This is a genomic window from Cellulomonas soli (assembly GCF_052036975.1).
Taxonomy (GTDB): Bacteria; Actinomycetota; Actinomycetes; order Actinomycetales; family Cellulomonadaceae; genus Cellulomonas; species Cellulomonas soli_A.
In genome coordinates, this window is the sequence record NZ_JBQIAR010000011.1 from 1 (window position 1) to 57,182 (window position 57,182).

Genomic DNA, 57,182 nt, shown 5'->3' on the forward strand with positions numbered 1-57,182 from the left:
ACGCGGTGATGACCGCCACGGACGACGGGCCCGCGGGCATCGTCGGTGACCCGACGGAAGGTGCCCTCGTGGTGCTGGCGGCCAAGGCGGGCCTCGACGTCGACGCGCTCCGGGCTGAGCACCCCCGGATCGCCGAGGTGCCCTTCGACGCGGCCCACAAGTACATGGCGACGGCCCACGCCGAGGGTGTGCGCGCCCGGGTGCACCTCAAGGGCGCTCCCGACGTCCTGCTGGCGCGCAGCGGCTTCGTCGTGACGGCCGACGGCATCGCCCCCATGGACGAGGACCGGCTGGCCGCCGTCCAGGCCGACATCGGCCGACTGGCCTCCGAGGGCCTGCGCGTGATCGGCGTGGCGACCACCCTCCTCGACGAGGTGGGCGACCCCGCCACGCTCGGCGACAGGCTGACCGGTCTCACCTTCCTGGGCCTGGTGGGCATCGCCGACCCGCCTCGGGCCGAGGCCCGCGACGCCATCGCGCTCTGCCACCGTGCCGGCGTCGCCGTGAAGATGATCACCGGCGACCATCGCGACACGGCTGCCGCGATCGCCCGGGAGCTCGGCATCCCGGGCGAGGTGGTCACCGGGGCCGAGCTCGACCGCATGAGCCCGCAGGAGCTGGGGTCGCGCATCGAGGGCATCGGCGTGTTCGCGCGCGTGGCACCCGAGCACAAGGTCGCCATCGTGCGGGCCTTGACGGAGCGCGGCCACATCGTGGCGATGACGGGCGACGGTGTCAACGACGCCGCGGCCCTGCGCAGCGCCCACATCGGCGTCGCCATGGGGATCACCGGCACCGAGGTCACCAAGGAAGCCGGCGCGATGATCCTCACGGACGACAACTTCGCCACCATCGTCAAGGCCGTGCGCGAGGGCCGCGCCATCTTCGACAACGTGGTGAAGTTCGTGCGCTTCCAGCTCTCCACCAACATCGGCGCGATCCTGTCGTTCCTCGGCGCCACCGTCGCCGGCCTGCCCGCACCGCTGACCGCCATCCAGGTCCTCTGGGTGAACATCATCATGGACGGCCCGCCCGCCATGGCCCTGGGAGTCGACGCCGCCCGGCCCGGCCTGATGGACGAGCCGCCGCGCTCCCGCACCGCCCGCATCCTCGGCCGGACCCGACTGGTACGGATGATCCGGTCGGGCGCCGTGATGGCCACCGGCACGCTCGCCGTTCTCGCGCTGGCCGGCGACAGGTTCGGCGCCGCGACAGGGGCGACCATGGCGTTCACCACGTTCGTCCTGTTCCAGTTCTTCAACGCCCTCAACGCCCGGGCCGAGCACGAGAGCGTCTTCACCCGGCACCTGTTCACCAACCGCTGGCTGTGGCTGTCGTTCGGCGCCGTCGTCGTCCTGCAGGTCCTCGTCGTGCAGCTGCCCGGCCTGAACCCGGTCTTCGACACCGTCCCCCTGGACGCGACCCAGTGGACCGTCAGCGCCGCCGTCGCCACGACCGTGCTGGCGGTCGAGGAGCTCATCAAGCTCGGCCGTCGGCTCACCGGGAGGACCCGCTGACACCCGAGCGCACCTGCACTGCAATACGTGATCTGCACAGCGTCCTAGGCTGGCGTTCATGACCGTCGAACCGACGCACGAGGGCACCCCCAGCTGGACGTTCCTGTCCAACCACGGCCACGTGCTCGTCTGCCTCGCCCTCGACCCCCAGTCGAGGCTGCGCGACATCGCCGCGCGGGTCGGCATCACCGAACGCGCCACGCAGGCCATCATCCGCACGCTGGAGGACGCGGGGTACGTGCGCACGGAACGCGTGGGCCGTCGCAACAGGTACCAGGTCAGGGGCGACCTGCCCTTCCGTCACCCGCTCGAGGCGGGCGTCCCCGTGGGCGAGCTCCTGAGGCTGGTCACGGACGGCGCCCGCGCGCGCTGACGGCCGACCGGTCGACGGCGCCCCGGGGGCACTCTCCGAGGAGCGGGTCCTACTGCGCCTCCGCGGCCGCCTCGAGGGGGTACCGGCGGCGCAGCACCAGTCGCTGCGCGAACGTCCACCAAGCCGTCACCAGCAGGTAGGGGCCCGCAGCCAACGGCACGAAGCACGCGACCACCGCCGTGATGGACTGCAGGACGCCGAGAGCGCGCTGCACCCCCGCCCCCACCAACGGGTTCACCGCTCCACCCGACGACCCAGCGGCTGTGACAGGCGACGGCGCCACCGCGGCGGCGAGCCGCCCGCCCGGCGATGAGGCCCGCCTGGTCAGCTCGCCGACCAACGCGATCCCCAGCACGACCACGCCGACCACGATCGGCGTCGCGGCGCCCAGCAGGACGAGCGTGGTCGTCAAGTCGCGTGAGGCGTCTGGCTGACGCGGTCGTTCACTCCTCGATCGCGGCGTCGATCGAGCGCAGGTGCTGGCGGAAGGTCACGCCGTCACGCGCGCGGGCGGCGACGTACTCGGCGAAACGAGTCTGCTGGCGCAGCGACGTGCCGAGCCGCATGCGGGCGGCCTGACGGAGCTCGGTGTCGCGGATGCGGGTCGCGACTGCGGCGATCTCCGCAGCTCGGTCCGCCGGGAGGAACACGACGCCGTCATCGTCGGCCAGCACGAGGTCGTCGCCCGTGATCGTGTGCGTCCCGCACGCGGCCCAGTCGAGCGCATCGGCGGGCTGGGGGTCGAGCCGTTCGGGTCCGTTCGGGTAGGCGCCCAGGCTCAGGACCGGGACGTTGATCGCACGCAGCTGTGGGGTGTCGCGGTGCAGGCCCCACAGGACGATCCCCGCCAGGCCGGCCTGCGCCACCTCAAGGGCGACGAGGTCACCCACACAGGCCTCGTCGGTGCGCCCGCCGTTGTCGACGACCAGGACCTCTCCCGGCGTGGAGCGTTCGAGTGCCTCGAGGAACACGTCGACGCTGCCGCTGTGTCGTGCCGGGCGTGCGGGTCCGGCGAGGTGGATGCCGGACCACAGCGGACGGAGGGATGCGGGGGCGCAGCGCACCGGGACGCCGATCCGCAGGCATGCGTCCGCGACGTGAGGTGTGGTCAGTTCCGAGAACGTGGTGTGCAGGGTCAGGGCATCCATCGGTGTTTCCTTGGTGTCGGGGCGGGGGTGGTGGAGGTCGAGCACTAGACGAGCAGCTGCTCGACGACGAGTGCGGCGCCGAGCGCGGCCATGACGACCGCGGACACCCGCGAGACGAGCTTCGCGGCCGCCGGGCGCGCGGCCAGCACCCGTTGGGCCGTCACGGCGACGGCGAGGTACACGACGGCGCACGTGGCGACGTGGAGCAGCCCGAGGGCCGCACTCTGGGCCCACACAGGCCACGCGGCCGCGCGGGACGTGAACTGCGGAAGCAGGGCGAGGAACAGCAACATGACCTTCGGGTTCAGACCGCTCACGCCGATCCCCTTCCACAGCCACCGCGCCCGAGAGTTCCCGGCAACCGACTGCGCGCTCTCGTGCGGTGCAGCCGGTCGGGTGAACGTCATGATCCCGAGCCAGAGCAGGTAGGTACCGCCCGCGATCCTGAGTACCCCGAGGAGGTCAGGCGCGCTCGCGAGGAGGGCACCCACCCCGGCAGCCACGAGCATCGTCGCGATCAGGTGACCGAAGAGCATCCCGCCCACGGCCGGCAAGATCACGCGCCCCCGGATACCGGCACTGATCGCATAGGCCCAGTCGGCGCCCGGTGCGAGCACGAACACGATCGAGACTGCCCAGAAGCCCAGCACGTCCGCGCCGTCCACCGATCCGTCCCCCCGCTCGGCACCCCGATCTGGGATGACGGTGGAAGGCTACGAGGGAACTCGGCGAATGTGGTTCCAACATCTCGTCGCGAGCGGATGCACCATGGAAGAATCTGACGCATGGACGCCACTGACCGCGCAATTCTTGCGGAACTCCAGAGGGACGGGCGACAGACCCTCACCGAGCTCGCCGAGCGCGTCCAGCTCAGCATCTCCCCGTGCCACCGACGGCTGCGCGCGCTCGAGCGCGCAGGCGCCATCACCGGCTACCACGCACGTCTGGACGCGAAGGCCCTCGGGCTGACCTTCGAGGCCCTGATCTTCGTCACCATGCGGGAGGCCACTCTCACCACGATCAGCGCGTTCGAGGCCGCGGTCGCCGATCTGCCCAACGTCCTGCAGGCCCAGCGCCTCTTCGGCGACCCCGACTACCTCCTGCGCGTCATCGCTCGCGACCTGGCTGACTACCAACGCCTCTACGACAAGGACCTCTCCGCCCTGCCCGGCGTCCAGCGGCTCAACTCGACGCTCGTCATGCGATCAGTGGTCCAGGACCGCGCACTCCCGCTCTAGTCGCAACCACGAGTGGCCGACGTGAACACACGGACGCTGGGACGCGGACGCTCGTCACCAGAGCGACAGATCCGCCCAGATCCCTGCCGATCGGCTCGCAACCGCCGATGAGGACTGCCCACATCACGCCCCGGCAACGCCAGAGGCCCTCCCTCCCCGAAGGGAGAAAGGGCCTCTGGACTGCTACTTCACAAGTAGCGGGGGCAGGATTTGAACCTGCGACCTCTGGGTTATGAGCCCAGCGAGCTACCGAGCTGCTCCACCCCGCGTCGGTGTCTCAACCATACGTCAGGCGCGGACCTGGTCCAAATCGCCCCCGGTGGAGGCCTGCGCGACCGAGGCCGACGCCTCTGCCACGGCAGCCGGAGCCGCCTCGACCACGTGCGTGCGCGAACGTCCGAGCACCCGCTGGGCGACCAGGATCCCCAGCACCACGAGCAGCCCCCCGACGGGTTCGTTCCACTGAAGTCGTTCGTCGAGCACGAGCACCCCGAGCAGCACCCCGACCACCGGGGTCAGGTACGTGACGGTGGAGGAGCGTTGCGCCCCCCACCGTTCGATGACGCGCGTGTTCCACACGTACGCCAGGCCGGTGCCGAGCGCACCGAGCGCGACGGTCGAGGCGATCACCGGCCCGGTCAGGTCCGCCGACCCGAAGCCGCCGAGGAACGGCGCGAGCAGCACCATGACCACGGCGGCCAGGCTGACCTGGGAGGCGGCGACGGTGACGGAGTCGTGGCCGCGCCCCTGCACGAACCGACGCATCCAGGTGATGCCCAGGCCGTAGCAGGCGGTCGCACCGAGGCAGGCGAGCTGCGCGGGCAGGGAGCCGTCGAGGGCGGCGTCGCCCAGGTAGGACCACGGGCCGACGATGACGACCACGCCGAGCGCGCCGACCCCGATGCCGAGGCGCTGGCGGCCGTCGAGTCGCTCGCCGGGCAGCAGGGCGCCGGCGGCGATCGCGGTCATGATCGGGGTGGAGGCGTTGTAGATGCTGGACAGCCCGGACGGCAGGTACTGGCCGGCCCACGAGAACAGCAGGAACGGTACGACGCACAGCACGAGGGCCACGACGAGCAGGTGCCCCCAGACGGCCAGCCCTCGGGGCCAGCGGCGTCGGGTGACGAGCATGGTGACGACCAACGTGAGCGCACCGCAGACCAGGCGTCCGAGCACCAGCTGGGCGGGGGCGAGCCCGTCGAGGGCGACCTTGATGAGCAGGAAGCTCGACCCCCACACCGCGGCGAGGGTCACGTACATGGCGGCGGTGCGCCGGTCCTGCTGGGTGTCCACGGGCCCTCCTTCGTGTGGGCTCATCGTCGCGGCGGGCAGTGACATGAAGCAAGTGCATCTGGCTCATGGCTTGATAGATTCCCCTCATGCCGACGCTCGCTCAGCTGCGTGTGCTCGTCGCCGTGGTCGACACCGGGTCGTTCACCCAGGCCGCCACCGCGCTGGGCATCAGCCAGTCCGCCGTCTCGCACGCACTGGCCGCACTCGAGCGCGAAGGCCCCGGACCGCTCGTCGACCGCAGCGGCGGGGCCACCCCGACCGCGCTGGCGCACCGGCTGCTCCCCCACGCCCGCTCCGCACTGGCCTCCGCCGACGCGTTCGCTGCCGAACAGGCCGCGTTCGCCGGCCGCGCCGACGGCACCGTGCGCCTGGCCGCCGTGCCCACCGTCTGCCAGGGCCTGCTGCCGCGGCTGCTGCGCGACTGGTCCACGCGGCTGCCCGACGTGCGCGTGCAGGTGTTCGAGGGCGACGACGACGAGATGCCCCGCTGGCTCGAGGTCGGCACCGTCGACGCGGCGATCCTCGTCGACCCGCGGCCGGTGCCCGACGGCGGGCGGGTCGTCGCCCGCGACGACTACCGGGCCATCGTGCGCCGCGACCACCCGTACGCCGAGGAACAGGTCATCGACCTGGCCGAGCTCGGGCAGGACGGGCTGCTCGTCTCCCAGGGCGGCTGCGAGGCGCAGGTGCGGCGGCTGCACGCCGACGCGGACCTCTCGTTCCGGCCCGCCCAGCACGTGCGCGAGCTCGCCACGCTGGTCCGCATGGTCGCCGAGGGCATCGGGGTGTCGATCATGCCGAGCCTCGGCGGGGCGATGCTGCCTCCCGAGCTGGTCATGGTGCCGCTCGCACCGACCCGTGCGCGCGAGCTGGTGCTCACCGGTCCCTCGCAGCGGCCGTGGCACCCGCTGGTGCGCACCCTGGTCGAGGCCACCGACCCCGCAGACACCACCGGCGCGCACCCCCTGTGAGGGATACGCGCCGGTGACGGTGCGACGAGCGGGACCGGCTACTGGTCCAGCTCGGCCTCGGCCGCGATGGCATCCGCGAGCGCCTGGTCGAGACGGTCCTGCGCCTCGCCGTACGCGGCGAAGTCACCGTCGGCCAGCGCCGCCTGCCCGTCCTGGATCGCCTGGTTGGCCTCCCCCAGGGCCGCCTGCAGCCGAGCGCGTGCGTCGGTGGCCGCAGGGGTGTCCGTCGGGGTCGGCGCGGGCGTCGCGGTGCCGGGGTCCGTCCCGGTGTCGGTGCCCGGATCGGTCCCGGTGTCGGTGCCCGCGTCGGGGTCGGTGCCCGCGTCGCCGGCATCGGTGCCCGAGTCGCCGCCGAACACCTGGTCGAGCGCCTCGTCCAGCGTCGGGGCGAACCCGATGCTGTCACCGAAGCCCACCAGCACCCGCTGCAGCAGCGGGAACTTGGTGCCGCTCGAGGACTGCAGGTACACCGGCTGCACGTACAGCAGGCCGCCGCCGACGGGCAGGGTCAGCAGGTTGCCGCGCACCACGGACGAGTCGCCGCGGCCCAGGATGTTCAGCTCGGTGGACACCGTGGGGTCGGTGGTGAAGTTGTTGTTCTGCTGGCCCGGTCCGGGCACCGTCGAGTCGCGTGGCAGCTCGAGCAGGCGCATCTGGCCGTACCCCTCGGCGATCTCGCCGGCTGTCGACCCGGCAGCCGCGTCCACCGCCAGGTACCCGGTGAGCACGTTGCGGGCGTTGCCACCGGCCGGGATGAACGTCGACATCAGCGAGAAGCTCGCCGCGTCCTGCCCGGGCATCTGCAACGTCAGGTAGTACGGCGGCTGCGCGACCGACGTCGTGGTGACCGTCGGGTCGTCCGGCGTCGTCCAGAAGTCGTTGCCGGAGAAGAACTGCGCCGGCTCGGTCACGTGGTAGCGGCCGAGCAGGGTGCGCTGCACCTTGAACAGGTCCTCCGGGTACCGGATGTGGCTCATCAGGTCGCCGCTGATCTCCGAGATCGGCTTCAACGAGGTCGGGAAGACCTCCTGCCACGCCTGCAGGATCGGGTCCTCGGCGTCCCACGCGTACAGCGTGACCGAGCCGTCGTACGCGTCGACCGTGGCCTTCACCGAGTTGCGGATGTAGTTGACCGTCTCGGGCTGCAGCGCCTCGACCGAGGCCGACTGCACCGTCAGGGAGTCCGTGGTGGCGTCCTCGAGCGAACGGGATGCCGAGTACGGGTACTGGTCGGAGGTGGTGTAGCCGTCGATCATCCACACGACGCGACCGTCCACGACCGCCGGGTACACGCGGCCGTCGAGCGTCAGGTACGGCGCGACCTTCTCGACGCGGGTGGCCGGGTCACGGTCGTACAGGATCTGCGACTCGCTGTTCACGCGGTCGGAGAACAGCAGCTGCTCGTCACCGAGCTTGACCGCGTACAGCAGCTTGTTCCAGAACGAGCCGATCGACGGGCCCGCGGAGACGTCCTGCGTGGGGAACGTCGTGTTGATCGCACCGCCCGAGGCGTCGTCCGGGTAGTCCAGCTCCCAGTCGCCCGAGCCCTCCGGGGCACCCACGATCGAGTACGCCGGCGACTGCTGGCCGAAGTAGATGCGCGGCTCGTACTCGCCGATGCCACCCGTCGAGGGGATGCCGCTCTCCCAGAACTCGGGAGCGCCACGGGCACCGGTCGTGTTGCCGTACGCCGCGACGACGCCGTACCCGTGGGTGTACACGGTCGTGTCGTTGGTCCAGTTGCGCTGCTCGCCGGACAACCCGTCCAGGTCCAGCTCGCGCACCGCGATCACCGTGTCGCGCGACTCGCCGTCCACCTCGTAGCGGTCCACCGACAGCGTGTCGGGGAAGTTGTAGAACGCGCGGATCTGCTCGAGCTGCTTGAACGACGGGCTGACGATCTGCGGGTCGAGCAACCGGATCGAGGCGGCCGTCTCGGCGTCCGCCCGCAACGCACCCGGCTCGGCGGTGACCTTCGCGTCGTAGCTCGTGGTCGTCACCGACTCCGGGTCGATGTCGTAGGCGTCGAGCGTCGCGTCGATGTTGCGCTGGATGTACGGCGCCTCGGCGTCCTGCTGGTTCGGGGCCACCTGGAACCGCTGCACGATCGCCGGGTAGATGCCGCCGACCGCGATCGCCGCGACGACCATGAGCCCCACACCGATCAGCGGGAGCCGCCAGTTGCCGCGGATCGCCGTGATGATGAACGTGACGGCCACGAACACCGCGATGCCCGCCAGGATCGCCTTGGCCGGGATGACCGCGTGCACGTCGGTGAACGCCGCACCCTCGAACTTCGCGCCGGCCTTGGTCAGGATCGAGTACCGGTCCAGCCAGTAGCTGGCGGCGATGAGCACCATGAGCAGCGCACCCACCACCGACAGGTGCACCCGCGCCGCCCGCGTGGTGCGCGGGGTCGCCGAGCCGCCGCCGATGCGAAGCCCGCCGTACAGGTAGTGCGTGGCCAGGGCGCCGATGCCCGACAGGATCGTGACGGCCATGAGGAACGAGACGGCGAACCGCAACGTCGGCAACGTGAACAGGTAGAAGCCCAGGTCGATCCCGTACTGCGGGTCGACCTGACCCACCGAGCTGCCGTGCAGCGCCAGCTGGATGCTCGACCACTGCTGCGAGGCCGCCGCACCGGCGAACAGGCCCAGCACCACCGGCCCGACGATCATCACCAACCGCCGCAGGGGCTCGATGGCCTCGCGGTACTGGTCGAGGTTCGCCTGCTCCTGCGTGGACGGCGCGTACACCGGGCGCGACCGGTAGGCGTAGCTCAGGCTGCCCGCCACGGCCCCGGCCATGATCAGGAACCCGAGCACGAACAGCACCGCGCGCGTGCCCCACTCGGTCCACAACACCTCGGCGAAGCCCAGCTGCTGGTACCACAGCACCTCGGTCCACACCTGTGCGAGCAGCAGGACGAGCACGACCAGACCGACCAGGACGGCGATCGTGGCCCCGAGCGGGCTGCGACGGCGCCCGGGCACGGGCCGGGGCTTCGGAGGCGGGCTGGCGAAGGTCACGTGCGGTCCTCATCCTCGATGCCGACCCCGTTGCCGGGCGCCGACGGTGGATCGTTGCTGCCGAGGACAACGCCCCGTGAGGTTCACAGGTTCCCACAGGCGGATGGGACGATGGCCGGGTGAGCGACACCTCCTCCGCACCCGCTGCGCCCTCCACCCCCGCGACGACACCCGCCTCGCCGCGCTCCCCGCAGCAGAGCGCCCTCGCCGACGCCGTGCGCGAGATCGAGCACCACGTCGCCGCGGCCGGCTGGGACGCCCCCGTGCGGGTGTTCGCCCTCGTGCGCACGCAGGCCGCGCTCGAGGCCTCGCCCGGCCTGGCCGACCAGCTCGACGCGCAGGTGCTGGCCGCGGCCCGCGTCGAACCGTGGCACCTGACGTCGGTCGAGCAGGAGGGCCTGCCCGACGCCGACGACCTGGAGAGCCTGCTCGCGGCGCTGTCCTGGCCGGCGACCGTCGACGGGATGGCCGTGACGGTCGAACGTGTCGTGCTGCCCCCGCAGGCCGAGGCCGCCATGCCGGACGACCCCGACGAGGCACTGCGGTACCTGATGGCCCACCCCGAGCGCACCGACGTGCGGATCGCGGTCGGTGCGCTGCGCGACGGCACCGCGTGGTGCGCGCTGCGTGCCCGCACGCACGACACCGACGACCAGGTCGGGCACGGCCCGGACCTGGTCCCAGGGCTCGTGCAGGCCGTCCGGGCCACGCTGGCCTGACGCGGCGGGGCCCCGACGACGTGCCCGACGGCAGGTAGCGCAGGGCCGTCGCGTCAGCCGGCGGCGGGCACGTCCTGCGCGGTGCAGGTCGGCAGGTCGTCGGCCGTCCCTGCACCGATCGCGGTCATGGCCTCGCGCGCCTCGTGCAAGGTCTCGACCTTCACCACGCGCAGACCGTCCGGCACATGGTCGACGACCTCGTCGCAGTTGGACGCCGGTGCCAGGAACCACGCCGCACCGTCGCGCAGCGCACCGGCCATCTTCTGCCGGATGCCACCGATCGGACCGACCTCACCCGTGACGTCCATGGTGCCGGTGCCTGCGATGACCTGGCCGTTCGCCTCGTCCTGCGGGGTGAGCTTGTCGATGATCCCCAGCGCGAACATGGTCCCCGCGCTCGACCCGCCGATGTCGTCGATCTTGATCGACACGTCGACCGGCAGGTCGAACTCCGGGTCGATGAACACGCCGATCTGCGCGCGGCCGTCGGCGCTGGTACCCGTGACGATCGGCACGTCGACCTCCTCGCCCCCGCGCGACACCGTCAGCGTGATGGTGTCCCCCGGCGTCACGTCGCCCAGCAGGTCGATCAGCTGGGTGTACGTGGTCAACGTGGTGCCGTCCACCGCGAGGATCACGTCGTCCTGCTCGAGCTTGCCTGCCGCATCCGTGCCTTCCACCGTGCCCGCCACCGTGAGCACCGCGGGCACCTCGTGCCCGAGCTCGGTCAGGGCGGCGACCGTGGCGTTCTCCTGCGAGGAGACCATCGCGGCGGTGTTCTCCTGGCTGATCTCGTCCTGCGAGACCTCGGGCGGGAACACCAGCTCGACGGGCTGCACCACGGTCGAGGGGTCGAACCAGCCGCGCAGCACCCGCGACACCGCCGAGGGGTACCCCGGACCGCCCGTCGAGGACACCGTCACCAGCCGCAGCTCACCGCTGGAGTCGTAGGTCTGCGCACCGTCGATCGTGATGAGCGCGACGCCGGCCACGTCGCCCAGCACGTCCCGCGTGGGGCCGGGGCTGCTGACCGCGTACGGAGCCGGCAACGCCACCAGCACCGCGAGCAGCACCGCCGTGAGCAGCATGCCGATCGACAACGTCAGCGCACGCGGGCTGGTGCGCGGTGCCGGTCCGACCAGGTCGGACTCGTCCTGCTCGTCGCCGGCACCCGGGACGTCGGGGGCGTCGGGCTGGTCGTGCTCGTCAGGGACAGCGGCAGGGGTGTGCTGGTCGGCCACGCCCCGATCATCCCCTACGTCGGGCCCGGGCCTGGCGCCACACCGCCGCCGTGCCGATCAGCGCCACCGCCGCACCGGCCGCCCCCAGCGCCGCCGCGTCCCGCGTGCCCAACCGACGCCCACCCACACCCAGGCGCCCCCGCACGCCGTCGAGCAGCACCTGCAGGCACTCCTCGCCCGACCACTGCGGCTGCCACCCGGCCGCGCGCAACCCGTGCGACGTGACCGTCCACGGGTAGACCACGTACGCCAGCTCCGACGACGGCGCCGGCAACGCCCCCACCCGGTGCAGCCGCTCCGCCGTGCCGAACGCCGTCACCGCCGCCAGCTCGATGCGGCGCATGCCCGAGACCTCCTGGACCCGCTCGGGGCTGAGCACGTCGTCCGCGCCCAGCGTGAACGTGCCGCCGAGCCGCTGGTCGATCACCAGGCGGACCGCACGGGCCAGGTCCTCCACGTGCAAGAACTGCCACTCGCGCGCCGCGCCGCGCACCGTCAGCAGCCGCGGCGCCTCGAAGTGGCGCGTGATCATCGTGTCGACCCCCGGGCCGACCAGGGCCGCCGGGCGCAGCACCGTCAGCAGCGGCGTGCGCCGCCGCCCGCGCGCCAGCTCGACCTCCACGGCCTGCAGGTCGCCCACCAGACCGTCCTGGGACTCCTCCGGTGGCAGCACCTGGTCCTCGTCGCGGATCGGCGGCCGGTCGGCCCACGCACCGTGCACGGTCGCCGAGGAGACGACCACCACGTGCGGCACCCCGGCGGCGCGGGCGCCGTCCAGCGTCCGACGCACCCGGGCCACCGCGGCGGCACGCCGCTCACGCACCGGTACGCCGGCCACCCCGGCGAGGGCCGTCAGGTCGCCGCCGTGCGCCACGAGCACCACCGCCTCGGCACCCTCGAACGCAGCCCGCGCGTCCTCGGGCACGTCGTCCAGCACGCGCCACGCAGGCCCGTCACCGGCCGCGAGCGCCGCGACCACGGGCCCCTGGCCGACGACGACCACGCCGCTGCGCCCTGAGCGAACCACCGCGTCCACCCTCCCTCGACCCGGATACCCGTGGTTACCGTGGACGCACTCCGGCGCCCCCCGTCGGTCTCATCGTCGCAGGAGGCACCCATGAGCCCCGACAGCCCCGCCGCACCAGGATCGGGCGGATCCGAGGAGTCCGCCTGGGAGCAGATGCTGCGCTCGGTGCTCGGACCGGCCGCCGACGAGGCCATCGCGGAGATGCGCGCCCGCGGCCTGGACCCCTCCGCGCTGGCGGCGCAGTCCGGTCTGCCGGACGACCCCCAGGCCCTGCGGGCCGTGTTCGCGCAGATGCAGCAGTTGCTGTCCTCCGGCGGCGACGAGCCCGTCAACTGGCAGGTCGCCCACGACCTGGCCCGGCAGCAGGCCTCCGTCGGGGGCGACCCGTCGCTGACCCCCGCGCAGTCGCAGGCCACTCTCGAGGCCCTGTCGGTCGCCGAGCTGTGGCTCGACGCCGCCACCGACCTGCCGCCCTCGACCGGCACCGCACGGGCCTGGAGCCGCGCCGAGTGGGTCGAGGCGACCCTGCCCACCTGGCGCACGCTCAGCGAACCCGTCGCCTCCTCGCTGTCGGTCGCACTCGCCCAGACGCTCGGCGGGGCGCTCGCCGAGGGGCTCGACGTCGGACAGCTGCCCGGCGGCATCGCCCCCGACCCCTCCGCCATGCTGCGCCGGCTCGGCTCCGCCGTCTTCGGCATGCAGGTCGGTCAGGCCGCGGGCACCCTGGCCCGCGAGACGTTCGGCACCACCGACATCGGCCTGCCCCTGCTCGACCGCCCGGCCCCGGCACTGGTGCCCAGCAACGTCGACGCCTTCGCCGAGGGGCTCGACGCCCCGCGCGAGGAGGTCCGCCTGTTCCTCGCCCTGCGCGAAGCCGCCGCCACGCGCCTGTTCACGCACGTGCCGTGGCTGCGCGCGCACCTGCTCGGCATCGTCGAGACGTACGCCCGGGGCATCACCATCGACGTCGACCAGCTCGAGGAGGCCGTGCGCTCCATCGATCCCTCGGACGCCGACGCCCTGCGCGAGGCCCTGTCCGGCGGCGTGTTCGCCCCGCACACCACCCCCACGCAGCAGGCCGCGCTCGAGCGGCTCGAGACGGCCCTAGCCCTCGTGGAGGGCTGGGTCGACGAGGTCGCTGCCTCGGCCGCGATGCCGCACCTGCCGCACACCGTGGCGCTGCGCGAGATGATCCGCCGTCGCCGGGCCGCCGGTGGACCGGCGGAGCAGACGTTCGCCACCCTCGTCGGGCTCGAGCTGCGTCCTCGACGCCTGCGGGAGGCCTCGGCCCTGTGGGCGCAGATCGGGCGTGACGGTGGCACGAGCGCCCGCGACGCCGTGTGGGACCACCCCGACCTGCTGCCGACCGTCGAGGATCTCGACGACCCCAGTGGCTACACGGCCCGCCGGGTGGCAGCGGTCGACGAGTCGGCAGACCTGGACCGCGCGCTCGCCGAGATCCTCGGCGGGGGTCCGGACGAGGGGCCGGACGGAGAACGGAACCCCGGGCCGGACGGCGGGCAGCAGGGCACGCCGTAGCGCGGGCCGCCTGGGCCGCCGGTCAGTGCGCGGTCTGCGCGTCGTCCACGGCCAGCTCGACCTCGTCGTGCGGGTCGTCGTGCTCGTGCGGGTCGTCGTGCTCGTCGCGCGCTGCGCCACCCGTCGGCCGCTCCCCGGCGTACGTGTAGCCCTCCAAGAACCCCCGGGCCCGCGCCGTGCGCGGGTACCGGTCCAGCTCGGCCCAGAACTCCGGCCCGTGACCGGCGTGCAGCAGGTGCGTCAGCTCGTGCAGCAGCACGTAGTCCAGCACCCACCGCGGCATGCCCCGCACGCGGTCGGAGATGCGGATCGTGCCGTCCGAGGGTGTGCACGACCCCCAGCGCCGCTCCTGGTTCGTCGACCACGTCACGCTCGTCGGCACGGCACGCCCACCCAGGTACCGCGCCGACAGCTCGGCGGCCCGGTCGGCCAGCTCGCCGTCCGACGGCTTGCGTCGACGCTCCTGCGCGGCCAGCCGCACCAGCATGCGCCGCACCCACTCGTGCTCCTGGGCGCGCGTGAACCGCGCGGGGATGGCCACGATGGTGCGCTCACCCTCGCGCCAGGCGGTGACGGTCCGCGCGCGACGTCGCGAGCGGCGGACCTCGACCTGCGCCAGGTCGTGCGTGGGGTGCACCAGCCGAACGCTAGTCCCTGGCACCCCCACCGTCACGGAAACGCAGGCCGCGGGCCTCGGCGAGTCACCCGCGAAGTCGTCCCCCGCCGGCGTCCGTGCGGTCTACTGTGGGCCGCGCGCGGGCGCCCCTGCACGAGCCCAGCGCCGCCGGCCGGTGGTCCCCGACCGGTGCAAGGACACCGAAGGAGACCCAGGATGGCCGAGACGTACGCCGGTGAGTTCTACTGCGTGAAGTGCAAGGAGAAGCGCGAGGCGGAGGGCGACGTGGTGATCTCCGAGTCGGGTCGCCGGATGGCCAAGGCCACCTGCCCCGTGTGCAGCACCAAGCTCAACCGCATCCTCGGCAAGGCCTGAGTCACCGGCTGCCGACCCGTTCGTCCTGGAGGGGCGCTCACCCGTCACGGGTGGCGCCCCTCCGGCGTGTCCACCCCTGTGGACGACCCCGGACGTCGTGCCGGGACCGCGTGAGAGTGTTCCGCCCGTCGACGACGAGGGGAGCACCGATGACCGTCCGCCTGCGCCCAGGGCTGCGCGTCCTGCGCCGCACCAGCACCGAGGTCCAGGTCGGCACGGACCCACGGTGGGCAGTCCTGCTCGGCGACCTGCACCCCGCCGAGGTCGACGCGCTCACCGACACCGACGCCCTGACCGACCTGCGGACGCTCACCCGGCGACGCGGCATCTCCCCCGAACGCATGCAGACGCTCGTGACCGCGCTGCACGACGCCGGCCTGACCACCGAGACCGACCAGGAGCGCACCCTGCCCGGCCCGGCAGCTGTCGAGGCCGCCGGTGCGAGCCTGGCCCGTGGCACGGTCGACGCCGGCACGCTGCTGCGTGCACGTGAGCAGTGCACCGTCGGTGTGGTCGGGCTCGGCCCCACCGGGCTGGGCCTCGCCGTGACGCTGGCCGCCTCGGGCGTCGGCACGCTCGTCATCGACGACGACCGTCTCGTCCGTTCGGCCGACGTCGGCCCCGCCGGCTACCGGTGGAGCGACGCCGGGTCGGTGCGCGCCACCGCGGCCGCGCGGATCCTGCGCGACGTGTCCCCCGGGATCCAGCTCGGCGCCACGAGCTCGCCCGACGTCCTGGTGGTGGTCGAGCACGGCGCCGCCGCACCCGAACGGGCGCAGGTGCTGCTCCTGTCGGGCGTCCCCCACCTGTCCGTGGTGGTCCGTGAGGCCGATGTCATGGTCGGACCGTTCGTGCAGCCCGAGGCGGACGCACCCGGTGCGTGCCTGCGCTGCCTCGACCTGCACCGGGTCGACCTCGACCCGGCCTGGCCCGTCGTCGCCGCCCAGCTCGCCGGACCTGGTCGCGGCGCCGCGGCGCGCAGTGGTGCTGCCCAGCTCGGTGAACCGACCGTCGTCAGCTCCATGGCGGCGGCCGTGGCCGCAGCCGACGTGCTGGCCGTGCTCGACGGCTGCACCCCACGTACGCGTTCAGCGACGATCGAGATCGCCGTGCCCGACGCGCTCCCCCGGACGCGCAGCTGGGCGGTGCACCCCACCTGCGGGTGCACCGCCCTGCCGGGGACCGACCTGCCCCGAGCCGACCTGCTCGGCGGCGAACGCCCCGGCCCTGCCGGTCATGCGGCCTCGGACGCGTCCTTGCGCGGGCGGCCGCGGCCTCGCTTGGTCGCCACGACCGCGCCGGCCACGAAGACCTGACCGCCCCAGACGCCCCACGGCTCCTCCCGCTCGAGGGCGCCCGCCAGGCACCCGTCGATCAGGGGGCACTCGCGGCAGAGCGCCTTGGCGCGCTCGACCTCGGCCGTGCGCTCGGCGAACCACAGCTCGGAGTCGTTGACCCGGCACGGGATGAGGCCCGCGACGAGGCGGTTGAACTGCCGACGGTCGTCGACGGTGGAACGTTCGGCCGTCGGTGCGGGAACCGCGGTCGACGTGTCGGTGGTGAGGGTCGATGGCCATGGGCCGGAGCCGACCCGGTCGGTGTCGAGCAGCGTCGTGAGCCGCACGATGTCCTCCTGGTGTCCTTGCTGATGAGCTGGTGCGTCGGGGCGGACCGGCGGACCTGTGCTCATCCCGAGGAGACGGGAGAAACAACAAGGCCGCGGATCCGGTACGGAGTCCGCGGCCTGGGCTGACCTGTGTCAGGTCAGAGCAGTGGAGCTCCGTGCGAGTCGAAGGGATCGGCCGTGACACCGAAGGGGTAGCCACGCAGGCGTCCAGTCGTGCCGGCAAGGCCGGTGACTGACAGAGAACGCCCCTGGAACCGGGCGCCGATGGGCGCGAGAGGACGCGGGACGAACGCGACCGGCGTGGTCGACGACGTGATCACCGTGAACTTCTTCATGACTGCACCCACCCCCTCTCCGGTTCGGACCCGGCGCGCTCAGCGCGCTGGCCTGCTCAACAAGGACGTGGAACACCCTAGGACGGTGCCACGACGCAGGACAACCGATTATTCGCAGCAGTTTTCGCGGATCATGACGCGGTCGCCTCACGGACCACGTCGAGCAGCTCCGCGCCGTAGGAACCCAAGGTCCTGGCACCGATGCCGGGCACCTCTCCCAGCTCGGCGAGCGAGGCCGGTCGGCGGCTCGCCACCGCCGTCAGCGCCGCGTCCGACAGGACGCTCGTGGTGGTCCGCCCGAGCTCCTCGGCCGTGCGTCGGCGCCAGCGGGTCAGCCCGTCGACGACCCCGGGGTGCGGGACGGCACGCTGCTGCAGGTCGACCGCAGCGGCACGCTGCCCCGCGCGGCCCGCACGGCCACGTGCCACGGGTGCGTCGCCCTGCGGCCACAACCCGTCGAGGAACCTGCTGCGGCGGCGCACCGCGCGCATGCCGGGTGACCGCGCACCCGCGAACGACAGCTCCAGCCGCGACCGGGCCCGGGTGACCCCGACGTACAGCAGCCGGCGCTCCTCGGCCAGCTCCGCCTCGGTGCCGGCCAACGCGAACGGCACCAGCCCCTCGGACAGGCCGATCAGGAACACCGCGTCCCACTCCAGGCCCTTGGCTGCGTGCAGAGACGCCAACGTGACCCCGTCGACCGTCGGGGCGTGCTGCGTGGCGGCGCGCTCCTCGAGCTCGGCGACCAGGTCGGCGACCGTCGCGGTGCGGCCGTCCTGCGCGCGGGCCTGGGCCAGCTCGTCAGCCAGGGTCACCAGGGCCTGCATGGCGTCCCACCGCTCGCGCGCCGCACCGCGCGCCTCGGGTGCGCGTTCCGCCCAGCCACGGGTGCGCAGCACGTCACGCACCACCTCGGTCATCGCCTGGTCGGGGTCCGCGGCCCGCGCCGTGCCACGCAGCAGCACGATCGCCTCACGCACGTCACGGCGGGCGAAGAACCGCTCACCGCCACGCACCTGGGCGGCGATCCCGCTCGCCGCGAACGCCTGCTCGAACGCCTCGGACTGCGCGTTCGTCCGGTACAGCACCGCGATCTCCCGGGCAGCGATGCCCTCGGCGATCAGCCGCGCCACGCGGTGCGCGACACCCTGCGCCTCGGCCTCGTCGTCCGGGTACGCCGTGAAGCGCACGTCCGGGCCGTCGGGACGCTGGGCGATCAGCTGCAACGGCTGCGGTCCGCCGGCCCGGCGCGTGGGCGCCAGCAGCCGGTTCGCCAGACCCACCACCTGCGGGGTCGAACGGTAGTCACGGACCAGGCGGATCACCGTGGCCCGCGGGTGCTGCTGCGCGAAGGTCTGCAGGTGGTACGGGCTGGCCCCGGCGAACGAGTAGATGGTCTGGCTCGGGTCGCCCACCACGCACAGCTCGTGACGACCCCCCAACCACTGGTCCAGCAGGAACTGCTGCAGCGGGCTGACGTCCTGGTACTCGTCGACCACGAAGTGCCGGTACTGGGCCCGGACCTCCTCGGCGATCTCCCCGCGCTGCACGAGCATGCCGGCCAGGTCGAGCAGCACGTCCTCGAAGTCGATGACGCCACGCTCGGACTTCGTCTCCTCGTAGGCGGTCAGCAGCCGGGCGACGGCCTGCGCGTCGTACCCGGCCGGTACCGGACGGCCGATGGCCTCGACGGCCTTCTCGTACTCGTCGGGAACGACCAGGGACACCTTGGCCCACTCGATCTCGGCCGCCAGGTCGCGCATGCCGATGCGGTCGACCGCCAGGCCCAGGCGACGGGCGGCGTCGGCCACCAGCGGCGCCTTCTGCTCCACCAGCCGCGGCGGGGCGCCGCCGACGACCTTCGGCCAGAAGAACCCGAGCTGGCGCAACGCCGCGGCGTGGAACGTGCGGGCCTGCACCCCGACGACGCCCAGGTCGCGCAGGCGCACGCGCATCTCACCGGCCGCCTTCGCCGTGAACGTCACCGCCAGCACGCTGCCCGGGCGGTACACGCCCGTGCGGACCCCGTAGGCGATGCGGTGCGTGATGGCGCGCGTCTTGCCCGTGCCGGCGCCCGCCAGGACGCAGACGGGTCCCCGCAACGCCAGCGCGACCTCCCGCTGGTCGGGGTCGAGGGCATCGAGCAGGGCGTCGGCGGACATCGCGCCCAGTGTCTCAGCCGGAACCGACAGCGACGGCCGCCGCCGCAGGCCCGGGGAAGCATCCGCGGCCTGCGGGGGTTGTGGCAGGGTGCCGGTGCGCGACCACGGACCGGAGGGCGGCTTGCGCCCACGGAACCGAGGGCCGAACCGGCGCCCCGACGACAGCAGACCCGACGCAGACGAGGACCGATGACGACGCAGACCCTGCCCCCGGCCGGCACCGTGACCATGTACTCGACCACGTGGTGCGGGTACTGCCGCCGGCTCAAGACGCAGCTCGACTCGGCCGGCATCGGCTACGTCGAGGTCGACATCGAGAACCTGCCGGAGGCCGCCGCGTACGTCGAGTCGGTCAACGGCGGCAACCAGACGGTGCCCACCGTCGTGTTCCCCGACGGCACGGCGCTGACGAACCCCTCACTGGTGGACGTGCGCCACCGCCTGGCCAACTGAGCCGTCCGTTCACCTGAGCCGCCGGGCTTCCTGGACCGTCTGGGCGCCCGGCGGCCGTGGCGCGGGGTCAGGCCGTCCAGGAGTCCGTCGGCAGCCGCGCGCCGAACCACTCCTCGATGAGGGCCCGGGCGATCGACGACCGCCCCGGCGGGACGACCCGCCCGGCCCGCACCTCCGCAGCGAGCTCGGCGCGCGTGAACCAGCGCGCATCGCCCATCTCCTCACCGTCAGGGGTCACCTCGACGGTCAGCGCACGCGCGCGGAACCCGAGCATGAGCGAGGCCGGGAACGGCCACGGCTGACTGCCGCGGTACTCGACCTCACCCACCACCACCTGCGTCTCCTCGAGCACCTCACGGCGCACCGCGTGCTCCAAGGACTCCCCCGACTCCACGAAACCCGCCAGGGTCGAGTACCGACCCTCCGGCCACGCCACGGCGTGACCCAGCAGCAGCCGGTCGTCGGCGTCGACGACCGCCATGATCACCGCCGGGTCGGTGCGCGGGTAGTGCTCGGACCCGTCGCGCGTGCAGGTGCGTGACCACCCGGCCTGGGTGGCCCGCGTCGGTGCACCGCACCGCGGGCAGTGCCGGTGCGTGGCGTGCCACGCCGCGAGAGCCACCGCCGTCGTGGCCAGGCCGGCGTCCCGTGCCGACAGCAGCGCCCCCAGCTCCCGCAGCGACGCGAACCGCAGACCGCCCGCACCGTCGGCGAGCACCGACCCCTCGACCGTCGGGGCGTCCGGGGCCGGAGTCTCGACGGACCCGGCCGACTCGACCGGCCGATGGGTGCGGTGGGCGAGGTAGTGGACACCCGCGTCGTCGCGCCCCAGGTACATCCAGCCGTCCGGCTCGCCTGCGGACGCCTGCGGCACGGTCAGGCCGAGGTCCCACACCTGCTCGGGAGCCAGCAGGGCGAGGGCGTCCCCGGACTCCTCGACGGCCGCCAGACCGTCGCGCAGCACCAGCACCCGGGTGCGCTCGTCGGCCAGCACCTCGACGACCAGATCCGCCCGTCCGCGCAGGTGGGCCGCCCGGTCGACGGCGGAACGGGACAAGGGGAGCTCGTCGACAACCACCCGCCCACGGTACGCACCCCACGGGACCACAGCCGCACCGGCGGCCACCGAAGCCACCGGACCGGACGAAACGGTCAGGACACGCCGCCCAGGCACCACGGCCCCCACCGTGAGGCGACCTAGGCTGACCCCGTGGCACGCTCCCCTCTCGCCCTCGCCGCCCTCGCGACCGTCGCGGTCCCCGGGCTCGACGCGTACGACGTGCGCCCCACCGACCGTGCCGGCAGCGACACCGACGTGGCCGTGGTCATCGACGCGACCCGCACCCGCTGGGTCGTGCGGGCACCGCGTACGGCCGCCGCCGGGGCTGCTCTGGAGGCCGAGGCCGCCCTGCTCGGCTCGCTCGCGCCGTTCGTCGACGCCGGTCGCCTGCCGTTCGCCGTGCCCCGCCCCGCCGGGTTCGCGCACCTGCCCGAAGGTGGACGTGCGTGCGTGCACCGGGAGATCGCCGGTCGACCCCTGCAGCTGGAGACCCTGACCCCGGGGCCCGGGCTGGCTGCCTCCCTCGGGCGCGCCCTCGCCGCCCTGCACGAGCTGCCCACCTCGCTCGTCGAGGACGCCGGGCTGCCCGTGTACGACGCCTCCGCGTACCGCGCACGACGCCAGGCCGAGGTCGACGAGGCCGCCCGCACCGGCAAGGTCCCGCCCACGCTGCTGCGCCGCTGGGAGGAGATGCTCGAGGACGTCGCCCTGTGGCGGTTCCGACCCACCGTCGTGCACGGCGACCTGACCAGCGAGGACGTCCTGGTCCGCGACGGTGTCGTCGCCGGGGTCCTCGACTGGAACGAGGCGAAGGTCGCCGATCCCGCCGACGACCTGGCCTGGGTGCTGGTGGCCGCCCCGCAGGACGCCGCCGAGGCGGTCATGGAGGCCTACCAGCTGCGCCGCACCGAGCTCACCGACCCGCACCTGACCGACCGGGCGTTGCTCGCCGGCGAGCTCGCGCTGGCCCGGTGGCTGCTGCACGGCGTGCGCGTGCACGACGAGGCGATCATCGCCGACGCCGTCGAGATGCTCACCGACCTCGACGAGCACACCCGCACCGACGAGGACGCCGTCAGCTCGGTCGGCTGAGCGACCCTGCGACGCCCGCCGGGGTGAGCACCCCGGCACTCGGGGACGAGCGCGGCGCCCCGGCCGTCGCGGGCTCGCGGGGTGCCGTCGAACCACGCAGCAAGGCCGTGATCTCGTCCTCGTCGAGCAGGCGCTCGGGTCGCACGGTCACACCGGCGCCGACGTAGCAGAACGCCGCCTGCACCCGCTCGATCGGCGTACCCGTCCAGCGCGACCACGCCAACCGGTACACGGCCAGCTGCAGCTCGCGCGAGGCGCGGGCCGCCGGGTCCGTGGGCGGCGCACCGGTCTTCCAGTCGACGACCACCACCGCATCGACCTCCGGTGCGCCCCGCCGCTCGGCGTCGACCACGGCTGGCGCGTCGGGATCAGGGAACACCGCGTCGATGCGCGAGCGGATCACGTACCCGTCGACCGGTGTCTCGATGTCGACCTCGACGGCCACCGGCCGGCGCTGCGCCCACGGGGTGGCCAGGAACGCCGCACGCAGCGCAGCCTGGTCGGCGTCCACCGGGAGCGAGTCGTCGTCCGCGCCCGGCAGGTCGTCCAGGTCCACGAGCGAGGCAGCCCCGAACCATCCCTCCACCCAGGCGTGGAACGCCGTGCCGCGCCTGGCCTGCGGGGACGGCTCGAGCGGCACGGGTCGACGCAGCGCCCGAGCGAACTCCTCGGCGTCGGAGTCCAGCCGCACCAGGGCGGACGCGGACAGGTGCGCGGGCAGCACCACCTCCGACGAGGGCCGGGACGTGCGGTCACGCTCGGCCAGGAGCCGGTCGGCGAGCAGGTCGAGCGCGTCGGCGTCATCGGACCCCTCCGCCGCGGACCGGCGGTCCGCCCCGGGCAGGTCACCCACGGCGACATCAGGCTCACCCCGACCGGTCGCGCGGGCGATCGCCGCGAGCACACCCTCGGCGGCCGCACGCACCGCGTCACCACGGGAGTGCTCGGCCCCGGGACCGGCGAACGGGTCCCCCGGCCACAAGGCGCTGTGCTCGGCGACCTCACGCGGGTTCGCGGTGCCGTCCTGCGGTGCAGGCGCCCACCCCTCGGTGCCGACCAGACCGGCCTCGGCCAGCTCGGTGAGGAACAGCGAGACCTTGCGCGCACCCTTGGCCGGACCCCACCACGCCGCCGTGAGCAGCAGGTCGGAGCGGGCGCGGGTCAGCGCGACGTACGCCAGGCGGCGTTCCTCGGCGACCTCGTGGTCCCCGGCATCGAGCAGGAACCGCTTGCGGCGGCCCTCGAGATCCTTCGGGTCGGACGCCCCGGCGTACGCCAGCTCGGGCAGGTCGTGCCGGTCACCGCGCAACGGGTAGGGCAACGTGCCCAGCCCCGTCAGCCACGCGGAGTCCTTCGGTCCGTCCTTGCCCTGCGTGGCCGTGGCGGGCAGGCCCCCGTCGACCATGCCGGCGACAGCAACGACATCCCACTCCAGGCCCTTGGCGGCGTGGATGGTGATGAGCTGCACCGCGTCGGGGTCAGGTTCGGCCACCGGCAGGTCGAGGCCGTCCTCGCGCGCCTCGGCGGCCTCGAGCCAGGCCAGGAACGCCCCGAGGGTCGGGTGGTCGGCCGACTGGGAGAAGTCCACGGCCACGTCACGGAACGCATCCAGATGCGCGCGCGCCCGACCGGGCGAGACCCCCGCCCGTGCCGCCACCTCGATGTCCAGGCCCAGCAGCCGTTCCGCCTCACCGACGAGCTCAGGCAGCGAGAGATAGGTGTGGGCACGCAGCGCGCGCAGCAGACCCGCCAGGTCCGCCAGTCGCGACTGCGCGGTCGCCGTCAGCGTCCGGCCCGTGCGGCTGCACCACTGCGCCGGCGGCAGGTCGTCCAGCGCGTCGACGATGCTGCGTTCGTCCACGACGTCGGCCTCGACACCGTCGGCAGCACGGCCACGGCCCGCGCCGCCGTGCCGCGCCGACAGCTCGCTCGCCCATGCCGACAGTGCGTGCAGGTCGGCGGCACCCAGACGGGTGCGCGCACCCGTGAGCAGCCGCACCAGCGCGTCACCGCGCGACGGGTCGTGCGCGGCCTGCAGCGCGGACACCAGGTCGACCACCTCAGGTGTGGACAGCAGCCCACCCAGGCCCACGACCTCCACCGGCAGCCCCGCCTCACGCAACGCCTGCCGCAGCACCGGGAACTGCGCGCGCTTGCGGCACAGCACCGCGGCGGACACGCGCGGCACCTCGGGGGTGCCCGCACGCCACCGCTCAGCGACGAACTGCGCGACGGCGCGTGCCTCGTCCTCCACCGTGTCGGCCATCACGGCCTGCACATGGCCGAGACCCGCGCCGGGGCGAGCCTGCAGCACCGGCAGCGGCACCCGGGCGCCCGCACGCAGCGGACCGGCCACGAGGTTCGCCGCGTCGAGGATCGTCAGCTCGTTGCGCCAGGAGGTCGACAGGGTGTGCACGTCGGCCCGGCGGGGGGTGCCGTCGGGGTCGAACGCACGGAACTGCTCGGGGAACCGCTCCAGGCCACCGGCGCTGGCCCCGCGCCACCCGTAGATGGACTGGTGCGGGTCGCCCACGGCGGTCACCGGGTGCCCGTCACCGAACAGCGAGGACAGCAACGTCAGCTGGGCGTACGAGGTGTCCTGGTACTCGTCGAGCAGCACCACGCGGAACCGCGCACGCTCGGCGGCACCGACCTCCGGGACGTCGCGCGCCAGCCGCGCCGCGAGCGCCACCTGGTCACCGAAGTCGAGCACGTCCTGCGCGCGCTTGCGGGCCCGGTAGTCGGCCACGAGGTCCAGCACCCGTGACCGTTCGCGCAGCGAGCCGACCAGCCGCTTCACCTCGGCGTAGGGCGCCCGCGGAGGCGTGCCCGGAGGGGTCGCCTCGATGGCCTCGACGATCTGCTCGATGCCGTGCTGGGCCTGCGCGGGCTCGAGCAGGTGCTCGTCGAGCGCGCCGGACAGCAGCAGGATCGCCTCGACGACCGTGGAGGTCGCGGCCTCGGTGTCCAGGTCACCCGTCCACGACTCGACGACCTCGCTGGCCAGCTGCCACTGGGCGGCCTCACCGAGCAGGCGGGCGGACGGTTCGAGCCCCAGCCGCAGCGCGTGGTCGCCCACCAGGGATGCGGCGTACGAGTGGTACGTGGAGATGGTGGGTCGGACGAGGTCGCCGAGCACGTCGTCGGCGCGCGTCCCCTCCGGGCGCAGCGCGGCCTGCCCGGCCAGCGCGACCCCCGCGCGGGCGGCCGCACGGCTCAGGTGGCGCAGCCGCAGCCGCACCCGGTCACCCAGCTCGCCGGCGGCCTTGCGGGTGAACGTCAGCCCGAGCACCTGCTCCGGGGTCACGTGGCCGTTCGCGAGCAGCCACACCACCCGCCCGGCCATGGTCTCGGTCTTGCCCGACCCGGCACCGGCGATCACCAGCGTCGGCACGAGGGGTGCCTCGATGATGCGCTGCTGCTCGGCGGTCGGCGGGTGCTGGCCGAGCAGCTCGGAGATCTGCACCGCGGACAGGGCGCTCACTCGACCACCTGCCCGCCCTCGGCACGCGCCGGGCAGGCCCTGCGCACCGGGCACCGGTCGCACTGGTCGTTGACGGTCGCCGCGAACACCGAGGCGGCCATGCGGTCCGCGACACCGTCCACCAGCGTGCGGGCCCAGCTGGGGCCCTCGTCCTCGGGGCCGAGCGGGTCCTGCGAGCGCAGCGTGGCGGACGCGCCCGTGCCGAGGTACACCAGCTGTGCACCTGCGCTGGTGGCCCCCTCCGGCAGCTCGTCGAAGGCGCCTGCGTCCACGGCGAGCTGGTAGGCGCCCAGCTGGGGGTTCTGCGCCGCCAGCTCCTTGGCGGGCGGGTGCGCGCCGGTCTTGAGGTCGGCGATCAGCACGTGGTCGTCGTCCACGCGCTCGACGCGGTCGACGGACCCGCGCACCACGGCCCGGTCGGTCTCGAGCCGGAAGGCGCCCTCGACCAGGAGCGGCGCACCGGCACCGCGCAGGTACCCGGCGAGCCGACGCACCATGGCCTCGGCCTTGCGGCGGGTGGCCAGCGCCGTCCAGCCGTCCCCCAGGCCGAGCTGCGACCAGCGGGCGTCCAGCGCGGCCAGCAGCTCGGGTTCGGTGCCTGTCGGCAGGTCCTGCGCGATGCCGTGCACCAGCGTGCCCAACGTCTGCCCGCCGCTGTCGGCCGCGGTGCCCCCGGCGGACTCGAAGGCCCAGCGCAACGCGCAGCGTTGAGCGGTCTCCAGCTTCGAGGGCGAGACGGGGACCTTCTCGTCCGCGGTCCACAGCGGGGCGTCGCTGGAGGGTGCTGCCAGGCCGTGCCACTGGTCGGGGTGGGCGCCGGGGACCCCGTGCGCCGCGAGCCGGGCCAGCGTCGCGGCGGCCGCGGGGTCGCTCGTGCCGCTCAGCGCCGCGGTCTCCAGGCGGCCTCGCAGCCGCGCGACCAGGCCACGCAGGTCGAGCGGCGAGGGTGCCGAGGTGCGCCGCGGGTCGGCCTCCGTCTCGCACGGCTGCACCAGGTCGCAGAACGGCGAGGGCTGCGTGTCGGTGTCCGCGACGGCCGTCACGAGCAGCTGCCGGCGCGCCCGCGAGCACGCGACCGCGAAGGAGCGCAGCTCGTCGGCCAGGACGGCCTGCCGCGCACCGGCCACGTCGATCGTGCCGTCGGATCGCCCGGCGAGGATCTCGACCAGGGTCTGCGCCCCCAGCAGCGAGTCCCGCAGCCGCAGGTCCGGCCAGGTGCCCTCCTGCACGCCGGCCACCACCACCAGGTCCCACTCACGACCGGCCGCACCGGCGGGGGTCAGCACCTGCACCGACTCGCGTGAGGCGCGCGCGGCGATCGTGTCCGAGGGCAGGTCCTGCGCCTGCAGCCAGTCGGCGAACGCGCCGGGCGGGCTCTGCGGCATGCGGTCCACGAACGTCTCCGCGGCACGGAAGAGCGCGAGCACGGCGTCCAGGTCGCGGTCCGCGCGGGCACCAGCGGCCCCGCCGGTCAGCGCGGAACGGCGCCACGGCTCGGCCAGCCCGGCGGCGTCCCACACGGCCCAGAGGACCGTCTGCGCGTCGGCTCCCGCCCGTGCCACGGCCTCACGTCCCGCCTGCAGCACGCCGGCCAGGTGCTCGACGGGGCGCCGCACACCCGCCGGGAGGGTCGCCGCACGACCCGGCGCCTCGAGCGCCTCCACGAGCAGCGCGTCCGAGGACCTGCCGCCACCCCCGGCGAGCTCCTCCGCACGCAGGGCCCGCCGCACCCGCCGCAGACCCACCGGGTCCAGACCGCCCAGCGGGGAGCAGGCCAGCCGCGCGGCGACCTCGGGTGTCAGCGGTGCGGTGCCCACGACCACACGCACGGCGTCGAGCAGCGGGCGGACGGCCGGCTCCTCGCGCAGCGGGACGTCGCTGCCGAGCACGCTGACCGGCACGGATGCGGCCGACAGGGCACGACGCAACGCCGTGACGTGCACGCCCGAGCGGGTGACGACCGCCATGTCCTGCCAGGGCACAGCACGTTCCAGGTGGGCACGACGCAGCGTGTGGGCGATGTACGCGGCCTCCTGCGCGGCGCTCGGCAGGATCGCGACCTGCGCGTCGCCGTCCGCCGCCCCGGCAGGCACAGCCTTGCGATGGGCGACCGCCCCGGAGGCCCCCACCCGCTCGGTGACCCGCGTGACGACGTCGCGCAGCGGTGCCCCGTGCCGCCACACCGCGCCGAGCACCAGGGTGGCGGCGTCGAGCTCGCCGGGACCGCGACCGGGGGCCGACGCCCGGGCCACGAGCTCCGGCGAGGCACCGCGGAAGGTCTGCACGGCCATGTCCGGGTCGCCGACCAGCAGGACCCGGGCGCCGTCGTCGGCCAGCACGCGCAGCAGACGCGCGGTGGCCGCGGTGCTCTCCTGGTGGTCGTCCACGACCACCAGGCGCCACCGCGGACGTGCCGCGCCGGGGACCTCGTCGTCCCAGGCGAGCAGCGCACGGGCGGCCTCGTCGACCACGACCGCCGGGTCGAACCGGGCGCCCACGTCCGGGGTGCTCGCGCGCAGCTCGTTGACGTCGAGGTACTCCTCGTACAGCCGGGCCGCGCTCACCCAGGCCGGCCGGTCGTGCGCGACGCCCAGGTCGGCCAGGTCCGCCGGCGTCAGCCCGCGCTCGGCCGCACGCATGAGCAGGTCGCGCAGCTCGTCACGGAACGCCCGCAGGGTCCAGGCGTCCACCGGGACGTGGGCGGGCCAGCCGAGGTCCACGCCGTCGCCCTCGGCGTGACCGGCCAGCAGCTCGGCCAGCAGCAGGTCCTGCTCGGCGCCCGAGACGAGCGTCGGTACGGGCTCGCCGAGCGCGGAGGCCCGGGCGCGCAGCACCGCGAACGCCGCCGCGGGCGCGGTCTGCACCAGGGCGCGACCCGAGGTCCGGCGCAGCCGGGCGGAGACCCGGTCACGCAGGTCGGCCGCGGCCCGGCGACCGGCGGCGAGCACGAGCACGTCCTCCGGCGCCAGACCGGCCTCGATCGCGGCGACCACCGACTCCAGCACCACGGTGGTCCGCCCGCTGCCCGGCGCACCGAGCACCAGCAGCGCGGGGTCCGCACCGGCGGCGACCCGCGCGACGACCTCCGCCTGCGACGGGTCGAGGTCGACCGGCGCCCCGGGACCGCGCAGCGGCACGTCCGCGAGCGCCGGACGCACGAGGCGCAGGGTCGCGGCTGAGGTCGTCACGGGGTGATCCCATCACAGCCCACCGACACGGTGTGTGCGTCCTCGCCCGCCTCGCTCGTCCGCCCGGCCGCGACCCGTCGACCTGGCTACCATCACCAGATGGACGACCAGGTGGACGCCGGCGAGGCCGGTGCGACGCCCCGGGCCCGCGGCCCGCGGATGGCGCGGGACGAGCGGCGCGCCCAGGTGCTGCAGATCGCCCAGGAGCTGTTCTCCTCCGAGGGCTTCCACCACGTCTCGATGGACGACATCGCCGACCGTGCCGAGGTGAGCAAGCCGGTGCTCTACCGGCACTTCCCGTCCAAGCTGGACCTGTACCTGGCCGTGGTCGACCAGCGCGGTGCGGAGCTGCTGGCCGCCGTCGACGCAGCCGTCGAGCCGCTCGTGCACGGACCGGTGCACCCGGGCGACGGGCGCCCGATCGTCGTCGCGGTCGTGCAGGCCTACTTCACCTTCGTGGACGCCGCCGGGCAGTCCTCGGCGCTGCTGTTCGAGTCGGACGTCTCGCACGACGAGGACGTGCGCACCCGGGTGGAGAGCGCGTCGTCGCAGGTGGCCGACAAGATCGCCGTGGCGCTGGTGTCGTCGACCGGTCTGAGCAAGGAGCAGGCCGTGCTGCTCGCCACCGCGTTGACGGCGATGGCCCGCGGGGCCGCGACCCACCGGTACCGCTCCGGCGGTGCGCTGGGGCTCGAGGAGTCGGTCGACCTGGTGGCGCGGCTCTGCTGGGGTGGCGTCGCAGGCCTGGCCCGCGACCGGGCCACCGAGACCACCGCCTAGGATCGTCTCGTGCCGTACCGGGCTGTGCCCGGTAGTACGGCCGACCGACGCGCACGCGCCGCTGTGGCGGGTGCACGATCCCTGACGAGGAGACGATCACGGTGGACATCACGATCGGTGTGCGCAACCAGGCCCGTGAGCTCGTGCTGGAGTCCGACCAGAGCGCGGACGAGATCAGCGCCGCCGTCACCGCAGCCCTGACCGGCAAGGTCGCGCTCGAGCTGACCGACGCCAAGGGCCGCCGGGTCATCGTCCCGACCGAGGCCCTGGGCTTCGTGGAGCTCGGGACGGAGACGCGCGGGCGGGTGGGCTTCGGCACCATCTGAGCGCCTGGACGCACGAGGGCGGCGCCCCGGGGAACCGGGTGCGCCGCCCTCGTCGTCTCGTGGAGCGGGAGCCGCAGCCGACCGTCAGGCTGTCAGGCCCAGCCTGGTCATCCGGCGGGTGTGCTGAGCCGTCAGCTCGCCGAACAGCTTGCTCGACGCCTGGTTCGCGGGGGCCTGCGTCCGCTCGCCCACCGCACTCTGTCCCGCAGCACCGGGGGCCGCCGTGTCCTGACCCGCCACGGTGGTGCTCTCGCCCGTGGGCCGGGCGTCGAGCAGGCGCACCAGGCCGGGCCGCTGCACCACGAGCCGCTGCACGACCCCGAGGGCCTCCCCCACCAGACGTCGGCCCCACAGGGCCAGGCGCGCGGACACTGCGGTGTCGGTGCCCGCGGCGTCGAGCTCGGCCACGGCCAGGTCGGCGTGCTCGGCGTCGTCGAGGACCTCGACGACCAGGGCGCGTGAGGTCTCGTCGAGCCCCGCGGCGGCCAGCCGGCAGAAGTCGTCGGCCACGCCGTAGCCCACGTACACCGTGAGCAGGCGCTCCCACCAGGTGTTCGGCTCGGTCCGGGCGTCGAAGTCGTCGAGCACGCCGTCGTAGAGGGCCATCGCGGCGAGCGGGTCGGCGCCCAGCTCGGCCACCCGGTCCAGCACACGGTCGCGCCGCGCCACGGCCGCGGCCGCGAACCGGCTCAACTCGATGCGGTGCTCGGCGGTCGGTGCCACGGCGGCGTCGGCGGCCAGCCGGGCGAACGCCAGGTGCTCGAGCTGGGCGACCAGCCCCAGCAGCTCGACGGCATCGGCGGTCTCGGCAGGGGTCGCGGTCATCCTTCGATCGTATCGCCGGGCCCGGCGGTGGGCCTGCGTCCGACGGCGCCCGCGGGCGGCAGGTCCGTGCACACGTAGCGGGTCGCACCCGTGCGCCGGAGCGGCGTCGGCTACCATGTGCGCGTACATCGGTTGCCCGGTCGTCTCGATCCTCAGGTCCACGACCACCTCGCGCAGCCCCGGACGGTCTCGTCCGCGGGTGCGCGTCGCACTTCACGATCGGCTGCCGGCCAACCTGCGTGGTGATGCCCTGCTGTCGCCCGGGACGGCCCGACGCGTGTCGGCCGTCCGACGGCCCGACGGCGTGCGGCGCACCACCCTTCGCAGTGAAGAGTCACCGTGACCACCACCACCGCCTCCTCCGTGCAGGCAGTCGACGTGTCCTTCGCGGACTTCGACGTCCGCCCGGAGATCGTCGCCTCGCTCGCCGAGGCCGGTATCACCCACCCGTTCCCGATCCAGGCGATGACGCTGCCCGTCGCACTGTCCGGCCACGACATCATCGGCCAGGCCAAGACCGGCACCGGCAAGACCCTCGGCTTCGGCGTCCCGCTGCTGCACCGCGTGATCGCCCCCGGCGAGGAGGGCTACGACGCCCTCCCTGCCCCGGGCAAGCCGCAGGCCCTGGTCGTCGTACCGACCCGCGAGCTGGCCGTGCAGGTCGCCGGTGACCTGCAGGCCGCCTCGCGCAAGCGCTCCGTGCGCATCCTGCAGGTCTACGGGGGCCGCGCGTACGAGCCGCAGATCGAGGCCCTGAACTCCGGCGTCGACGTGGTCGTCGGCACGCCCGGCCGCATGATCGACCTGCTCAAGCAGCGTCACCTGGACCTCTCGTACGCCCGGGAGGTCGTGCTCGACGAGGCCGACGAGATGCTCGACCTGGGCTTCCTGCCCGACGTGGAGACCCTGCTGGGCGCCACGCCCGCGTCGCGGCACACGATGCTGTTCTCGGCGACGATGCCCGGTGCGGTCGTCGCGATGGCCCGCCGCTACATGACGCAGCCCACGCACATCCGTGCCGCCGACCCGGACGACGACGGTCGCGCCACGGTCAAGAACATCAAGCAGGTCGTCTACCGCGCGCACGCCCTGGACAAGGTCGAGCTGCTCGCCCGGATCCTGCAGGCCAACGGCCGTGGGCTGACGATCGTGTTCGCCCGCACCAAGCGCACCGCCGCGAAGGTGGCCGACGAGCTGGCCGAGCGCGGGTTCGCCTCGGGTGCGATCCACGGCGACCTGGGCCAGGGCGCGCGTGAGCAGGCGCTGCGTGCGTTCCGCAACGGCAAGGTCGACGTGCTGGTCGCCACCGACGTCGCCGCGCGCGGCATCGACGTGGACGACGTCACGCACGTGGTCAACTACCAGTGCCCCGAGGACGAGAAGACCTACCTGCACCGCACAGGTCGCACGGGCCGTGCCGGGAACAAGGGCACCGCGGTGACGTTCGTCGACTGGGACGACATCCCCCGCTGGGGCCTGATCGACAAGGCGCTCGAGCTGGGCATCCCGGAGCCGGTCGAGACGTACTCCAGCTCGCCGCACGTCTACACCGACCTGGACATCCCCGAGGGCACCAAGGGTCGCCTGCCCAAGGCGCAGCAGACCCGCGCCGGCCTGGCCGCCGAGGCGCTGGAGGACCTGGGCGAGACGGGCAAGCACGGCGGCACCAAGCCGGCCGGCTCGGGTCGCGGCGACCGTCACGGTGACCGGCAGGGCGACCGCACGGGTGGTCGTGAGCAGGGTCGCAGCGGTGAGGGTCGCGGCGAAGGTCGCGGTGGCGAGCGCCGCGAGTCGGGTTCGCGTCGCCGGGGTGGCCGCGGCGGCGACGCCGGCGCCCCCACCACGGAGACGGTCGCGAACCAGGCCGCGCCCGCGCAGGCAGCCCCCGCGACCCCCGCAGCAGGCGCCCAGGCCGCCCGCGCCGAGGGAGACGGCGAGGGCGGCGCGAACCGCCGTCGCCGCCGCCGTCGCCGCACCGGTGGTGCCGGGGAGAGCGCCGCTCCCGTCAGCGAGTGAGCGCACCGGCCGTGGCGGCCGGGCTCTCGAGCGGTGCCGTGCGCGGGCGACCGTAGGTCAACCGCCGCAGCAGCACCTCGAACGGCCCGCGCCGCCCGGCCCGGTCCAGCAGGACCGCCACACCGACGGTGACCAGCCAGACGGCCACCGCCAGGAGCGAGGCGGACGCCGTGCCGATGCGACCCCCGACGCCCAGTCCCCACGCGCTGAGCAGCGGGGCGAACAGGACCGACTGCAGCAGGTAGCACGTCAACGAGCGCTCCCCCACCGCGGCCACCGCCCGGGCCGGCGCCGGTGCGGTGCGCCCCTGCCACCGCACGGCCAGCAGGGCGAACAGGCACACGTACCCCAGGCCCATCGCCAGGCCGGTCGCCTCGTGCACCAGCTCCAACACGAGCCGCGTCCGTGACCCGGGCTCCCACACCCCGGCGACCGCGAGCGCGTGCGGGGCGTTGCCGACCAGGTTCGCGACCGCGGTCCACACGGCGACCCGTCGCAGCTGGTCGACATGCTCGGCGGGCCGGTCCAGCCAGCCGGCTCGGGCGATCGCCATCCCGATGATCACCGGGGCGACGAAGACCAGCAGAAGCCCCACCGCCGCGGTCGAGAGCACCGAGCCGAGCAGGCGTTCGACGGCCGACTCCACGTACCCGACGGTGGTGTCCGCGGCCTCGACCTGACCGGAGAAGGCCGCGATGAGCACGTAGGCGGTCAGACCGCTGATCAGGGAACCGACGAACCAGCGGCGCAGCACCTGGGGTCGACGCCCGACGAGCATGAGCGCGACGAGCCCGGTGACGCCGTACGGCGCGAGGATGTCCCCGCTGAACAGCAGCGTGGCGTGCACCAGGCCGAACGCGACGAGCCACCAGCTGCGCCGACGCAGCAGGCGCCGCACCGCCTTGAGCTCGTTGCCGCGGGCCAGGGCCCGGGAGGCCATGGTGGCCAGGCCGTAGCCGTACAGGATCGCGAACATCGGCCGGGACCGGTCGTCCACGAACCACGCGACCAGCGCGTTCACGACGTGGTCGAGGCCGGAGCCGTCCACCGGGCGGTGCCCGTAACCCAGGTCGCTGCCGTACAGGTAGCCCCACACGTTCGCGAGGGCGATGAACAGCAGCATCATGCCGCGGGCCAGGTCGGGGGCCAGGTGGCGTTGGGCGTGCGTGACCGGGGCGGGCCGTTCGGCGAGGTCCGGTGTGCCGGTCGTCGGCGCCGCGGGCGCATCACGCGCACCGGGCGGAAGGGTGGCGTCGGGCAGGAGCGCGCGTCCGGAATGAGCCATACCGGGGACGCTAGGGCCCTGACCTGCACCCCCTCATCGGGGACGCCCCTGAGCCGACCCCGATCCTGCCTGTGCGGCCCCTGAGAAGGCGCACCTCAGCGAGGCGACGTTCAGGCGGTCTGGACGAACGCGATCACGGCGTCGGCGACCATCTGCACGGCGATCGCGGCCAGCAGCAGACCGGCGATCCGGGTCACCAGGATCGTGCCGGACTCCCCCAGCACCCGGTGGATCACACCCGCGAACCGCATCGCCAGGTAGAGGCACACGTGCACCGCCAGGATGGCCAGCGCGATCGCGATCCATGCGTTCGAGTCGTCGGCCTGCTTGACATAGACCATCGTGGCGACGATCGCACCCGGGCCGGCCAGCAGCGGGGTGCCCAGGGGCACCAGCGCCACGTTGACCTTGCCGCTGCCCGACGGCTGCGGCTCCTCCATCTTGCCGGTCAGCAGCTCCATCGCGACCAGCAGCAGCAGCAGTCCGCCGGACGCCTGCAGGGCCGGCAGCGAGATGTGCATGTACTGCAGGATCTGCTGGCCGAACACCGCGAACACGACGATGACGCCGAAGGCGACGAGGATCGCCTGCCGGGCGGCCCGGTTGCGCTGCTTGCGGCTCATGGCCCCGGTGAGGCCCAGGAAGATGGGGACGGTGCCGGGCGGGTCCATGATCACGAACAAGGTGATGAAGACCGAGGTGAACAGACGGACGTCGAGCAGGTCGCTCACGACCTGATCACCTCCACGCTTCCTTGCTCGTCGATGGCCGTCAGGACGGCCGGGGCCGTCAGATTCTCCCCCAACCTGTTGACCTTCCCTGCACCGTGGTAGTCGCTCGAGCCGGTGACGAGCAGCCCGAGGCGGTCGGCGAGGGCCGCCAGGCGTGCGCGCTGAGCGTCGTCGTGGTCACGGTGGTGCACCTCGAGGCCGGCCAGACCGGCCTCGGCCAGCTCGGCGAACACCCGGTCGGCGACCACGCGACCGCGCCCGTCCGCGCCCGGGTGGGCGAACACGGGAACTCCCCCGGCGGCCCGGATCGCCTGCACGGCGTCGACGGCCTCCGGGGCGTAGTGCGGCACGTGGTACGGGCCGCGCGAGGCGAGCAGGTGCACGAACGCGGCGTCCCGGTCGGGCACGACACCGCGGGCCACGAGCGCGTCGGCGATGTGCGGACGTCCGACCACGACCGCGTCCTGCGACTGCGCCAGCACGTCGTCCCAGGTGAGGGGGTGGTCGACGGCGAGCAGGTCGACGATCTGCCGGGCGCGGTCCAGCCGGGCCCGGCGGGTGCGTTCCAGCTCGACCAGCAGCGCGGGGTGGGTGGGGTCCTGCAGGTACGACAGCAGGTGCACCGAGATGCCGTGCGAGCGCGCCGAGACCTCGGTGCCGCGCACCAGCGCGACCCCCAGGGCACGGGCGGCAGTGGCGGCCTCGTCCCAGCCGGCCGTCGTGTCGTGGTCCGTGAGGGCGACGACGTCCAGCCCGGCCGCCGCGGCGGCGGCGACCACCTCGGCCGGGCTGTCCGTGCCGTCGGAGGCCGAGGAGTGGGTGTGGAGGTCGATGCGCACCCGGCCACGGTAACGGTGGTGGGAGGATGGCCCGATGAGCCAGGACGCCACGCCGACCAGCACCAGCACGCCGAGCCCGAGCGACGACGAGCAGTCGCTGGCCAGTCGCGGGCAGAACCGGTCGCAGCGTCCGACCTCGTCCACGTTCGTCGACTTCATCACCTCCGGGTGGGGTGAGCGTGCCGCCACGGGTGCCGTGCGGGGCGAGGCCGCCGACCACACGGCGGCCCGGCGCTCGCAGCTGTCCGCGCAGTTCCCCGGTGAGCGGCTGGTCGTGCCGGCCGGCACGTTCCGGGTGCGGTCGAACGACACCGACCACCGGTTCCGCCCGCACTCGGCGTTCGCGCACCTGACGGGGCTGGGCATGGAGCAGGAGCCCGACGCGGTGCTCGTGCTGCACCCCGTCGAGGACGGCACCGGCGACGACGGCTGCGCGCACCACGCCGTGCTCTACATGCGTCCGCTGGCCGGGCGCGACACCGTCGAGTTCTTCTCCGACTCGCGCTACGGCGAGTTCTGGGTGGGTGCGCGGCCCACGCTGGAGGAGCTCGAGACGGTCACGGGCATCGCCACGGCGCACCTGGACGAGCTGCGCGACGCGATCGCGAAGGACGCCGGCGAGGACGGCGTGCAGGTGCTGATCGTGCCGGGCGTCGACGAGTCCGTCGAGGCGGTCGTCGAGGAGATCCGTCGCAGCGAGGCCGCGGGTGAGCGCGACGAGAAGCTCGCCGAGGCGCTGTCCGAGCTGCGGCTGCTGAAGGACGCGTGGGAGGTCGACCAGCTGCAGCTCGCGGTCGACACCACCATCGAGGGCTTCGAGAAGATCGTGCGGGCGTTGCCCGACGCGGTGACCCACCGCCGCGGCGAGCGGGTCATCGAGGGCACGTTCCTGGGGCACGCCCGGCTCGAGGGCAACTACGTGGGCTACGAGACGATCGCGGCGGCCGGCGAGCACGCCACGACGCTGCACTGGACGGACAACGACGGCCAGGTCACCGCGGGCGAGCTGGTGCTGGTCGACGCCGGTGTCGAGGTCGACTCGCTGTACACGGCGGACGTGACGCGCACGCTCCCGGTGGACGGCACGTTCACCGACGTGCAGCGCCGCATCTACCAGGCGGTGCTCGACGCCGCCGACGCCGCGTTCGCGGTCGCGGTGCCGGGCTCACGGTTCAGCGACGTGCACGCCGCCGCCATGCAGGTGATCGCCGAGCGGCTCGAGGAGTGGGGGCTGCTGCCGGTCAGCGCGCAGGAGGCCCTGCTGCCCGACAACCAGCACCACCGTCGGTGGATGGTGCACGGCACCAGCCACCACCTGGGCCTGGACGTGCACGACTGCGCGCAGGCCCGCAAGGAGCTCTACCTCGACGCGATCATCGAACCCGGCATGGTGTTCACCATCGAACCGGGCCTGTACTTCAAGTCCGACGACCTGCTGGTGCCGCAGGAGTACCGCGGCATCGGGGTGCGGATCGAGGACGACGTGCTGATCACGGCCGACGGCAACGTGAACCTGTCGGGCGCCCTGCCGCGTGACCCGGACGCCGTGGAGGCATGGATGGCCGGTCTGCTGGGTCGTTGACGGACGACCGGCTCAGCCCCGCGGGTCGGTCGGCGGCGCCGGCGGGGGCGTCTCGGCCACGGGCGGTGCGGGAGTGGCGGCGGTGGCGGTCCCCCAGCCGGGTGTGACCCCGCCGACCTGCGCCAGCAGCTGGCGGGCGGCGTTGGCCTTCTCCGACCGGCACAGCACGGAGTAGGTCGCCGCGACGATCTGGCTGGACGAGGTGAAGTCGCGCTTCCCGCCGGAGAACGAGTACGTCACCACCGACAGGATCAGCCCGAACGCCCCGCCGATGAGGATCGCCGCGGGCAGCAGCGACCCGGTGCCGGGTGTGGAGAACAGGCTCATCAGCAGACCGACGAACAGGCCGAACCACGCCCCGGACAGGAAGCCGCCCAGGGCGGCCCGCGGGTACGACAACCGTCCCGTCACGCGCTCCACCATGCGCAGGTCGGTCCCCACGATCGTGACCAGCTGCACGGGGAACTGGTGGTCGGCCAGGTGGTCGACGGCCTTCTGCGCCTCGAGGTAGGTGCCGTAGGCGGCCACCGTCTCGCCCTGCGGCAGGGTGGGTGCCTTGGGCACGCGGTTGGCTCCGGAGAACGACATGCCCTCGATCCTCTCCCAGGTCAGCGTGGGGCGCCATCCTCCCGCCGAGGGCACGTCTAGGCTGACGCCCGTGAGCAGCGTCGGGACCCGGGTGTTCGTCGCGCGCCTCGCCGGGACCACCGTGTTCGACCCGTTGGGCGACCAGGTCGGGCGCGTGCGCGACGTCGTCGTGCTCGTCCGCCCCAAGGGCGCCCCGCGGGCCGTCGGCCTGGTGGTCGAGGTGCCCGGACGTCGGCGCGTGTTCCTGCCGTTGACCCGTGTCACGGCCATCGACGCCGGCCAGGTGATCTCGACCGGTCTGGTGAACATGCGCCGGTTCGAGCAGCGCATGCACGAGACCCTCGTGGTCGGTGAGCTGCTGGACCGCACCGTGGAGCTCGTGGACGGCTCGGGCGCCGGTTCGGTCGAGGACGTCGCCATCGAGCTGCAGCGCAACGGCGACTGGCTGGTCACCAAGGTCTTCGTGCGACGCAAGACTCCCGGCAAGTCCGGCCTGCTGCGCCGACGCGGCGAGACCGTGCTCGTCGACGTCGCCGCGGTCACCGGGCTGGCCCGCGCGTCGGCCGCGCAGGGCGCCGAGCTGCTGCTCGCGCAGTACGAGGACCTCAAGCCCGCCGACCTGGCCGACGTGCTGCACGACCTGGGCACCACCCGCCGGCTCGAGGTCGCCACGGCCCTGGACAACGAGCGCCTCGCCGACGTGCTCGAGGAGCTGCCCGAGGACGACCAGGTGGCGATCCTGCAGGGTCTGGAGCTCACGCGCGCCGCCGACGTGCTCGAGGCCATGCAGCCCGACGACGCCGCCGACCTGCTGGGCGAGCTGCCCGACGAGCAGGCCGCCGAGCTGCTGGAGCTCATGGAGCCCGAGGAGGCGCGTGACGTGCGCCGCCTGCTGGCCTACGAGGACAACACGGCCGGCGGTCTGATGACCACCGAACCGGTCATCCTGGGGCCCGAGACGCCGATCGCGGCAGCCCTGGCGCACGTGCGTCGGCAGGACCTGGCTCCCGCGCTGGCCTCGATGGTGTTCGTGGCCCGCCCGCCGTTGGAGACCCCGACCGGCCGGTTCATCGGTGTGGTGCACCTGCAGCGCATGCTGCGCGAACCCCCGCACGAGGCCATCGGCGCGATCGTCGACACCGACATCGAGGCGATCACCGTGGGGACGCCGCTGCTGAGCGTGACCCGCCAGCTGGCCACGTACAACCTGCTGGCGCTGCCGGTGGTCGACGCCGAGAAGCGCCTGCTGGGGGCGGTGTCGGTCGACGACGTGCTCGACCACCTGCTGCCGGAGGACTGGCGCGAGACCGACGAGGACGACGCGCCGGTGGTGACGGCTCGCCCGACGTCCGGGGGTGGCCGTGGCTGAGCGTCTCGACACCCCGCGCCTGTCGCGGCGCAAGATCCTGCCGCCGTTCTTCAGCGACCGGGACGCGTTCGGCAAGATCTCCGAGTCGATCGCGCGGTTCATGGGCACGCCGCGGTTCATCCTGTGGCTGACGATGTTCTGCATCGCGTGGATCACGTGGAACGCGTGGGGCCCCGAGGACCTGCGGTTCGACCGGGCGGCCAACGGCTTCACGGCGCTGACGCTGATGCTCTCGCTGCAGGCCTCGTACGCCGCGCCGCTGATCCTGCTCGCGCAGAACCGGCAGACCGACCGCGACCGCGTGACCGCCGAGCAGGACCGGCAGCGGGCCGAGCGGAACCTGGCGGACACCGAGTTCCTGGCCCGCGAGATGGCCTCGTTGCGCATCGCCCTGTCCGAGGTCGCCACACGTGACTTCGTGCGCTCCGAGCTGCGCAACCTGCTGGAGGACCTCCTGGAGGAGCGCGAGAGCGCCCGCGGACCGGGCCGGGACGCACCGGAGGGCGCGGCACCGCCACGCACCGACGGCGAGCAGCCGGCGGGTCGGTAGCCAGACCGGCGACGACCGGGTTTCTCACGGCGGGGCCCACCCGGTGGCCGACCTACCATGGGCATATGCCCGATGGTTCTGCTGCCGACTCACGCCCCGACGCCCCCGACCAGCACCCCCTCGTCGCCGCGGTGCGCGGGGCACTGGCCGGGGTCATGGACCCGGAGATCCGTCGTCCCGTCACCGAGCTGGGCATGGTCCGCTCGGTCGAGGTGCGCCCGGGCGCCACGGGGGCCGGCGCGCACGTGGTCGTGGGGCTGGACCTCACGACCCCCGGCTGCCCTCTCAAGGACACCCTGAACCGCGACATCACCGCGGCCGTGCAGCCCCTCGAGGGCGTCGGGGCGGTCGAGGTGGCGATGGGGGTCATGTCGGCCGAGCAGCGCCAGGCGCTGCGGGTCATGCTGCGCGGCACGGACGCCGAGCCGGTCGTGCCGTTCGCCCAGCCGGGGTCGTTGACGAAGGTCTTCGCGATCGCCTCGGGCAAGGGCGGTGTCGGCAAGTCCTCGGTGACGGCGAACCTGGCTGTCGCGATGGCGGCCGACGGGCTGCGCGTCGGGGTGGTCGACGCCGACATCTACGGGTTCTCGATCCCCCGCATGCTCGGGGTCGACCGCCCGCCGACCAAGGTCGACGACATGTTGCTGCCGCCCATCGCGCACGGCGTGAAGGTCGTGTCCATCGGCATGTTCGTCCCCGCCGGGCAGCCGGTGGTGTGGCGCGGGCCGATGCTGCACCGCGCGCTGCAGCAGTTCCTGGCGGACGTGTTCTGGGGCGACCTGGACGTGCTGCTGCTGGACCTGCCTCCCGGCACGGGCGACATCGCGATCTCGGTGGCGCAGCTGCTGCCCGGGTCGCAGATCGTGGTCGTCACGACGCCGCAGGTCGCGGCCGCCGAGGTGGCCGAGCGGGCCGGCTCGGTGGCGGTGCAGACACGTCAGCACGTGGTCGGTGTGGTGGAGAACATGGCGTGGCTGGACCAGCCGGACGGGTCGCGCCTGGAGCTGTTCGGCTCGGGCGGCGGTGAGCGGGTCGCGCAGAACCTGTCGACGCTGACCGGCACGAGCGTGCCGGTGCTGGGCCAGGTGCCGCTGGACGTGCGGGTGCGTGAGGCCGGTGACGGCGGGACGCCCGTGGTGCTCAGCGACCCGACGTCGGCGGGCGCGGTGGCACTGCGCGGCATCGCGACGCAGCTCGCCTCGCAGCAGCGGGGTCTGGCCGGGCGGGCACTGGGGCTGTCCCCGGTCTGATCCCGGGCGTTCCGGCGAGAGCGCCCGGACAGCACCGAACAGACTCACACGCTCTGCTGTTGGTTTTTGTTCGTTTGTCGCGCATACTGGTGGCATGCTCGCCAGCCAACGGCAGGACCGCATCCTGGCCGACGTGCGTGCGCTCGGCGCCGTCCGCGTCGCCGACCTCGTCGACCAGCTCGACGTGTCCGACATGACGATCCGGCGCGACATCGCCGAGCTGGCCCGTGCGGGGCTCGTCCGGCGTGTGCACGGCGGCGCCGTCGCCACCGACGCAGGCCAGCCGGGCCGCCCCACCGACGAGCCCGGCTTCGAGGCCAAGCGCGGGCAGGCCCAGGCCGAGAAGCAGGCGATCGCCGCCGCGGCCGCCGCCGGCATCGAACCGGGCCAGGCCGTCGCGCTGTCGGCCGGCACCACCACCTACCTGCTGGCCGAGCTGATCGCCGCCGACACCGCGCTGCGGCCGCTCACCGTGGTCACCAACGCCCCGCGCATCGCCGACCTGCTGCACCACGCCCCCGCCGGGCACGGGCCGCTCGAGGTGATCCTCACCGGTGGCACCCGCACGCCGTCCGACGCGCTGGTCGGCCCCGTGGCCGAGACCGCCCTGGCCGGGCTGCGCGTCGACCGCGCGTTCCTCGGCGTGCACGGCCTGGACGCCGAGGGCATCACCACGCCCAACCTGGCCGAGGCCGCCACCGACCGCGCGCTGGCTGCCTGCGCGACCACCACCACCGTGCTGGCCGACCACACCAAGTGGGGTGTGGTCGGGCTGGCCCGGATCCTGCCGCTCGACCAGGTCGACGTGCTCGTCACCGACGCCCTGCTGCCCCCCGGCGCCCGTGCGGCGCTGGCCGACGCCGTCGGCGAGCTCGTCGTCACGGCCGCCCCTCCCACCCGCTCGTCCGGCACCCCGTCGGACGGCTCCCCCGCCCGCCCCACCGACACCACCCCCGGAGACCCTCGGTGACCAGTCCCACGCCCCTGACCCTGCTGCCCACCGGTGACGACGCAGTCCGGGTGACCCCCACGCGACTGGCCGACGGTCGCGAGCTGCTCTACTTCGACGACTCCGCCGCGTACGTCTCGGGCGAGCTGACCCGACGGCTCGACGACCCGCGCCCCCTGCCCGACCGGTTCGCCCCCGTGGTCGGCGAGGACGGCGTGGCGCGCCCCGTCACCGGCCCCGAGCTGCGCCGCGACCCGCTCACCGGTGAGTGGATCGCGATGGCCGCGCACCGCATGAACCGCACGTTCCTGCCGCCTGCCGACGCCAACCCGCTGGCCCCCGCCAAGCCCGGCGCCACCTACCAGGACGGCGAGATCCCCGCCGAGGACTACGACGTCGTCGTCTTCGAGAACCGGTTCCCCTCGCTCATGGCCGTGCCCGGCGAGGAGGACGTCACCACGCTGCGCGACGGCGAGGAGGTCTGGCCCGTGCGCCCGGCCGCCGGTCGCTGCGAGGTCATCTGCTTCTCGGCCGACGCCACCGCGTCGCTGTCGACCGTGACCCCCCGGCGCATGCGCACCGTCATCGAGGCCTGGGCGCACCGCACCGAGGCGCTCAACGCGCTGCCGGGCATCGAGCAGGTCTTCGCGTTCGAGAACCGCGGCAAGGAGATCGGCGTCACGCTGCACCACCCGCACGGCCAGATCTACGCGTTCCCGTACCTGACGCCCCGCGGGCAGGCCATGCTGACCCAGGCCCGTGAGCACCGCGAGCGCACCGGTCGGCTGCTCGGCGCCGACGTGCTGGCCGCCGAGCTCGCGCACGGCGAGCGGATCGTGCTCGAGTCGGAGCACTGGGTCGCCTACGTGCCGTTCGCCGCGAAGTGGCCGGTCGAGGTGCACCTGGCCCCGCGTCGCGACGTCCCCGACCTGCCCGCGCTCACCGACGCCGAGCGGGCCGACCTGGCCGTGACGTACCTGCGGCTGCTGGGTGTCCTGGACCGGTTCTTCGAGACGCCCGAGGGCGAGCCGATCCCGCTGCCGTACATCTCCGGGTGGCAGCAGGCACCCGCGCGCCAGGGCCGCGAGGACTGGCGGCTGCACCTGCAGCTGTTCTCGGTGCTGCGCGCCCCCAACAAGCTCAAGTACCTGGCCGGCGTCGAGTCCGGGCAGGCGGCCTGGATCTCCGACACGACCCCCGAGCGCATCGCGACCCGACTGCAGGAGCTGACCCGATGACCACCCCCACCTGGATCGACGCCTGGACGCCCGAGCAGGGTGCCGCCCGCGTGCGCGCCCGGTTCGCCGAGGTGTTCGACGGCGAACCCGACGGTGTCTGGTCGGCGCCAGGTCGCGTCAACCTCATCGGCGAGCACACCGACTACAACGGTGGGCTGGCCCTGCCGATCGCGCTGCCGCACCGCACGTTCGTCGCGCTGCGCTCCCGCCCGGACACCGTGGTGCGCCTGGTCTCCGGGCAGGAGTCCGGCGCCCGCGAGGTGGATCTGGCCGCGGTGGCACCGGGCACCGTCGAGGGTTGGCCGGCGTACGTGGCCGGTGTCGCGTGGGCGTTGCAGCAGGCCGGGCACGCCGTGACCGGGTTCGACGCGGTCGTCGACTCGTGCGTGCCCTACGGGTCGGGGCTGTCGTCCTCGGCGGCCCTCGAGTCGGCGTTCGCCGTCGCGCTCGACGCGGTGCACGGGCTCGGACTGGCCGGGCCCGCCGACGCCCCCGACGACGCCGGGCGGGCCGTGCTGGCGCAGGTGTGCGTGCGTGCCGAGAACGAGATCGCCGGCGCGCCCACCGGTGGCATGGACCAGGCCGCCTCGCTGCGTGCGCTGGCCGGCCACGCGCTGCTGCTGGACTGCCTGGACGGGTCGGTCCGGCACGAGCCGTTCGACCTCACGGCGCACGGCATGGCACTGCTGGTCGTCGACACCAAGGCGGAGCACTCGCACGCCACCGGCGAGTACGGCGTCCGCCGGGCCGGCTGCGAGGCCGCGGCCGGGCGCCTGGGCGTCGGCACGCTGCGGGAGATCGCGCCCGAGGCTCTCGCGTCCGCGCTGGAGCGTCTCGCCGACGGCTCCGCGGAGGGCGACGTGCAGGTGCGGCGGGTGCGGCACGTGGTCACGGAGATCGCGCGCGTGGAGGCGTTCGTCGCCGAGCTCGAGGCTGGTCGCCCCGAGGGTGTCGGGGCACTCATGGACGCCTCGCACGTCTCGCTGCGCGACGACTACGAGGTGACGTGCCGTGAGCTGGACCTGACCGTGGAGACGGCCCGTGCGGCCGGGGCCCTGGGCGCCCGGATGACCGGCGGCGGGTTCGGCGGCTCGGCGATCGCCCTGGTGCGGGCCGAGGCGGTCGAGCCGGTCGCGCAGGCCGTGGCGCAGGCGTTCGCCGAGGCCGGTCTGCGTGCCCCTGCGTTCCTCGTGGCGACCGCGGCGGCGCCCGCCAACTGACCCCGCGACGTGCGACCTTCGGGCCTGCAAGGTCATACCTCGGAATGACTCCGCGGACAACGATGCACAGGTAGCCTCCAGGAACCGGGAAGCAGGGGGCTACCCGTGCATCGTCGCGAGGAGCACCGTGGGCGTCACCCGCCGGATCATCTTCCCTGCGCTGCGACTGGTGGTCTGGGCCGTCATCGCGCTCGCCCTGGTCAAGCTGGCCTTCGCGGGTGCCGACATCAGCCCCGCCGACGACTCGCTCCAGCCGACCGGGCAGGTCGTCGAACCGACCGTGCAGGCGACCACCGGGACCATCACCAACGCGGTCACGGTGCAGGCCACCGTGCAGAGCGACCCGGCGACCCCGGTGCGCGCCACCCTCGCCGGGACGGTCTCGCAGCTGCTGGTGACGTCCGGCGACCACGTCGATGCCGGCACACCCCTGCTGAAGATCCGCCAGGAGACCCCGCAGGACCCGGTCGTCAGCACGAACGCCGAGACGGGCGAGCAGACCGTCACCGAGACCAAGCCCAAGGTCGTCGTCGAGACCGTCAAGGCACCCATCGCGGGCACCGTGACCCTCACGGCGCTCAAGGACCAGATCGTGTCCGTGGGCGACACCATCGGCTCCGTCGCACCTGGCACGCTGTCGGTCAGCGGCACCCTCACCCCCGAGCAGCAGTACCGGCTGGTCGGCGCACCGGGCGAGGCCTCGGTGGCGCTCACCGGCGGCCCGGCCCCGTTCACCTGCACCGGGCTGCGGCTCGACGCCACCGCGGCCGCCTCGACCGGACAGGGCGACCCGTCCGACCCGGTCGGCACGTCCGACGGCGCCGGGACCAGCGGCACGGTCGTCTGCGCGGTCCCCGGCGACGTGACCGCGTTCCCGGGCCTGGGCGCCACGATCGAGATCACCAACGGCACCGCGACCGACGCCGTGGTCGTACCGGTGACCGCCGTGCAGGGCGTGTTCGAGACCGGCAACGTGTGGGTCGTCGTGCCGGACGGCACGCACGAGGAGCGCGCCGTGGGCCTGGGCCTGACGGACGGCGAGAACGTGCAGATCACGCAGGGCCTGGCCGTCGGCGACGAGATCCTGCAGTTCATCCCCGTGCCCGGCGGGGCCGGCCAGGTGGACTGCGCCGACCCGTCGCAGTTCGACCCGCAGGTGTGCGGCGGATGAGCCTGCTCGACCTCACCGACGTCACCCGCTCGGTGCGACTGCCCGACGACCGGATGCTGCACATCCTGCAGGGGGTGACCCTGTCGGTCGGTGCCGGGGAGCACGTGGCCGTGGTCGGCCGTTCGGGCACCGGCAAGTCGACGCTGCTGAACATCCTGGGGCTGCTCGACTCCCCCACCACGGGCACGTACCTGCTCGACGGCGTGCCGATCGAACGCCTGTCGAACCGGGTCCGCACGCGGCGGCGCGGCCGGGACTTCGGGTTCGTGTTCCAGCAGTTCAACCTGCTGCCCGGCCGGACCGCGCTGGAGAACGTCGCCGCTCCCCTGCTGTACGCGCACGGCCGCCAGTTCTGGTCGCGGAACCGGATCGCGGCGCAGATGCTCGAGCGGGTCGGCCTCGGGGACCGGCTCGAGACGCGTCCGGAGACGTTGTCGGGCGGTGAGCAGCAGCGGGTGGCCATCGCCCGCGCGCTCGTGCGCGGCCCTCGAGTGATCCTGGCCGACGAGCCCACGGGCGCCCTGGACGTCGAGACGGGCGGCCAGGTGATGGACCTGCTCGACGACGTCGCCGTGCAGACCGGGGCCGCGCTGGTGACCATCACGCACGACCTGGCCGTGGCGGCGCGCGCACAACGCCAGTACCGGCTCGCCGACGGCGTGCTCGTCCCGATCGTGCTCGGCACGGACGGCCGCGCCGCCGACTGGGTCGGCGACGTGCCGACCCTCGTGTCCGACCGGGGCGGGTTGTCCGAACGTCTGCTGCCCAGCGGCGCGCCCGGGGCGGGCGGCGGAGCAGGGGCGGGCGCGTGAGCGGGATCGCCGGTGCGCTCGTCGAAGCCTGGGACGAGCTGCGGATCCACAAGCTGCGCGTGCTGCTCGCACTCATCGGCGTGGCCGCGGCGGTCACCGCCATCACCGCGGTCACCGCGGCCGTCCAGATGCTCTCGCAGGGCATGGAGGAGCAGATGGAGCGCAGCAACGGCCGCGCCGTCACACTCACCCTGAGCAGCTACCCGAACGACGGGGTCGTGGACGCCGACTCGCTGGCCGTGCTGGACGCCGCGCAGCAGGTGGTGCTCGAGCGGTACGGCATCACGTACGCCTCCCGGGACGCGTGGACGCAGATGGACGTGCGGTTCCCGGACGGCACGGCACCCGTGCAGGTGCGGGGCGTCGATGCGGACCTGGGCGTGATGAACCGGATCACGACGGAGCAGGGCCGGTGGTTCGCCGACAGCGACGCGGACGCGTTCGCCCCGCAGCTCGTGGTCAACGAGGCCTTCCTGGAACGGCTCGGGCTGGCCGACCTGTCGAGCCACCCGACGGTGCTCGTGGGTGAGGGCGCAGGCGTGCGCGCGACGATCGTCGGGACGATGCGCGACGAGTGGGAGCAGGCCGAGCCGACCGGTTTCGTGCTCTTCGACCAGCTCTCGCGCTGGCCCCTGACCGATGCCGCCTACGGGTTGCAGCCCCCGTCGTTGCAGATGTGGGTGCCGCCCGACCAGGCCGACGGGCTGCGGAGGGCGGTGCCCCGCGACCTGAACGCCGCGCTGCCCACCTGGCGCTCCGACGTGTGGAGCAACGCCGACGGCTGGAGCACCGGGCTCGACGGCGCTGCGCGGTGGGTCGCCCTGGGCATCGGCGGGTTCGCGCTGCTGCTGGGCGGGCTGGGCCTGCTGAACATCTCGCTGGTGACCGTCCGGCACCGCATCCGCGAGATCGGCATCCGCCGCTCGTTCGGGGCGACCTCGACCCGGGTGTTCTTCGGCGTGATGCTCGAGTCGGTCGTCGCGACCGTCGTGGCCGGGCTGGTCGGGGTGGTCCTGGCGGTCGCGGTCATCAAGAACATCCCGATCGACCGGCTCTTCGGCACGGCGCTGCAGGACAGCCCTCCGTTCCCGGTGTCCGCCGCGCTGATCGGCATGGCGTGCGCCACGGGGGTGGGTGCGCTCGCCGGGCTCATCCCTGCCACGGTCGCGGTGCGCGTGAAGGTCATCGATGCGATCCGCTACTGACGCCCGCGCCGCCCGGCACCCGGCGACCCGACGACCGAGCGGCCCCGAACGTTGTCCATCCCCGGGTCGATCCTTGGGGCACCGTGGTAGCGCTACCGTCGCGTGCGCGCCGGGACGAGCCGTGCGCACCGTGATGCCAGGGGGCGGCGTGCACGAGCGAACTCGTCGGACGACGACGACCATCCTTGCCTGCTGCGTGGTGCTGCCTGCAGCCGCCTGCGCAGGTGCGGACGTCGAGGACGGACCTACCCCGCTGTGGGCGTACCTGGCCGAGTTCACCGCACGCGGCACCGCGGAGCAGGACCGGGCGCGCGCCGAGCAGGCCGACCGGGTCGCGGCCTGCATGCACCAGCAGGGGTTCGAGTGGGTGCCCATCCCGAGCGACCTGTGGGAGTCCACCCTCGTCGAGGTGCCGGAGCGCGACGAGCACTGGGTCGCCGAGCACGGGTACGGGCTGGTCGACGCCGCAGCGAGCACCGGCGGGCAGGCGCCGCGCACACCGAGCCCGAACGAGGCCATCGTCGAGGCGCTGACTCCCGCGGAACGTGAGGCGTACGACGCCGCACTGCACGGTCCGGACGGTGACGGGACGGGCGGGTGCCTGGCGTCCGCCGCGACCGACGCGCCGGCCTGGTTCGAGGACCCGATGTACGTCGAGCTGCTCGGGGTCGCCTCGAGCCTGCAGGAGGAGGCGGAGGCCGACCCGGCGGTCGTCTCGGCGCTCGGCCGCTGGCGTGAGTGCATGGCCGACGCCGGGCACGCCGGCTACGACGACCCCACCGACGCACTCTCCGACATGAGTGCACGGGTCAGCGCCGCCGAGATCAACGGTCCCGGCACGATCCCGGCGGATGAGCGCGGCCCGTTGCAGGCGCAGGAGATCGCGCTGGCGCTGGCCGACCAGGGCTGCACGGCCGACTCGGGCATCGAGGCCGCCCGGCGCACCGCCCAGAGTGCCCTCGAGACGCAGTACGTGAGCGCGCACCGCGCCGAGCTGGACGCCTGGCTGGCCACGGTGGACGCCCCGTGACGCGCGCCACGGGGGGTGCGTGCCGACCCCGATGTCGTGCCGCCTGCGGTGCCAGGACCGCGAGCGCGGGCGTCGCCCTCGCGGTCCTGGCGCTGGCGGGATGCACCGGCGGGGACGTGGCCGACGCGGCGCAGCGCCCGCAGGCCTCACCGTCACCGACGGGGGCGTCGATGGCCCAAGGACCGCTCGACGTGCTGCTCACGCAGCTCGGCGGGGGTGACCCGACGGTCGCGGAGGACCCTGCGGCAGCTGCCGTGGACCAGGTGCGTGTGCAGGAGGACAGGATCGCGGCCTGCATGACCGCGCTGGGTTTCCAGTACACCCCGCAGGTGCCCGACGTGTCCGCCGTGCACATCTCCGAAGGCCCCCTGCACGGTTCACGCGAGTACGTCGAGCAGTACGGCTACGGCGTCACGAACCCTCCGAGCGAGGAGGCCGGCTCGATGAGCTGGGAGCTGGGGGTCTCGCCCGACTGGGACTACCTGAACTCGCTGACGCCAGCCGGCAAGGACGCGTACGACGAGGCGTTGTGGGGGCCTGTGACCTCACGCGAGACCGACTCGGTGGGGCGCGCGGGCGGGTGCCGGGAGGCCGCCGACCTGTCCGCCGCCGGTGAGCCGTTCGCGGCGGTGCGCCAGGAGGCGGGCGAGTTCCTTGCCGCGCTGGACGACGACCCAGCCTTCGCCGAGCTCGACACCGCCTGGTCCCGATGCATGGCCGACCAGGGGTACGTGTACGGGTCCCCGCATGCCAGCGAGATGTCGTTCCGCGACCGGTACCAGGCGCTGGTCGACCCGCAGACCCTCGTCGCCGACGCGGCGGGCACGGACGCGCTCGCCGAGGAGGAGCTGGCCACCGCCCGCGCCGACCTGGCCTGCCAGGACGAGACCGGCTACGCGGCGCAGCACGCCGCGATCGCCGCCGAACTGCAGCAGGAGTGGCTCGACCTGCACCGCGCCGAGGTCGACGCCTGGGTCGACGCCGTGAACCTGCCCTCCGACCCACCCACGAACCCCTGACCGCACGGTCACCGACACCATCCATCCCCGCCCCCTGCGAGAGAGGCACCTCCGATGACCCGAACCCGCCGCTGGACGGCTGCTGCCGCCCTGGCCTGCACCGCACTGCTGCTCGCCGGCTGCTCCGACGACACCGAGGCGGACGGAGACTCCGGCCCGATCTCCGCCGAGGAGTACGAGAAGTCCCCGCTGGGCGCGTACTACGCCAAGCTGAGCGGCGGTGAGCAGCCCACCGACGAGGACTACGCCCAGATGAGCGCGCAGTCCGAGGAGATCGTCGCCGCCTGCATGCTCGAGCAGGGCTTCGAGTACGAGCCGGTGGACAACTCCTCGATGATGTCCGAGCCGGTCACCGACGAGGAGTTCGACCCGAGCAGCCGCGAGTACGTCGAGAAGTACGGCTACGGCATGACCACGATGTTCGAGGAGAACCAGGCCCCGGTGGAGGACACCGAGGAGTGGGTCGACCCCAACGCCGAGTACGTCGAGGCGATGTCGGAGACGGAGCGCACCGCCTACTACGAGGCGCTGTACGGGGTGCAGCAGGAGTACGTCGAGGGCGAGGAGGCCCCGGCGTACGACTGGACCACGGCGGGCTGCCAGGGCAAGGGCCAGCACGAGGTGTACGACGAGCTGAACGGCGCCTGGAACATGGAGGAGTTCGCCGCGCTCCAGGAGGAGATCAGCGGGATCTACGAGCAGCTGCAGTCCGACCCTGCGATGACCGAGCTCAACCAGAAGTGGGCCACCTGCATGGCCGACGCGGGCTACGACTACGACACCCAGCAGGCCGCGATGGACGACATCGTCGAGCAGTCGAACGCGCTGTACGAGGACGTCACCGACGAGTCGGGCCCGGACAAGGCGAAGGTCGACGAGGTCGCGGCCACGGAGATCGCCGTGGCGACCGCCGACTTCGACTGCCGCAAGGAGCTCAACTTCGAGCGCAAGACCTTCGAGATCCAGACCAAGCTCGAGCAGGCGTTCGTCGACCAGCACAAGGCCGAGCTGGACGCATGGGTCGAGGCGGCGACGCAGAAGTGAGCGCTCGCACCAAGATCTCGGGCAGCCGGCGCACGATCATCGTGCTGGCCGTGGTTGCCGTGGCCTCGTTGCTGGCGGGGCTCGGGCTGAGCCGCCTGGTGCAGTCACCGGGGGCGGCGGCCGCGCAGGCCGCACCGCCGGACGCCGGGCCGATCACGGTGCCGGTGGAGAGTCGCGTGATCGCCAACGACGTCGTGCTGCGGGGCGATGTCGGGTACGAGGACCCGGTGCCGGTGCGCGTGGAGACCGGCGAGGTCCAGGGGCGCGCCGTCGTGACCGGGCAGGTGCCCGAGGTGGGTGCCACGCTCGACGCCGCGTCGGTGGCGCTCGAGGTCGCCGGACGTCCGGTGATCGTGCTGCCGGGTGACCTGCCGACGTACCGCACGCTGCGCGCAGGGGTCTCCGGACCGGACGTGAGCCAGCTGAAGGCGGCGCTGGCCGCGCTGGGCATCGACGGCGGCGACCCGGCGACCGACGACTACGACGCGGCCGCCGCGGCCGGGGTGCGTGCCCTCTACCAGCGGGTCGGCTACGAGGCGCCGTCGGCGACCGACGAGCTGGCCGCTGCCGTGAAGTCGGCCCAGGAGGGTGTCACCGCCGCCGAGGAGATGCTGGCGACCGCGCGGCGCGAGCTGGACACCGCGAAGGCCGGTCCGGCCGCCTCCCACCTGCGCGAGCTCGACTCGACCGTGACCGTGGCCCGGATCGCCGTGGAGGAGGCCCAGGCGGCGTGCGACGCCCCGACCGAGGACCGCCCGTGCGACCGGGGCGCCCTGGCCCGTGCGCAGGGGGAGCTGGACGTGGCGCTGCTGGCTCGCGACGAGGCCGACAACCCGGTCGACACCACGGCGCAGGCCGCCGCGGTGTCGTCGGCGAACGCCCGTCTCACCGAGGCGAAGACGACCTTGTCGACCGCGCGGGAGGCGACGCTCACGCCGCTGCCGGCCAGCGAGGTGGTGTTCATGGCGGCGTTGCCGCGACGCGTCGACGACGTCTCCGTGACGCGCGGGGGCACCGTCGAGGGTGCCGTGATGAGCGTGTCGGGCGCGACGCTGGAGATCGTGGGCTCGGCGGCGAAGGCCGACGCGGACCTGCTCACCGTGGGCGCGACGGGCACGATCCTGCTCGACGACCAGGAGATCCCGGTGTCGATCACCGCGATCGCCCCCGAGGAGGCCGCGTCCGACGGCGGCGACGGCACCGAGGGGGGCGACGGCTCTGGTGAGCAGCCCGCCAAGGCCTCGGGGCGCTTCGCCGTGACCTTCTCCCCCGCGTCGCTGACGCCGGAGCAGGTCACCACCCTGCAGGGGACCAACGTGCGCATCCGCATCCCGGTCAGCTCCACGGGTGGCGAGGTGCTCGCGGTGCCGCTCGCGGCGCTGACGGCCGGGCCGGGCGGCGAGTCCCGGGTCGAGCTCGACGGCAAGGACGGCGCCAGCGAGCTGGTCACGGTGACCACGGGCCTGGCCGCACAGGGGTACGTCGAGATCGTCTCGTCGGCCTCACCGTTGAACGAGGGTGACCTGGTGGTCGTCGGTGTCTCCGGTGCCGACGAGGCGGCCGCCGACGACGCGGCCTCCGACGAGAGCACCACGGACGAGGACGGGGCGGCCGGATGAGTGTGCTCGACCTGCTCCCGGAGCCGACGCTCGACGACCGGCCCCGGTCGGTCATCGAGCTGGTCGGGGTCGGCCGGCAGTTCCCGTCCGACCCCCCGGTGCATGCCCTGCACCCGTCCGACCTGCGCGTCGACGCCGGCGAGTACGTGTCGGTCGTCGGGCCGTCGGGCTCGGGCAAGTCGACGTTGCTGCACCTGCTGGGGCTGCTGGACCGCCCCTCGGAGGGCGAGTACGTGCTGGCGGGGGTGCCGACGTCGACGGCCAGCGAGCGGGAACGGGCGGCGTTGCGGGCCGGGGTCATCGGCTTCGTGTTCCAGGCGTTCCACCTGCTGCCGCACCGGACGGTGCTGGAGAACGTGCTGCTGGCCACGCTGTACTCGGGGGTTCCCCGGGCGGAGCGCAAGACCCGGGCGTTGGCTGCCCTCGACCGTGTGCACCTGAGCCACCGGGTCGACTTCCTGCCGACGGTCCTGTCCGGCGGGGAGCGCCAGCGGGTGGCCGTGGCCCGCGCGGTGGTCGCCCAGCCGCACGTGCTGCTGGCCGACGAGCCCACCGGCAACCTCGACTCGGAGAACTCCGCGAGCGTGCTGGACCTGTTCGACGAGCTGCACGCCGACGGGCTGACGTTGCTGGTCATCACGCACGACACCGCGGTGTCGGCGCGTGCCCAGCGACGCATCCGGATCGCCGACGGACGACTGACGGAGATGGCATGAGAGGCCTGGCCGAGGTCGCACCCCGCCGCACGCGCGGCAAGGACGTGGCGGTGGCGGATGCCGCGGCGCCGACCGGACGCCGGGCGCGGCTGCCTCGACCGCCCCGCGGCGACAGGTTCGGCGTGCGGGACCTGCTCTCCGAGGCTGCCGCCGGGATCGGCGCGCGCCCGGGCCGCCTGCTGCTGACGATCCTCGGCACGGTCCTGGGCATCGCCTCGGTGGTCGTGACGATCGGGTTGGCGCAGACCGCCGCGGGCCAGATCAACAAGCAGTTCGACGCGGTCGCGGCCACGCAGGCGATGGCCAAACCGACGACCTCACGCTCGTGGGACGGTTCGGAGCGGGCGACCAGCTCCTTGCCGTGGGATGCCGCAGACCGTGCGGCGAGGCTGGCGGGGGTGGAGTCCGCAGCGACGGTCTCCGTCGTCGACATCGGTGACCTCGAGGTCACGACGGTCCCGGTGAACGACCCCTCGCAGGCGCCGGTCACCCCACCGAAGGTGCTCGCCACGTCGGCCGACCTGCTCGGCGCCGTGCAGGGCCGGGTCGTCACGGGCCGGTACTTCGACACCGGTCACGACGAGCGCGCCGACCGCGTGGTCGTCCTGGGTGCCCGGGCTGCGGCCCGGTTGGGCGTCAGCCGCGTGGACCGGCAGCCGTCGGTGTTCATCGGCGAGCGCGCGTACCAGGTGATCGGCATCGTCGACGGTGTGCTGCGCCGGGCGGACCTGCTCGACGCGGTGATCCTGCCGGTCGGGACGGCACGGGCGGACTTCGGCCTGACGGCCCCGCAGGAGCTGCACCTGCACGTGGCGGTCGGCTCGGGCCCGGTGGTGGGTGACCAGCTGCCGGTCGCGCTCGACCCGAACAACCCGGAGACGTTCACGGTGCAGGTGCCGCCGTCGACCTCGGCGGTGCGCGAGTCGGTGCAGGCCGACGTGAACACGATCTTCCTGGCGCTGGGTGGTGTGGCCCTGCTGATCGGCGGGGTGGGGATCGCCAACGTGACGCTGCTGTCGGTGATGGAGCGGGCGGGCGAGATCGGTCTGCGGCGTGCGCTGGGGGCGACCAAGCGGGACATCGCCGCGCAGTTCATGCTCGAGTCGGTGGTGATCGGCCTGCTGGGTGGCCTGGTCGGCGCCGCCCTGGGGGTGACGGCGGTCGTGGCCGTCTCGGCGGCCCAGGACTGGTCGCCCCTGCTGGACCTGCCGGTGGTGGGTGCGGCGGCGCTGGCCGGTGGGGTGATCGGGCTCGCGGCGGGCGTCTACCCGGCGCTGAAGGCCGCCTCGGTGGAGCCGATCACGGCGCTCAGAGGTGGGGTCTGACCTTCCGCGAGACGTCCTCGTGCACGGCGAGGAACACCGAGTACGGCGTGCCGTTCGGGTCCGGCTCACGGGTGGCGAAGTCCTGCAGCACGTCGTGCAGCCGCGAGCGCAGCTCGTCTCGTGCCTCGGCGCCGAGCCGCAGGCCGAGCCGGCTGGCCTCGACGGTGTCGGGGTCCGTGAGCGCAACCTCCTCGAGGAACGTGTCGATGAGAAGCCGCGACTTGCCGCGGAACGCTCCGGACGTCCAGGACCGGCCGGTCGCCCGATAGGGCACCTCGCGCGACCCGCGGGCGCCGCGGCGGACGGGTTGGGCCCGCAAGAAGTCGCGGTCGACGAGGGTGCGGACGTGGTGCAGCACGGTCGCGGGGTTCTTGCCGAGCCGTTCTGCGATCTCGCGGTTGGTCAGCGCCTCGTCGAGGCACAGGCGCAGGATGCGCAGGCGGAGCGTGGAGGCGAGGGCACGCGCGTCGGCGTCACGCTCCGCCTCGCTGCCCGGGCCGTCCGGTGCCGCGTCGCGCTGGTCGCCCGCCTCACGGGAGGGCTGGCGGCAGTGCGGGGCGACAGGCTCGGGGTTCACGTCATCAGGCTCACACACTGATTGACATTTCTCAATCGGTGGCGTGATGCTGCCCGCATGACCTCCCCCGCCCCGACGGCCACCCGCCGCTCGCTCGTCCACCACGCCGACTTCCGGCGCCTGTGGGCCGGCGACGCACTCGGCCAGCTCGGGGCGCAGCTGAGCACGCTGGCGCTGCCCGTCCTTGCCGTGCAGCAGCTGGCCGCCACCGCCTGGCAGATGGGCGTCCTCAACGCCGCCGAGAGCGCCGCATTCCTGGTCATCGGCCTGCCCGCGGGCGCGTGGGTCGACCGCATGCGCAAGCGCCACGTCCTGGTCACGGCCGACCTGGTCCGGGCCGCCGTGCTCGCCGTCGTCGTCGCCGCTTCGCTCACCGGTCACGCATCGATGCCGCTGCTGTACGGCGCGGGCCTCGCGATCAGCGTCGCGACGGTGTTCTTCGACGTCGCCCACCAGTCGTACGTGCCCGGCCTGGTCGGGCTCGAGCACGTGGTCGAGGGGAACTCCAAGCTCCAGGCCACCCAGTCGGTGGCCATGGTCGCCGCCCCGGCACTCGGCGGTTGGCTGCTGCGCCTCGTCTCGGCCGCGTCGCTCGTGGGGGTCACGGTCGTCACCTCCGTCGTGTCAGCCGTCGCCGTCAGCCGCATCCGCCAGCAGGAGGACCGGCCCGACCCTGCCGCGCGGCGGCCCCTGCGCACCGAGATCGCCGAGGGACTGCGGTTCGTCGTGCACCAGCCGCTGCTGCGCCGCGTGGTCGCGTGCACCGGCACGTCCAACCTGTTCGGTTCCGTCGGCGCAGCCGTCATGGTGATCTTCGTGCTGCGCACCATCGGTCTGGACGAGTCGGCCTACGGCCTGGTGCTCTCGGCCTCGGCGATCGGGGGGCTGATCGGGGCCGTCGCCGCCGACCGGCTCGCCCGGCTCGTCGGCGAGGGTCGCATCATCCCCCTCTCCGCCGCGCTCATGGCCCCCGCCTTCGCGCTCGTCCCGCTGGCGCTCGTACTGCCCGTGCCACCGCAGGTCGTCCTCGTCGCCAGCGGGATCCTGTTCTCCTTCGTCGTCGTCGTCTACAACGTCGCGCAGGTCAGCTACCGCCAACGACTGTGCCCGCCCGCGCTGCTCGGGCGCATGAACGCCTCGGTCCGGTTCCTGGTCTGGGGCACCATGCCGATCGGCGGCCTGCTCGGCGGTTGGCTCGGCACCGTGCTCGGCCCGGTGCCCACACTCTGGGTGGCGACCGTCGGCACCGCGCTCGCGGCACTGCCCGTGCTGCTGTCCCCCCTCGTGCACCTGCGCGAGCTCCCCACGCCCACGCCCGACCCCATCGACGACTCCCCAGCCGACGTGGCCGAGCCCCGTCCCTGATCCCGTCGTGATCCGTTGACCTGCGCACACGCCACGCCTAGGGTCGCAAGCACGGGAGAGGACGGGCGGCAGGGGGCGACCTTCCGGCGCGCGGCCGACCGGCGCGTGCACGCATCGTGTTCGGGAGGGCCCATGACCGCACCCGTAGCTGGTCCGACGGCCGTCGAGCCTGTCGGCCTGCGAGTCGAGACGCACGGCATCGACGTCATCGGTGACGCGGAGCGCAAGGGTGTGCCCCGTCAGCTCTTCTGGCCGTGGTTCGCGGCCAACGTGTCGGTGCTCGGCATCAGCTACGGCGCGTGGGTGCTGGGCTTCGGCATCTCGTTCGCGCAGGCCACCGTCGTGGTGGTGGTGGGTGTCGTCTTCTCGTTCCTGCTGTGCGGCATCGTCGCGCTGGCCGGCAAGCGCGGGTCCGCGCCGACCATGACCCTGTCGCGGGCGGCGCTCGGGGTGCGTGGCAACCGGGCGGCGTCGGTGCTCTCGTGGCTGCTCACCGTCGGCTGGGAGACCGTGCTCACCGCGCTGGCGACCCTGGCCACCGCGACGGTGCTCGGTGAGCTCGGCTGGGGCGGCGGGACCACCACCAAGCTCGTCGCCCTGGTGGTCGTCGCGGCGCTGATCATCGCCGGGGGTGTCGTCGGGTTCGACCTGATCATGCGGATGCAGACGGTGATCACGGTCGTCACCGGGGTCCTCACGGTCGGGTACATCCTGCTGACCCTCGACCACATCGACCTGGACGCGGTGACGGCCCAGCCTGCCGGTGCCACCCCGGCGTTCCTGGGCGCCCTGGTGTTCACCATGACCGGCTTCGGGCTCGGCTGGGTCAACATGGCCGCCGACTACTCGCGCTACCTGCCCCGGCACACCTCGAGCGCCGGCGTGGTCGGCTGGACGACGTTCGGCGCCTCGGTGGCGCCGCTCGTGCTGGTCGTGTTCGGCCTGCTGCTGGCCGGTTCCGACCCGGACCTGTCAGCCGCCATCTCCGCCGACCCGATCGGTGCGCTCACCACGATCCTGCCGACCTGGTTCCTCGTCCCGTTCGCGATCGTGGCCGTGCTCGGGCTCGTCGGGGGCGCGGTGCTCGACATCTACTCCTCGGGGCTCGCCCTGGTCTCCACCGGCCTGCCGGTCACCCGACCGGTCGCGGCGGGCATCGACGGCCTGATCATGGCGCTGGGCACGGTCTACATCGTGTTCATCTCCGACGACGCGTTCTTCTTCACGTTCCAGGGCTTCCTCATCACCCTCGGCGTCCCGA

General features: G+C 73.6%; 51 protein-coding genes and 1 tRNA gene (1 of these 52 running past the window's edge). 31 read left to right on the forward strand and 21 right to left on the reverse strand.

Features of this window, described 5'->3' with window-relative positions; all coding sequences use genetic code 11:
- Positions 1 to 1,517 (forward strand): cation-translocating P-type ATPase (locus ACTHAM_RS12190; protein WP_440687786.1); only part of this gene is annotated, 1,517 nt, incomplete at its 5' end.
- Between the two features lie 58 nt (positions 1,518 to 1,575).
- The gene (locus ACTHAM_RS12195; RefSeq protein ID WP_440687788.1) at positions 1,576 to 1,890 is read left to right on the forward strand and encodes a helix-turn-helix transcriptional regulator; all 315 of its coding nucleotides are present in this window, start codon (positions 1,576 to 1,578) and stop codon (positions 1,888 to 1,890) included.
- Positions 1,891 to 1,939: 49 nt separating this feature from the next.
- Here ACTHAM_RS12195 and ACTHAM_RS12200 read toward each other — a convergent pair whose 3' ends face one another.
- From ACTHAM_RS12200 to ACTHAM_RS12210, 3 genes are read right to left on the reverse strand one after another with little or no spacing between them, the layout of a single operon-like run.
- Positions 1,940 to 2,302, reverse strand: coding sequence for a hypothetical protein (locus ACTHAM_RS12200; RefSeq protein WP_440687790.1), 363 nt, complete (start codon positions 2,300 to 2,302; stop codon positions 1,940 to 1,942).
- 31 nt (positions 2,303 to 2,333) lie between these two features.
- Positions 2,334 to 3,038 (reverse strand): RraA family protein, encoded by a 705-nt coding sequence (locus ACTHAM_RS12205; RefSeq protein ID WP_440687792.1) that lies wholly within the window; start codon positions 3,036 to 3,038, stop codon positions 2,334 to 2,336.
- Between the two features lie 44 nt (positions 3,039 to 3,082).
- A complete protein-coding gene (locus tag ACTHAM_RS12210) occupies positions 3,083 to 3,703 on the reverse strand; it encodes a LysE family translocator (protein ID WP_440687794.1) in 621 nt (206 codons plus the stop codon).
- A gap of 120 nt (positions 3,704 to 3,823) precedes the next feature.
- On the opposite strand from ACTHAM_RS12210, the gene ACTHAM_RS12215 reads away from it, so the two are divergent.
- Entirely contained in the window at positions 3,824 to 4,276 is a 453-nt protein-coding gene (locus ACTHAM_RS12215) for an Lrp/AsnC family transcriptional regulator (protein WP_440687796.1), read from the forward strand.
- Between the two features lie 195 nt (positions 4,277 to 4,471).
- Here the strand turns inward: ACTHAM_RS12215 and ACTHAM_RS12220 are convergent.
- Positions 4,472 to 4,545: transfer RNA gene (locus ACTHAM_RS12220), tRNA-Met, on the reverse strand.
- A 19-nt stretch (positions 4,546 to 4,564) separates the two neighbouring features.
- A complete protein-coding gene (locus ACTHAM_RS12225; RefSeq protein ID WP_440687798.1) occupies positions 4,565 to 5,569 on the reverse strand; it encodes a DMT family transporter in 1,005 nt (334 codons plus the stop codon).
- An 86-nt stretch (positions 5,570 to 5,655) separates the two neighbouring features.
- On the opposite strand from ACTHAM_RS12225, the gene ACTHAM_RS12230 reads away from it, so the two are divergent.
- Complete coding sequence (locus ACTHAM_RS12230; RefSeq protein ID WP_440687800.1) at positions 5,656 to 6,540, forward strand: LysR family transcriptional regulator; 885 nt, start codon at positions 5,656 to 5,658, stop codon at positions 6,538 to 6,540.
- A 38-nt stretch (positions 6,541 to 6,578) separates the two neighbouring features.
- Here ACTHAM_RS12230 and ACTHAM_RS12235 read toward each other — a convergent pair whose 3' ends face one another.
- Positions 6,579 to 9,572 (reverse strand): UPF0182 family membrane protein, encoded by a 2,994-nt coding sequence (locus ACTHAM_RS12235; RefSeq protein ID WP_440687802.1) that lies wholly within the window; start codon positions 9,570 to 9,572, stop codon positions 6,579 to 6,581.
- A gap of 119 nt (positions 9,573 to 9,691) precedes the next feature.
- Here ACTHAM_RS12235 and ACTHAM_RS12240 point away from each other — a divergent pair, with 119 nt between their 5' ends.
- Positions 9,692 to 10,291 carry a PPA1309 family protein gene (locus tag ACTHAM_RS12240; protein WP_440687804.1) on the forward strand — a complete coding sequence of 200 codons (600 nt, stop codon included), beginning with the start codon at positions 9,692 to 9,694 and terminating at the stop codon, positions 10,289 to 10,291.
- A 53-nt stretch (positions 10,292 to 10,344) separates the two neighbouring features.
- On the opposite strand, the gene ACTHAM_RS12245 is transcribed toward ACTHAM_RS12240, so the two are convergent.
- Together ACTHAM_RS12245 and ACTHAM_RS12250 are read right to left on the reverse strand one after the other, a co-directional pair.
- Positions 10,345 to 11,532 carry a YlbL family protein gene (locus ACTHAM_RS12245; protein WP_440687806.1) on the reverse strand — a complete coding sequence of 396 codons (1,188 nt, stop codon included), beginning with the start codon at positions 11,530 to 11,532 and terminating at the stop codon, positions 10,345 to 10,347.
- A gap of 7 nt (positions 11,533 to 11,539) precedes the next feature.
- Complete coding sequence (locus tag ACTHAM_RS12250) at positions 11,540 to 12,559, reverse strand: NAD-dependent epimerase/dehydratase family protein (RefSeq protein ID WP_440687808.1); 1,020 nt, start codon at positions 12,557 to 12,559, stop codon at positions 11,540 to 11,542.
- A 90-nt stretch (positions 12,560 to 12,649) separates the two neighbouring features.
- On the opposite strand from ACTHAM_RS12250, the gene ACTHAM_RS12255 reads away from it, so the two are divergent.
- Complete coding sequence (locus tag ACTHAM_RS12255; RefSeq protein ID WP_440687810.1) at positions 12,650 to 14,098, forward strand: zinc-dependent metalloprotease; 1,449 nt, start codon at positions 12,650 to 12,652, stop codon at positions 14,096 to 14,098.
- Positions 14,099 to 14,120: 22 nt separating this feature from the next.
- Here the strand turns inward: ACTHAM_RS12255 and ACTHAM_RS12260 are convergent, their stop codons facing one another.
- Positions 14,121 to 14,735: a YgjP-like metallopeptidase domain-containing protein gene (locus ACTHAM_RS12260; RefSeq protein WP_440687812.1), complete on the reverse strand. Its 615-nt coding sequence runs from the start codon at positions 14,733 to 14,735 to the stop codon at positions 14,121 to 14,123.
- A gap of 195 nt (positions 14,736 to 14,930) precedes the next feature.
- Here ACTHAM_RS12260 and ACTHAM_RS12265 point away from each other — a divergent pair, with 195 nt between their 5' ends.
- Positions 14,931 to 15,089, forward strand: coding sequence for a DUF5679 domain-containing protein (locus ACTHAM_RS12265; protein WP_440687814.1), 159 nt, complete (start codon positions 14,931 to 14,933; stop codon positions 15,087 to 15,089).
- 149 nt (positions 15,090 to 15,238) lie between these two features.
- A complete protein-coding gene (locus ACTHAM_RS12270) occupies positions 15,239 to 16,405 on the forward strand; it encodes a ThiF family adenylyltransferase (protein WP_440687816.1) in 1,167 nt (388 codons plus the stop codon).
- On the opposite strand, the gene ACTHAM_RS12275 is transcribed toward ACTHAM_RS12270, so the two are convergent.
- The 3 genes from ACTHAM_RS12275 to ACTHAM_RS12285 all read right to left on the reverse strand — a co-directional run bounded on the left by ACTHAM_RS12275 (position 16,324) and on the right by ACTHAM_RS12285 (position 19,213).
- Positions 16,324 to 16,713: a WhiB family transcriptional regulator gene (locus ACTHAM_RS12275; RefSeq protein ID WP_440687818.1), complete on the reverse strand. Its 390-nt coding sequence runs from the start codon at positions 16,711 to 16,713 to the stop codon at positions 16,324 to 16,326. The genes ACTHAM_RS12270 and ACTHAM_RS12275 overlap by 82 nt on opposite strands.
- A 140-nt stretch (positions 16,714 to 16,853) precedes the next feature.
- On the reverse strand, positions 16,854 to 17,051 hold the full coding sequence (locus ACTHAM_RS12280; RefSeq protein WP_440687820.1) for a hypothetical protein: 198 nt from the start codon (positions 17,049 to 17,051) through the stop codon (positions 16,854 to 16,856).
- Between the two features lie 131 nt (positions 17,052 to 17,182).
- A complete protein-coding gene (locus ACTHAM_RS12285; protein WP_440687822.1) occupies positions 17,183 to 19,213 on the reverse strand; it encodes an ATP-dependent helicase in 2,031 nt (676 codons plus the stop codon).
- A 189-nt stretch (positions 19,214 to 19,402) separates the two neighbouring features.
- On the opposite strand from ACTHAM_RS12285, the gene ACTHAM_RS12290 reads away from it, so the two are divergent.
- Positions 19,403 to 19,666: a mycoredoxin gene (locus tag ACTHAM_RS12290; RefSeq protein WP_440687824.1), complete on the forward strand. Its 264-nt coding sequence runs from the start codon at positions 19,403 to 19,405 to the stop codon at positions 19,664 to 19,666.
- A gap of 67 nt (positions 19,667 to 19,733) precedes the next feature.
- Here the strand turns inward: ACTHAM_RS12290 and nudC are convergent, their stop codons facing one another.
- Positions 19,734 to 20,744 carry an NAD(+) diphosphatase gene (gene nudC / locus ACTHAM_RS12295; protein WP_440687826.1) on the reverse strand — a complete coding sequence of 337 codons (1,011 nt, stop codon included), beginning with the start codon at positions 20,742 to 20,744 and terminating at the stop codon, positions 19,734 to 19,736.
- Between the two features lie 132 nt (positions 20,745 to 20,876).
- Between nudC and ACTHAM_RS12300 the strand changes: the two genes are divergently transcribed.
- Entirely contained in the window at positions 20,877 to 21,818 is a 942-nt protein-coding gene (locus tag ACTHAM_RS12300; RefSeq protein WP_440687828.1) for a phosphotransferase, read from the forward strand.
- On the opposite strand, the gene ACTHAM_RS12305 is transcribed toward ACTHAM_RS12300, so the two are convergent.
- Together ACTHAM_RS12305 and ACTHAM_RS12310 are read right to left on the reverse strand one after the other, a co-directional pair.
- Entirely contained in the window at positions 21,802 to 25,302 is a 3,501-nt protein-coding gene (locus ACTHAM_RS12305; RefSeq protein WP_440687830.1) for a UvrD-helicase domain-containing protein, read from the reverse strand. The two genes, ACTHAM_RS12300 and ACTHAM_RS12305, sit on opposite strands and share 17 nt — an antisense overlap.
- Positions 25,299 to 28,490, reverse strand: coding sequence for an ATP-dependent helicase (locus ACTHAM_RS12310; protein WP_440687832.1), 3,192 nt, complete (start codon positions 28,488 to 28,490; stop codon positions 25,299 to 25,301). The genes ACTHAM_RS12305 and ACTHAM_RS12310 overlap by 4 nt, the downstream gene beginning before the upstream one ends.
- Positions 28,491 to 28,589: 99 nt before the next feature.
- Here ACTHAM_RS12310 and ACTHAM_RS12315 point away from each other — a divergent pair, with 99 nt between their 5' ends.
- Both ACTHAM_RS12315 and ACTHAM_RS12320 read left to right on the forward strand, forming a co-directional pair.
- A complete protein-coding gene (locus ACTHAM_RS12315; RefSeq protein WP_440687834.1) occupies positions 28,590 to 29,270 on the forward strand; it encodes a TetR/AcrR family transcriptional regulator in 681 nt (226 codons plus the stop codon).
- 101 nt (positions 29,271 to 29,371) lie between these two features.
- Positions 29,372 to 29,596 (forward strand): DUF3107 domain-containing protein, encoded by a 225-nt coding sequence (locus tag ACTHAM_RS12320; RefSeq protein ID WP_440687836.1) that lies wholly within the window; start codon positions 29,372 to 29,374, stop codon positions 29,594 to 29,596.
- 84 nt (positions 29,597 to 29,680) lie between these two features.
- On the opposite strand, the gene ACTHAM_RS12325 is transcribed toward ACTHAM_RS12320, so the two are convergent.
- Entirely contained in the window at positions 29,681 to 30,421 is a 741-nt protein-coding gene (locus ACTHAM_RS12325; protein ID WP_440687838.1) for a ferritin-like fold-containing protein, read from the reverse strand.
- A 339-nt stretch (positions 30,422 to 30,760) separates the two neighbouring features.
- Between ACTHAM_RS12325 and ACTHAM_RS12330 the strand changes: the two genes are divergently transcribed.
- The gene (locus ACTHAM_RS12330) at positions 30,761 to 32,437 is read left to right on the forward strand and encodes a DEAD/DEAH box helicase (protein ID WP_440687840.1); all 1,677 of its coding nucleotides are present in this window, start codon (positions 30,761 to 30,763) and stop codon (positions 32,435 to 32,437) included.
- On the opposite strand, the gene ACTHAM_RS12335 is transcribed toward ACTHAM_RS12330, so the two are convergent.
- From ACTHAM_RS12335 to ACTHAM_RS12345, 3 genes are all read right to left on the reverse strand, one after another.
- Positions 32,427 to 33,722 carry a DUF418 domain-containing protein gene (locus ACTHAM_RS12335; RefSeq protein ID WP_440687842.1) on the reverse strand — a complete coding sequence of 432 codons (1,296 nt, stop codon included), beginning with the start codon at positions 33,720 to 33,722 and terminating at the stop codon, positions 32,427 to 32,429. The genes ACTHAM_RS12330 and ACTHAM_RS12335 overlap by 11 nt on opposite strands.
- Before the next feature lie 110 nt (positions 33,723 to 33,832).
- Positions 33,833 to 34,453, reverse strand: coding sequence for a MarC family protein (locus ACTHAM_RS12340; RefSeq protein ID WP_440687844.1), 621 nt, complete (start codon positions 34,451 to 34,453; stop codon positions 33,833 to 33,835).
- On the reverse strand, positions 34,450 to 35,292 hold the full coding sequence (locus tag ACTHAM_RS12345; RefSeq protein ID WP_440687846.1) for a PHP domain-containing protein: 843 nt from the start codon (positions 35,290 to 35,292) through the stop codon (positions 34,450 to 34,452). Before ACTHAM_RS12345 ends, ACTHAM_RS12340 begins: the two co-directional genes overlap by 4 nt.
- A gap of 34 nt (positions 35,293 to 35,326) precedes the next feature.
- On the opposite strand from ACTHAM_RS12345, the gene ACTHAM_RS12350 reads away from it, so the two are divergent.
- A complete protein-coding gene (locus ACTHAM_RS12350; protein WP_440687848.1) occupies positions 35,327 to 36,874 on the forward strand; it encodes an aminopeptidase P family protein in 1,548 nt (515 codons plus the stop codon).
- A gap of 12 nt (positions 36,875 to 36,886) precedes the next feature.
- Here ACTHAM_RS12350 and ACTHAM_RS12355 read toward each other — a convergent pair whose 3' ends face one another.
- Positions 36,887 to 37,462 (reverse strand): general stress protein, encoded by a 576-nt coding sequence (locus ACTHAM_RS12355; protein WP_440687850.1) that lies wholly within the window; start codon positions 37,460 to 37,462, stop codon positions 36,887 to 36,889.
- A gap of 70 nt (positions 37,463 to 37,532) precedes the next feature.
- Between ACTHAM_RS12355 and ACTHAM_RS12360 the strand changes: the two genes are divergently transcribed.
- The 15 genes from ACTHAM_RS12360 to ACTHAM_RS12430 all read left to right on the forward strand — a co-directional run bounded on the left by ACTHAM_RS12360 (position 37,533) and on the right by ACTHAM_RS12430 (position 53,979).
- Positions 37,533 to 38,831: a magnesium transporter MgtE N-terminal domain-containing protein gene (locus ACTHAM_RS12360; RefSeq protein ID WP_440687852.1), complete on the forward strand. Its 1,299-nt coding sequence runs from the start codon at positions 37,533 to 37,535 to the stop codon at positions 38,829 to 38,831.
- The gene (locus ACTHAM_RS12365) at positions 38,824 to 39,381 is read left to right on the forward strand and encodes a DUF1003 domain-containing protein (RefSeq protein ID WP_440687854.1); all 558 of its coding nucleotides are present in this window, start codon (positions 38,824 to 38,826) and stop codon (positions 39,379 to 39,381) included. Before ACTHAM_RS12360 ends, ACTHAM_RS12365 begins: the two co-directional genes overlap by 8 nt.
- A 65-nt stretch (positions 39,382 to 39,446) precedes the next feature.
- Positions 39,447 to 40,631 carry an Mrp/NBP35 family ATP-binding protein gene (locus tag ACTHAM_RS12370; RefSeq protein WP_440687856.1) on the forward strand — a complete coding sequence of 395 codons (1,185 nt, stop codon included), beginning with the start codon at positions 39,447 to 39,449 and terminating at the stop codon, positions 40,629 to 40,631.
- A gap of 94 nt (positions 40,632 to 40,725) precedes the next feature.
- Complete coding sequence (locus tag ACTHAM_RS12375) at positions 40,726 to 41,601, forward strand: DeoR/GlpR family DNA-binding transcription regulator (protein WP_440687858.1); 876 nt, start codon at positions 40,726 to 40,728, stop codon at positions 41,599 to 41,601.
- Complete coding sequence (galT, locus tag ACTHAM_RS12380; protein WP_440687860.1) at positions 41,598 to 42,818, forward strand: galactose-1-phosphate uridylyltransferase; 1,221 nt, start codon at positions 41,598 to 41,600, stop codon at positions 42,816 to 42,818. The genes ACTHAM_RS12375 and galT overlap by 4 nt, the downstream gene beginning before the upstream one ends.
- Entirely contained in the window at positions 42,815 to 44,038 is a 1,224-nt protein-coding gene (gene galK, locus ACTHAM_RS12385) for a galactokinase (protein WP_440687862.1), read from the forward strand. Before galT ends, galK begins: the two co-directional genes overlap by 4 nt.
- Before the next feature lie 127 nt (positions 44,039 to 44,165).
- Positions 44,166 to 45,209: an efflux RND transporter periplasmic adaptor subunit gene (locus ACTHAM_RS12390; protein ID WP_440687864.1), complete on the forward strand. Its 1,044-nt coding sequence runs from the start codon at positions 44,166 to 44,168 to the stop codon at positions 45,207 to 45,209.
- Entirely contained in the window at positions 45,206 to 46,021 is an 816-nt protein-coding gene (locus tag ACTHAM_RS12395; RefSeq protein ID WP_440687866.1) for an ABC transporter ATP-binding protein, read from the forward strand. The genes ACTHAM_RS12390 and ACTHAM_RS12395 overlap by 4 nt, the downstream gene beginning before the upstream one ends.
- Entirely contained in the window at positions 46,018 to 47,226 is a 1,209-nt protein-coding gene (locus ACTHAM_RS12400; protein WP_440687868.1) for an ABC transporter permease, read from the forward strand. The genes ACTHAM_RS12395 and ACTHAM_RS12400 overlap by 4 nt, the downstream gene beginning before the upstream one ends.
- Before the next feature lie 196 nt (positions 47,227 to 47,422).
- Positions 47,423 to 48,256, forward strand: coding sequence for a hypothetical protein (locus tag ACTHAM_RS12405; protein ID WP_440687870.1), 834 nt, complete (start codon positions 47,423 to 47,425; stop codon positions 48,254 to 48,256).
- Positions 48,257 to 48,426: 170 nt separating this feature from the next.
- Positions 48,427 to 49,275, forward strand: coding sequence for a hypothetical protein (locus ACTHAM_RS12410; RefSeq protein ID WP_440687872.1), 849 nt, complete (start codon positions 48,427 to 48,429; stop codon positions 49,273 to 49,275).
- 54 nt (positions 49,276 to 49,329) lie between these two features.
- Positions 49,330 to 50,319, forward strand: coding sequence for a hypothetical protein (locus ACTHAM_RS12415; RefSeq protein ID WP_440687874.1), 990 nt, complete (start codon positions 49,330 to 49,332; stop codon positions 50,317 to 50,319).
- The gene (locus ACTHAM_RS12420) at positions 50,316 to 51,938 is read left to right on the forward strand and encodes a hypothetical protein (RefSeq protein ID WP_440687876.1); all 1,623 of its coding nucleotides are present in this window, start codon (positions 50,316 to 50,318) and stop codon (positions 51,936 to 51,938) included. The genes ACTHAM_RS12415 and ACTHAM_RS12420 overlap by 4 nt, the downstream gene beginning before the upstream one ends.
- Positions 51,935 to 52,654 carry an ABC transporter ATP-binding protein gene (locus ACTHAM_RS12425; RefSeq protein WP_440687878.1) on the forward strand — a complete coding sequence of 240 codons (720 nt, stop codon included), beginning with the start codon at positions 51,935 to 51,937 and terminating at the stop codon, positions 52,652 to 52,654. Before ACTHAM_RS12420 ends, ACTHAM_RS12425 begins: the two co-directional genes overlap by 4 nt.
- Positions 52,651 to 53,979, forward strand: a complete 1,329-nt coding sequence (locus ACTHAM_RS12430) for an ABC transporter permease (RefSeq protein ID WP_440687880.1) — start codon at positions 52,651 to 52,653, stop codon at positions 53,977 to 53,979. Before ACTHAM_RS12425 ends, ACTHAM_RS12430 begins: the two co-directional genes overlap by 4 nt.
- Here the strand turns inward: ACTHAM_RS12430 and ACTHAM_RS12435 are convergent.
- Positions 53,963 to 54,556: a winged helix-turn-helix transcriptional regulator gene (locus ACTHAM_RS12435; protein ID WP_440687882.1), complete on the reverse strand. Its 594-nt coding sequence runs from the start codon at positions 54,554 to 54,556 to the stop codon at positions 53,963 to 53,965. The genes ACTHAM_RS12430 and ACTHAM_RS12435 overlap by 17 nt on opposite strands.
- A gap of 57 nt (positions 54,557 to 54,613) precedes the next feature.
- Between ACTHAM_RS12435 and ACTHAM_RS12440 the strand changes: the two genes are divergently transcribed.
- Both ACTHAM_RS12440 and ACTHAM_RS12445 read left to right on the forward strand, forming a co-directional pair.
- Positions 54,614 to 55,921, forward strand: coding sequence for an MFS transporter (locus ACTHAM_RS12440; protein WP_440687884.1), 1,308 nt, complete (start codon positions 54,614 to 54,616; stop codon positions 55,919 to 55,921).
- Between the two features lie 132 nt (positions 55,922 to 56,053).
- On the forward strand, positions 56,054 to 57,182 hold the 5' portion of the coding sequence (locus tag ACTHAM_RS12445) for a purine-cytosine permease family protein (protein ID WP_440687886.1). The gene runs 377 nt beyond the window's last position; the window shows 1,129 of its 1,506 coding nt (coding positions 1-1,129); it begins with the start codon at positions 56,054 to 56,056; its stop codon lies off the right edge, out of view.

Bases quoted from the DNA above. Each gene is read 5' to 3' on its own strand.
- ACTHAM_RS12440 (WP_440687884.1), top strand. From the start codon at position 54,614: ATGACCTCCCCCGCCCCGACGGCCACCCGCCGCTCGCTCGTCCACCAC.
- ACTHAM_RS12335 (WP_440687842.1), bottom strand. From the start codon at position 33,722: ATGGCTCATTCCGGACGCGCGCTCCTGCCCGACGCCACCCTTCCGCCC.
- ACTHAM_RS12350 (WP_440687848.1), top strand. From the start codon at position 35,327: ATGAGCCAGGACGCCACGCCGACCAGCACCAGCACGCCGAGCCCGAGC.
- ACTHAM_RS12395 (WP_440687866.1), top strand. From the start codon at position 45,206: ATGAGCCTGCTCGACCTCACCGACGTCACCCGCTCGGTGCGACTGCCC.
- ACTHAM_RS12425 (WP_440687878.1), top strand. From the start codon at position 51,935: ATGAGTGTGCTCGACCTGCTCCCGGAGCCGACGCTCGACGACCGGCCC.
- ACTHAM_RS12430 (WP_440687880.1), top strand. From the start codon at position 52,651: ATGAGAGGCCTGGCCGAGGTCGCACCCCGCCGCACGCGCGGCAAGGAC.
- ACTHAM_RS12270 (WP_440687816.1), top strand. From the start codon at position 15,239: ATGACCGTCCGCCTGCGCCCAGGGCTGCGCGTCCTGCGCCGCACCAGC.
- ACTHAM_RS12315 (WP_440687834.1), top strand. From the start codon at position 28,590: ATGGACGACCAGGTGGACGCCGGCGAGGCCGGTGCGACGCCCCGGGCC.
- ACTHAM_RS12195 (WP_440687788.1), top strand. From the start codon at position 1,576: ATGACCGTCGAACCGACGCACGAGGGCACCCCCAGCTGGACGTTCCTG.
- ACTHAM_RS12265 (WP_440687814.1), top strand. From the start codon at position 14,931: ATGGCCGAGACGTACGCCGGTGAGTTCTACTGCGTGAAGTGCAAGGAG.
- ACTHAM_RS12355 (WP_440687850.1), bottom strand. From the start codon at position 37,462: ATGTCGTTCTCCGGAGCCAACCGCGTGCCCAAGGCACCCACCCTGCCG.
- ACTHAM_RS12205 (WP_440687792.1), bottom strand. From the start codon at position 3,038: ATGGATGCCCTGACCCTGCACACCACGTTCTCGGAACTGACCACACCT.
- galK (WP_440687862.1), top strand. From the start codon at position 42,815: ATGACCACCCCCACCTGGATCGACGCCTGGACGCCCGAGCAGGGTGCC.
- ACTHAM_RS12280 (WP_440687820.1), bottom strand. From the start codon at position 17,051: ATGAAGAAGTTCACGGTGATCACGTCGTCGACCACGCCGGTCGCGTTC.
- ACTHAM_RS12415 (WP_440687874.1), top strand. From the start codon at position 49,330: ATGACCCGAACCCGCCGCTGGACGGCTGCTGCCGCCCTGGCCTGCACC.
- ACTHAM_RS12375 (WP_440687858.1), top strand. From the start codon at position 40,726: ATGCTCGCCAGCCAACGGCAGGACCGCATCCTGGCCGACGTGCGTGCG.
- ACTHAM_RS12285 (WP_440687822.1), bottom strand. From the start codon at position 19,213: ATGTCCGCCGACGCCCTGCTCGATGCCCTCGACCCCGACCAGCGGGAG.
- ACTHAM_RS12255 (WP_440687810.1), top strand. From the start codon at position 12,650: ATGAGCCCCGACAGCCCCGCCGCACCAGGATCGGGCGGATCCGAGGAG.
- ACTHAM_RS12325 (WP_440687838.1), bottom strand. From the start codon at position 30,421: ATGACCGCGACCCCTGCCGAGACCGCCGATGCCGTCGAGCTGCTGGGG.
- ACTHAM_RS12370 (WP_440687856.1), top strand. From the start codon at position 39,447: ATGCCCGATGGTTCTGCTGCCGACTCACGCCCCGACGCCCCCGACCAG.
- ACTHAM_RS12410 (WP_440687872.1), top strand. From the start codon at position 48,427: ATGGCCCAAGGACCGCTCGACGTGCTGCTCACGCAGCTCGGCGGGGGT.
- ACTHAM_RS12215 (WP_440687796.1), top strand. From the start codon at position 3,824: ATGGACGCCACTGACCGCGCAATTCTTGCGGAACTCCAGAGGGACGGG.
- ACTHAM_RS12230 (WP_440687800.1), top strand. From the start codon at position 5,656: ATGCCGACGCTCGCTCAGCTGCGTGTGCTCGTCGCCGTGGTCGACACC.
- ACTHAM_RS12290 (WP_440687824.1), top strand. From the start codon at position 19,403: ATGACGACGCAGACCCTGCCCCCGGCCGGCACCGTGACCATGTACTCG.